Source organism: Bacillus sp. WC2503, assembly GCF_052682895.1.
Map to the genome: position 1 here is coordinate 3,255,227 of NZ_JBQYMD010000001.1, position 57,671 is coordinate 3,312,897.

General features: G+C 34.6%; 61 protein-coding genes, 1 pseudogene and 3 riboswitches (2 of these 65 running past the window's edge). Of the genes and pseudogenes, 26 read left to right on the forward strand and 36 right to left on the reverse strand.

Annotated elements, in window-relative coordinates; genetic code table 11:
• Together ACUN26_RS16545 and fadH are read right to left on the reverse strand one after the other, a co-directional pair.
• A protein-coding gene (locus ACUN26_RS16545; protein ID WP_000564311.1) for an EAL domain-containing protein crosses the window boundary here: on the reverse strand, positions 1-269 show its 5' portion. It extends 949 nt beyond the left edge of the window; only the first 269 of its 1,218 coding nucleotides appear in the window; its start codon is at positions 267-269; its stop codon lies off the left edge, out of view.
• Between the two features lie 255 nt (positions 270-524).
• Entirely contained in the window at positions 525-1,289 is a 765-nt protein-coding gene (gene fadH, locus ACUN26_RS16550; protein ID WP_000660910.1) for a 2,4-dienoyl-CoA reductase, read from the reverse strand.
• Positions 1,290-1,530: 241 nt separating this feature from the next.
• On the opposite strand from fadH, the gene ACUN26_RS16555 reads away from it, so the two are divergent.
• On the forward strand, positions 1,531-2,388 hold the full coding sequence (locus ACUN26_RS16555) for a metallophosphoesterase (RefSeq protein ID WP_002039478.1): 858 nt from the start codon (positions 1,531-1,533) through the stop codon (positions 2,386-2,388).
• A gap of 97 nt (positions 2,389-2,485) precedes the next feature.
• Positions 2,486-2,722, forward strand: a complete 237-nt coding sequence (locus ACUN26_RS16560; RefSeq protein WP_000283739.1) for a hypothetical protein — start codon at positions 2,486-2,488, stop codon at positions 2,720-2,722.
• Between the two features lie 168 nt (positions 2,723-2,890).
• On the opposite strand, the gene ACUN26_RS16565 is transcribed toward ACUN26_RS16560, so the two are convergent.
• Together ACUN26_RS16565 and ACUN26_RS16570 are read right to left on the reverse strand one after the other, a co-directional pair.
• Positions 2,891-4,999 carry a polyphosphate kinase gene (locus tag ACUN26_RS16565; protein WP_000421687.1) on the reverse strand — a complete coding sequence of 703 codons (2,109 nt, stop codon included), beginning with the start codon at positions 4,997-4,999 and terminating at the stop codon, positions 2,891-2,893.
• 117 nt (positions 5,000-5,116) lie between these two features.
• Positions 5,117-6,646, reverse strand: a complete 1,530-nt coding sequence (locus tag ACUN26_RS16570; protein ID WP_000661381.1) for a Ppx/GppA family phosphatase — start codon at positions 6,644-6,646, stop codon at positions 5,117-5,119.
• Positions 6,647-6,822: 176 nt separating this feature from the next.
• Between ACUN26_RS16570 and ACUN26_RS16575 the strand changes: the two genes are divergently transcribed.
• Positions 6,823-7,281: a YkyB family protein gene (locus ACUN26_RS16575; protein ID WP_000804859.1), complete on the forward strand. Its 459-nt coding sequence runs from the start codon at positions 6,823-6,825 to the stop codon at positions 7,279-7,281.
• Positions 7,282-7,312: 31 nt separating this feature from the next.
• Here ACUN26_RS16575 and ACUN26_RS16580 read toward each other — a convergent pair whose 3' ends face one another.
• Positions 7,313-7,975, reverse strand: coding sequence for a YkyA family protein (locus ACUN26_RS16580; protein WP_000922477.1), 663 nt, complete (start codon positions 7,973-7,975; stop codon positions 7,313-7,315).
• A gap of 645 nt (positions 7,976-8,620) precedes the next feature.
• On the reverse strand, positions 8,621-9,274 hold the full coding sequence (locus ACUN26_RS16585; protein WP_000680808.1) for a diguanylate cyclase domain-containing protein: 654 nt from the start codon (positions 9,272-9,274) through the stop codon (positions 8,621-8,623).
• A gap of 164 nt (positions 9,275-9,438) precedes the next feature.
• Here ACUN26_RS16585 and ACUN26_RS16590 point away from each other — a divergent pair, with 164 nt between their 5' ends.
• Positions 9,439-9,672, forward strand: coding sequence for an SPP1 phage holin family protein (locus tag ACUN26_RS16590; RefSeq protein ID WP_000939445.1), 234 nt, complete (start codon positions 9,439-9,441; stop codon positions 9,670-9,672).
• A 31-nt stretch (positions 9,673-9,703) separates the two neighbouring features.
• Here ACUN26_RS16590 and ACUN26_RS16595 read toward each other — a convergent pair whose 3' ends face one another.
• On the reverse strand, positions 9,704-10,204 hold the full coding sequence (locus ACUN26_RS16595; protein ID WP_000708174.1) for a hypothetical protein: 501 nt from the start codon (positions 10,202-10,204) through the stop codon (positions 9,704-9,706).
• A 434-nt stretch (positions 10,205-10,638) separates the two neighbouring features.
• Between ACUN26_RS16595 and ACUN26_RS16600 the strand changes: the two genes are divergently transcribed.
• The 3 genes from ACUN26_RS16600 to metE all read left to right on the forward strand — a co-directional run bounded on the left by ACUN26_RS16600 (position 10,639) and on the right by metE (position 15,666).
• Positions 10,639-12,180 carry an MDR family MFS transporter gene (locus tag ACUN26_RS16600; protein WP_000449890.1) on the forward strand — a complete coding sequence of 514 codons (1,542 nt, stop codon included), beginning with the start codon at positions 10,639-10,641 and terminating at the stop codon, positions 12,178-12,180.
• A 116-nt stretch (positions 12,181-12,296) separates the two neighbouring features.
• Positions 12,297-12,854 carry a PadR family transcriptional regulator gene (locus ACUN26_RS16605; RefSeq protein WP_000062055.1) on the forward strand — a complete coding sequence of 186 codons (558 nt, stop codon included), beginning with the start codon at positions 12,297-12,299 and terminating at the stop codon, positions 12,852-12,854.
• Between the two features lie 206 nt (positions 12,855-13,060).
• Positions 13,061-13,249: riboswitch (cobalamin riboswitch) on the forward strand.
• 128 nt (positions 13,250-13,377) lie between these two features.
• Positions 13,378-15,666, forward strand: coding sequence for a 5-methyltetrahydropteroyltriglutamate--homocysteine S-methyltransferase (gene metE / locus ACUN26_RS16610; RefSeq protein ID WP_001007623.1), 2,289 nt, complete (start codon positions 13,378-13,380; stop codon positions 15,664-15,666).
• 37 nt (positions 15,667-15,703) lie between these two features.
• Here metE and ACUN26_RS16615 read toward each other — a convergent pair whose 3' ends face one another.
• The gene (locus tag ACUN26_RS16615; protein WP_000424018.1) at positions 15,704-16,093 is read right to left on the reverse strand and encodes a competence protein ComJ; all 390 of its coding nucleotides are present in this window, start codon (positions 16,091-16,093) and stop codon (positions 15,704-15,706) included.
• 35 nt (positions 16,094-16,128) lie between these two features.
• Complete coding sequence (gene nucA / locus ACUN26_RS16620; RefSeq protein WP_000811503.1) at positions 16,129-16,563, reverse strand: DNA-entry nuclease; 435 nt, start codon at positions 16,561-16,563, stop codon at positions 16,129-16,131.
• A gap of 238 nt (positions 16,564-16,801) precedes the next feature.
• Between nucA and ACUN26_RS16625 the strand changes: the two genes are divergently transcribed.
• Positions 16,802-17,551 carry a DUF3967 domain-containing protein gene (locus ACUN26_RS16625; RefSeq protein ID WP_000387494.1) on the forward strand — a complete coding sequence of 250 codons (750 nt, stop codon included), beginning with the start codon at positions 16,802-16,804 and terminating at the stop codon, positions 17,549-17,551.
• A 38-nt stretch (positions 17,552-17,589) separates the two neighbouring features.
• Here ACUN26_RS16625 and ACUN26_RS16630 read toward each other — a convergent pair whose 3' ends face one another.
• The gene (locus ACUN26_RS16630) at positions 17,590-18,864 is read right to left on the reverse strand and encodes a sensor histidine kinase (protein WP_000420366.1); all 1,275 of its coding nucleotides are present in this window, start codon (positions 18,862-18,864) and stop codon (positions 17,590-17,592) included.
• Positions 18,865-19,175: 311 nt separating this feature from the next.
• Here ACUN26_RS16630 and ACUN26_RS16635 point away from each other — a divergent pair, with 311 nt between their 5' ends.
• Positions 19,176-19,376: a hypothetical protein gene (locus tag ACUN26_RS16635; protein ID WP_000929282.1), complete on the forward strand. Its 201-nt coding sequence runs from the start codon at positions 19,176-19,178 to the stop codon at positions 19,374-19,376.
• Between the two features lie 118 nt (positions 19,377-19,494).
• Positions 19,495-20,658, forward strand: a complete 1,164-nt coding sequence (locus ACUN26_RS16640) for an aminotransferase A (RefSeq protein ID WP_000434560.1) — start codon at positions 19,495-19,497, stop codon at positions 20,656-20,658.
• A gap of 13 nt (positions 20,659-20,671) precedes the next feature.
• Here ACUN26_RS16640 and malR read toward each other — a convergent pair whose 3' ends face one another.
• From malR to ACUN26_RS16660, 4 genes are all read right to left on the reverse strand, one after another.
• A complete protein-coding gene (gene malR / locus ACUN26_RS16645) occupies positions 20,672-21,694 on the reverse strand; it encodes a maltose operon transcriptional repressor MalR (RefSeq protein ID WP_000219032.1) in 1,023 nt (340 codons plus the stop codon).
• Positions 21,695-21,979: 285 nt separating this feature from the next.
• The gene (malD, locus tag ACUN26_RS16650) at positions 21,980-22,822 is read right to left on the reverse strand and encodes a maltosaccharide ABC transporter permease MalD (protein ID WP_001022595.1); all 843 of its coding nucleotides are present in this window, start codon (positions 22,820-22,822) and stop codon (positions 21,980-21,982) included.
• Positions 22,823-24,124 (reverse strand): maltosaccharide ABC transporter permease MalC, encoded by a 1,302-nt coding sequence (gene malC, locus ACUN26_RS16655; protein WP_001195001.1) that lies wholly within the window; start codon positions 24,122-24,124, stop codon positions 22,823-22,825.
• 76 nt (positions 24,125-24,200) lie between these two features.
• Complete coding sequence (locus ACUN26_RS16660) at positions 24,201-25,460, reverse strand: extracellular solute-binding protein (RefSeq protein ID WP_000709915.1); 1,260 nt, start codon at positions 25,458-25,460, stop codon at positions 24,201-24,203.
• 326 nt (positions 25,461-25,786) lie between these two features.
• On the opposite strand from ACUN26_RS16660, the gene ACUN26_RS16665 reads away from it, so the two are divergent.
• Positions 25,787-27,547 carry an alpha-glycosidase gene (locus ACUN26_RS16665; protein WP_000910466.1) on the forward strand — a complete coding sequence of 587 codons (1,761 nt, stop codon included), beginning with the start codon at positions 25,787-25,789 and terminating at the stop codon, positions 27,545-27,547.
• Positions 27,548-27,586: 39 nt separating this feature from the next.
• On the opposite strand, the gene malL is transcribed toward ACUN26_RS16665, so the two are convergent.
• A complete protein-coding gene (malL, locus tag ACUN26_RS16670; protein WP_000415167.1) occupies positions 27,587-29,263 on the reverse strand; it encodes an oligo-1,6-glucosidase in 1,677 nt (558 codons plus the stop codon).
• A gap of 265 nt (positions 29,264-29,528) precedes the next feature.
• On the opposite strand from malL, the gene ACUN26_RS16675 reads away from it, so the two are divergent.
• Positions 29,529-30,629, forward strand: coding sequence for an ABC transporter ATP-binding protein (locus ACUN26_RS16675; RefSeq protein ID WP_000818938.1), 1,101 nt, complete (start codon positions 29,529-29,531; stop codon positions 30,627-30,629).
• A 64-nt stretch (positions 30,630-30,693) separates the two neighbouring features.
• Here the strand turns inward: ACUN26_RS16675 and ACUN26_RS16680 are convergent, their stop codons facing one another.
• The 3 genes from ACUN26_RS16680 to ACUN26_RS16690 all read right to left on the reverse strand — a co-directional run bounded on the left by ACUN26_RS16680 (position 30,694) and on the right by ACUN26_RS16690 (position 31,974).
• Positions 30,694-31,203 carry an SDR family NAD(P)-dependent oxidoreductase gene (locus tag ACUN26_RS16680; RefSeq protein WP_000218407.1) on the reverse strand — a complete coding sequence of 170 codons (510 nt, stop codon included), beginning with the start codon at positions 31,201-31,203 and terminating at the stop codon, positions 30,694-30,696.
• Between the two features lie 64 nt (positions 31,204-31,267).
• Positions 31,268-31,366, reverse strand: a complete 99-nt coding sequence (locus ACUN26_RS16685) for a hypothetical protein (protein WP_000145639.1) — start codon at positions 31,364-31,366, stop codon at positions 31,268-31,270.
• A gap of 152 nt (positions 31,367-31,518) precedes the next feature.
• Positions 31,519-31,974: an RDD family protein gene (locus ACUN26_RS16690; protein WP_000769093.1), complete on the reverse strand. Its 456-nt coding sequence runs from the start codon at positions 31,972-31,974 to the stop codon at positions 31,519-31,521.
• A gap of 131 nt (positions 31,975-32,105) precedes the next feature.
• Here ACUN26_RS16690 and ACUN26_RS16695 point away from each other — a divergent pair, with 131 nt between their 5' ends.
• The gene (locus ACUN26_RS16695) at positions 32,106-32,537 is read left to right on the forward strand and encodes a DUF3997 domain-containing protein (RefSeq protein WP_000758796.1); all 432 of its coding nucleotides are present in this window, start codon (positions 32,106-32,108) and stop codon (positions 32,535-32,537) included.
• A 46-nt stretch (positions 32,538-32,583) separates the two neighbouring features.
• Here the strand turns inward: ACUN26_RS16695 and ACUN26_RS16700 are convergent, their stop codons facing one another.
• Together ACUN26_RS16700 and ACUN26_RS16705 are read right to left on the reverse strand one after the other, a co-directional pair.
• Complete coding sequence (locus tag ACUN26_RS16700) at positions 32,584-33,348, reverse strand: hypothetical protein (RefSeq protein ID WP_000973887.1); 765 nt, start codon at positions 33,346-33,348, stop codon at positions 32,584-32,586.
• A gap of 36 nt (positions 33,349-33,384) precedes the next feature.
• Positions 33,385-34,113: a DUF4184 family protein gene (locus ACUN26_RS16705; RefSeq protein WP_001116885.1), complete on the reverse strand. Its 729-nt coding sequence runs from the start codon at positions 34,111-34,113 to the stop codon at positions 33,385-33,387.
• Between the two features lie 116 nt (positions 34,114-34,229).
• Between ACUN26_RS16705 and ACUN26_RS16710 the strand changes: the two are divergent.
• Positions 34,230-34,474, forward strand: a pseudogene (locus ACUN26_RS16710) (hypothetical protein).
• 10 nt (positions 34,475-34,484) lie between these two features.
• Positions 34,485-35,237, forward strand: coding sequence for an AAA family ATPase (locus ACUN26_RS16715; protein WP_000567990.1), 753 nt, complete (start codon positions 34,485-34,487; stop codon positions 35,235-35,237).
• Between the two features lie 28 nt (positions 35,238-35,265).
• Here ACUN26_RS16715 and ACUN26_RS16720 read toward each other — a convergent pair whose 3' ends face one another.
• From ACUN26_RS16720 to ACUN26_RS16730, 3 genes are all read right to left on the reverse strand, one after another.
• Positions 35,266-36,441 (reverse strand): acetyl-CoA C-acetyltransferase, encoded by a 1,176-nt coding sequence (locus tag ACUN26_RS16720; RefSeq protein WP_000552062.1) that lies wholly within the window; start codon positions 36,439-36,441, stop codon positions 35,266-35,268.
• A gap of 139 nt (positions 36,442-36,580) precedes the next feature.
• On the reverse strand, positions 36,581-37,030 hold the full coding sequence (locus ACUN26_RS16725; RefSeq protein WP_000540531.1) for an NUDIX hydrolase: 450 nt from the start codon (positions 37,028-37,030) through the stop codon (positions 36,581-36,583).
• 107 nt (positions 37,031-37,137) lie between these two features.
• Positions 37,138-37,431 carry a DUF3928 family protein gene (locus ACUN26_RS16730; protein WP_000288323.1) on the reverse strand — a complete coding sequence of 98 codons (294 nt, stop codon included), beginning with the start codon at positions 37,429-37,431 and terminating at the stop codon, positions 37,138-37,140.
• 177 nt (positions 37,432-37,608) lie between these two features.
• On the opposite strand from ACUN26_RS16730, the gene ACUN26_RS16735 reads away from it, so the two are divergent.
• On the forward strand, positions 37,609-38,226 hold the full coding sequence (locus ACUN26_RS16735) for an ImmA/IrrE family metallo-endopeptidase (RefSeq protein ID WP_000371628.1): 618 nt from the start codon (positions 37,609-37,611) through the stop codon (positions 38,224-38,226).
• A 29-nt stretch (positions 38,227-38,255) separates the two neighbouring features.
• Here ACUN26_RS16735 and ACUN26_RS16740 read toward each other — a convergent pair whose 3' ends face one another.
• The 4 genes from ACUN26_RS16740 to ACUN26_RS16755 are packed head-to-tail and all read right to left on the reverse strand — an operon-like array spanning position 38,256 to position 40,463.
• Complete coding sequence (locus tag ACUN26_RS16740) at positions 38,256-38,540, reverse strand: hypothetical protein (protein WP_001190630.1); 285 nt, start codon at positions 38,538-38,540, stop codon at positions 38,256-38,258.
• Between the two features lie 51 nt (positions 38,541-38,591).
• On the reverse strand, positions 38,592-39,353 hold the full coding sequence (locus tag ACUN26_RS16745) for a DUF1129 domain-containing protein (RefSeq protein WP_000868628.1): 762 nt from the start codon (positions 39,351-39,353) through the stop codon (positions 38,592-38,594).
• Positions 39,354-39,366: 13 nt separating this feature from the next.
• Positions 39,367-40,134 carry a DUF1129 domain-containing protein gene (locus ACUN26_RS16750; protein WP_000952880.1) on the reverse strand — a complete coding sequence of 256 codons (768 nt, stop codon included), beginning with the start codon at positions 40,132-40,134 and terminating at the stop codon, positions 39,367-39,369.
• Positions 40,134-40,463 carry a PadR family transcriptional regulator gene (locus tag ACUN26_RS16755; RefSeq protein WP_000107973.1) on the reverse strand — a complete coding sequence of 110 codons (330 nt, stop codon included), beginning with the start codon at positions 40,461-40,463 and terminating at the stop codon, positions 40,134-40,136. The genes ACUN26_RS16750 and ACUN26_RS16755 overlap by 1 nt, the downstream gene beginning before the upstream one ends.
• Positions 40,464-40,596: 133 nt before the next feature.
• Here ACUN26_RS16755 and ACUN26_RS16760 point away from each other — a divergent pair, with 133 nt between their 5' ends.
• The gene (locus ACUN26_RS16760; protein WP_000258447.1) at positions 40,597-41,373 is read left to right on the forward strand and encodes a 3-hydroxybutyrate dehydrogenase; all 777 of its coding nucleotides are present in this window, start codon (positions 40,597-40,599) and stop codon (positions 41,371-41,373) included.
• Positions 41,374-41,491: 118 nt separating this feature from the next.
• On the opposite strand, the gene ACUN26_RS16765 is transcribed toward ACUN26_RS16760, so the two are convergent.
• The 4 genes from ACUN26_RS16765 to ACUN26_RS16780 all read right to left on the reverse strand — a co-directional run bounded on the left by ACUN26_RS16765 (position 41,492) and on the right by ACUN26_RS16780 (position 45,126).
• Entirely contained in the window at positions 41,492-41,653 is a 162-nt protein-coding gene (locus ACUN26_RS16765; protein ID WP_000393323.1) for a YvrJ family protein, read from the reverse strand.
• A 66-nt stretch (positions 41,654-41,719) separates the two neighbouring features.
• Complete coding sequence (gene mtnA / locus ACUN26_RS16770) at positions 41,720-42,781, reverse strand: S-methyl-5-thioribose-1-phosphate isomerase (RefSeq protein WP_000103030.1); 1,062 nt, start codon at positions 42,779-42,781, stop codon at positions 41,720-41,722.
• A complete protein-coding gene (mtnK, locus tag ACUN26_RS16775) occupies positions 42,778-43,959 on the reverse strand; it encodes an S-methyl-5-thioribose kinase (protein ID WP_000542698.1) in 1,182 nt (393 codons plus the stop codon). The genes mtnA and mtnK overlap by 4 nt, the downstream gene beginning before the upstream one ends.
• Positions 43,960-44,049: 90 nt before the next feature.
• Positions 44,050-44,190: riboswitch (SAM riboswitch) on the reverse strand.
• A 72-nt stretch (positions 44,191-44,262) separates the two neighbouring features.
• Positions 44,263-45,126 carry a carbon-nitrogen family hydrolase gene (locus ACUN26_RS16780; RefSeq protein ID WP_002093326.1) on the reverse strand — a complete coding sequence of 288 codons (864 nt, stop codon included), beginning with the start codon at positions 45,124-45,126 and terminating at the stop codon, positions 44,263-44,265.
• A gap of 14 nt (positions 45,127-45,140) precedes the next feature.
• Between ACUN26_RS16780 and ACUN26_RS16785 the strand changes: the two genes are divergently transcribed.
• The 6 genes from ACUN26_RS16785 (at position 45,141) to ACUN26_RS16810 (ending at position 50,162) form a co-directional block, all read left to right on the forward strand.
• On the forward strand, positions 45,141-46,331 hold the full coding sequence (locus ACUN26_RS16785; RefSeq protein ID WP_000765541.1) for a pyridoxal phosphate-dependent aminotransferase: 1,191 nt from the start codon (positions 45,141-45,143) through the stop codon (positions 46,329-46,331).
• Between the two features lie 52 nt (positions 46,332-46,383).
• Positions 46,384-46,489: riboswitch (SAM riboswitch) on the forward strand.
• Between the two features lie 64 nt (positions 46,490-46,553).
• Complete coding sequence (gene mtnW / locus ACUN26_RS16790; RefSeq protein ID WP_000014211.1) at positions 46,554-47,798, forward strand: 2,3-diketo-5-methylthiopentyl-1-phosphate enolase; 1,245 nt, start codon at positions 46,554-46,556, stop codon at positions 47,796-47,798.
• Positions 47,795-48,454, forward strand: a complete 660-nt coding sequence (locus ACUN26_RS16795) for a 2-hydroxy-3-keto-5-methylthiopentenyl-1-phosphate phosphatase (protein WP_000027454.1) — start codon at positions 47,795-47,797, stop codon at positions 48,452-48,454. The genes mtnW and ACUN26_RS16795 overlap by 4 nt, the downstream gene beginning before the upstream one ends.
• Entirely contained in the window at positions 48,451-49,089 is a 639-nt protein-coding gene (locus tag ACUN26_RS16800; RefSeq protein WP_000811318.1) for a methylthioribulose 1-phosphate dehydratase, read from the forward strand. The genes ACUN26_RS16795 and ACUN26_RS16800 overlap by 4 nt, the downstream gene beginning before the upstream one ends.
• Positions 49,067-49,579 carry a 1,2-dihydroxy-3-keto-5-methylthiopentene dioxygenase gene (locus tag ACUN26_RS16805; protein ID WP_000057312.1) on the forward strand — a complete coding sequence of 171 codons (513 nt, stop codon included), beginning with the start codon at positions 49,067-49,069 and terminating at the stop codon, positions 49,577-49,579. Before ACUN26_RS16800 ends, ACUN26_RS16805 begins: the two co-directional genes overlap by 23 nt.
• A gap of 307 nt (positions 49,580-49,886) precedes the next feature.
• On the forward strand, positions 49,887-50,162 hold the full coding sequence (locus tag ACUN26_RS16810; protein WP_000054650.1) for a hypothetical protein: 276 nt from the start codon (positions 49,887-49,889) through the stop codon (positions 50,160-50,162).
• A 55-nt stretch (positions 50,163-50,217) separates the two neighbouring features.
• Here ACUN26_RS16810 and ACUN26_RS16815 read toward each other — a convergent pair whose 3' ends face one another.
• The 4 genes from ACUN26_RS16815 to ACUN26_RS16830 form a co-directional block, all read right to left on the reverse strand.
• Entirely contained in the window at positions 50,218-50,550 is a 333-nt protein-coding gene (locus ACUN26_RS16815) for a DUF3909 family protein (RefSeq protein ID WP_000365606.1), read from the reverse strand.
• Positions 50,551-50,555: 5 nt separating this feature from the next.
• Positions 50,556-51,434, reverse strand: a complete 879-nt coding sequence (locus ACUN26_RS16820; RefSeq protein WP_000428222.1) for an NAD(P)-dependent oxidoreductase — start codon at positions 51,432-51,434, stop codon at positions 50,556-50,558.
• A gap of 4 nt (positions 51,435-51,438) precedes the next feature.
• Positions 51,439-52,575, reverse strand: coding sequence for a serine hydrolase domain-containing protein (locus ACUN26_RS16825; RefSeq protein ID WP_000591854.1), 1,137 nt, complete (start codon positions 52,573-52,575; stop codon positions 51,439-51,441).
• A 91-nt stretch (positions 52,576-52,666) separates the two neighbouring features.
• On the reverse strand, positions 52,667-53,959 hold the full coding sequence (locus ACUN26_RS16830) for a GGDEF domain-containing protein (RefSeq protein WP_001023176.1): 1,293 nt from the start codon (positions 53,957-53,959) through the stop codon (positions 52,667-52,669).
• Between the two features lie 330 nt (positions 53,960-54,289).
• Between ACUN26_RS16830 and ACUN26_RS16835 the strand changes: the two genes are divergently transcribed.
• The 3 genes from ACUN26_RS16835 (at position 54,290) to ACUN26_RS16845 (ending at position 55,922) form a co-directional block, all read left to right on the forward strand.
• Complete coding sequence (locus ACUN26_RS16835; protein WP_000180374.1) at positions 54,290-54,907, forward strand: nitroreductase family protein; 618 nt, start codon at positions 54,290-54,292, stop codon at positions 54,905-54,907.
• 234 nt (positions 54,908-55,141) lie between these two features.
• A complete protein-coding gene (locus ACUN26_RS16840; RefSeq protein WP_000100489.1) occupies positions 55,142-55,360 on the forward strand; it encodes a hypothetical protein in 219 nt (72 codons plus the stop codon).
• Between the two features lie 196 nt (positions 55,361-55,556).
• Entirely contained in the window at positions 55,557-55,922 is a 366-nt protein-coding gene (locus ACUN26_RS16845; RefSeq protein ID WP_000468033.1) for a DUF3915 domain-containing protein, read from the forward strand.
• Between the two features lie 97 nt (positions 55,923-56,019).
• Here the strand turns inward: ACUN26_RS16845 and ptsP are convergent, their stop codons facing one another.
• Positions 56,020-57,671, reverse strand: partial view of a phosphoenolpyruvate--protein phosphotransferase gene (gene ptsP / locus ACUN26_RS16850; protein WP_000174209.1) — the 3' portion only. Its footprint extends 61 nt past the window's final position; the window shows 1,652 of its 1,713 coding nt (coding positions 62-1,713); its start codon lies off the right edge, out of view; the stop codon is at positions 56,020-56,022.

A 57,671-nucleotide genomic window follows, 5' to 3' on the forward strand; every position in this document is an offset into this window, starting at 1 on the left:
TTTCGATGTATAAATAATAACAATTTTTGATTGCTTTCTAAATAACGGTTTAAAGCTTTTTCTACTATAATATTATCCGCTTCCAGTTGAAACTCACTTGGAATAGAATCATCATGAAAGAACGAAGCTAAACTTTGTATGCCCTCTTCTGTTTGAATACGTCCTACTACTTCATATCCAATTACTGTATGTTCATCAGCACTAAAAATAGCTTGATAATAAGGAAGGACTTTATCCAAGTTACTCATTACATCTAATGCATCTATCAACGTGCTTCCCTCCCTTTACTTTTCAAAAATTATAACACGATATTTACGGAAAAATAATAAAAAATCCCTTCAGTTTTCCTGAAGGGATTAGAGGGGTAAAATGCTAAGGGGAATTAGCAATTCTACTATGAAGAAAAAAGAGGTCTTAAATATACCGTATATATGACCTCTTGTAAATACCTTTCTTTCACATGTCACAATTCCGTCACATTTTACCACAAAAAAATGAATCAAACATTCATTTGGTCATCCCTCTTAAAATGGATATTGATGCAAGTGTTGTCCTCCATCCATTGTCATGCATGTTCCATTTATGTATGCAGCTTCATCTGAACATATATAATAAGCTAGACCCGCAATTTCTTCTGGCGTACCTAGTCTTCCAAGTGGCACACTTTGTAGTGTACGCTTAGCCATTTCTTCTGAAATCCATAATTTATCGGCACCGCCCGTACGTTCAATCGGCCCTGGTGCGATAGCGTTAACTCGTATTCCATATTTACGTCCCCACTCAACAGCAAGCGTTTTAGTCATTGCTAATACGCCAGCTTTTGCTGCAGCCGAATGAATAACTCCTGGACCTGCATCCCATGCATATGTCGCTACCATATTAATGATATTTCCTTTTATACCTTTCTCAATCCAATACTTCCCGACAGCTTGACTGCAATAAAATGTACCATTTAACACAATATTAATGACCGAATTCCAGCCATTCACAGATAAATCTTCTGCTGGACAAATAAAGTTGCCAGCTGCATTATTTATTAAAATATCAATTCGTCCGAACTTTTCATCAATATGTTCAATCATTTTCTGAATATCTTCAGTATTTCGTACATCCATTTGTACAGGCAATATTTGCCCTGGAAACTGTTCAATCTCTAACTTTGTTTCCTCCAGTTTTTCTTTTGTACGCCCTGTAATAACAACTCGTGCCCCTTCTTTTGCAAAACGAGTTGCCATTCCTTTTCCCATTCCACTCGATCCACCTGTTATAATTACTACCTTCTCTTTCATATATATCCCTCCCAAAAATGAATACACATTCATTTTATCATTTTATTTGATAGAAATCTTTATATTTTTAAACTTTTCTGATATTTTAACTTAAAGAGACTTCTTTTCATTCATTTTTCCGTAAGCTATACTACTTCTTTATTATTTTAAATATATTAAAAAAAACTGAAAGGAGATTTGAGTAGCCTGTATATGGAACGAAAACACATGATATAAATCAAATAGGTATACTCATACTTTTATGAAGCAAATTACACGAAGAAATTTTTTGAAAAATGGAATACGCACTTGTCTATATTCATTTATAACCACTAGTATCGGTTACTATTACGCTAAATACATAGAGCCGCATATGATCTCTTTTACAGAGCACACACTAAAATCACAGCTCATACCAAAAAGTTTTCATGGTATGAAGATTCTTCAATTTAGCGATTTACATCTCGGATACTATTTCTCGCTCCAACATTTATCTCAAATCATTTCTAAGATTAATGCTGCAAACCCAGATATTGTCCTTTTTACTGGTGATCTCATTGATAATTACCAAACATATACTGATACTCCTTTCGTTGCATCCATTTTAAAGAATATACAAGCACCCTTCGGTAAATTTGCTATTTATGGTAACCATGATCACGGCGGATATGGAACTGAATACTATGATCACATCATGCGTGAATCTGGATTTGAACTATTACAAAATAGCGAAAAACGAATTCGTCTACTGGATAATAGTGAAATTTCTATTTTCGGACTCGATGATATACTACTTGGCAAACCAAAAATAGCGGAAACACTACAACAAGCGCGGCAAAATACTTATAACATTGTTCTTGTTCACGAGCCAGATATTGCGCCACAAATTGCTACATATCCAATCAACTTGCAACTTTCTGGTCATAGCCACGGCGGACAAGTAAAAATCCCTTTTTTAGGTGCTATCGTTACCCCATCACTTGCCAAACACTACATTGAAGGCTTCTATTCCATTCAAGACTTATCTCTCTATGTCAATCGCGGACTTGGAAGAACACGTGTCCCATTCCGGTTTATGTCAAAACCTGAAATTACACTCTTCACCCTACAACATTCGTAATAATTCGCCTATTTTCTTACATATCCTTTCTTGTACGCGCTCATCCACGTTTCGTTTACCATATGATAAAAGTGAGTCCAATAAAGGAGGTTTGTTCATGTATCCATATTATCAACCAATCCCAGTTCGTTCAGCACCTATTGGCCCAGTAGGCGACTCACGATTCTTTCCGTTTTTTGGCGTTCCATTTCTAGCTGGAATTGCTGGTGGATTGCTCGGCGGAGCATTAGCTTTCGGCCCTAGACCATTTTATCCACCTTATCCACCACCTTACCCGCCACCAGCACCTTATCCTTGTTATGGTGGACCTTGTCAACAACCATACTATTATTAATGTATGCCAACAATTCTACCAACGCTATTCTCTCTATTAGACAATCGATTAATATGCTTACAATAAAAACTATTCTCTCTACACATTCTTCTATTTTGAGAACGTATAATAAGTAGAGAACAAAGTAAAAAACCTCTTATTAATAAGAGGTTTTTTACTTTGTTCTTGCTATTCAGCATCTGTATTTTGATACGCCATCTTAAACAACTTCACTTGGCTATCAATCTCCTCTGCACTACTATTAATAACATAATAGTAGTCACCGTCTTTATTTTGTTCGCGTGTTTTCACATTATCTGCTAAAGTAAGCTGTAAAATCGCCTTTATTCTTGCTTTCATTTCAATATCTAGAATTGGGAAGGATATTTCTACTCGTTTCTCCATATTTCGCGTCATCCAATCAGCTGAAGATAAATATATTTTCTCCTCTCCATTATGATGGAAATAATAAATACGGCTATGTTCTAGATATCTTCCTACAACACTAACTACACGAATATTTTCACTTACATTTGGAATACCAGGTCTTAAACAACATGTTCCTCGAACGATGAGCTCTACCTTTACTCCCGCTTGTGATGCTTCATACATTTTTTTTATTAATGGTTTATCCGTTAGTGAATTCATCTTAGCGATAATATAGCCATTTCCATATTGCCTATGATAACGAATTTCTTCATCTATTAAATCCATAAATTGCTCTCTTATATCAAATGGTGCAACTGATAAATGGTGAAAATGCGGTTTCGTTGTATAACCACTTAAATAATTAAAGAAATTTGTTGCATCGACCCCAAAGTCTTTTCGTGATGTAATATAGCCAAAATCGGTATATAACTTTGCTGTTGCATCATTATAATTTCCGGTTCCAAGATGTACGAATCTTTCGATTTTTCCGTTTTTTCTTCTTACAACTAGCGTAATTTTACTATGCGTTTTCAAGTGACTTACACCGTAAATAACGTGACACCCAGCCTGTTCTAATTCTTTAGCCCAATGAACATTATTCTCTTCATCAAACCTTGCTTTTAACTCCACCAACACTGTGACTTGTTTTCCTTTTTCAGCTGCTACTTTTAGTGCCTGAATAATCGGAGAATCACCACTTACTCGATATAATGTTTGTTTAATCGCAAGTACATTCGGATCGTCTGCCGCATCACGGACAAAATCAACTACTGGCTGAAACGATTCAAAAGGATGATGTAATAAAATATCATGCTCAATCGCCTTTTCAAATACATCTTCCTCATCACCTAAGTCTTGAGGTGGTTGCGGAATAAGGGCTGGATAAATGAGATGTTCATATAATGGTGCTAATTTTTTATATAAAGAGAATAAACATGTTAAATCTAACGGTCCATCCATTATATATACATCTTCATCTTTTACTTCCAACACCTCGTATAATAATGTTAATACTCTTTCATCAATGTGTTCTTTGCCAACTTCTAAACGTACAGCAGCTCCCCACTTACGCTTTTTCAACTCTTTTTCAATTACCTTTAATAAATCCCTCGCACCCTCTTCATGAATTGTTAAATCCGCATTACGTGTAATACGGAAACGAGTAACAGATGATACTTTATATCCTGTGAATAATTTATGAGTAAAACTACTAATTACGTCTTCTAATAAAATAAATTTATGCTTTTGCCCTTCACTCGGTAAAAATATGAAGCGTTCAAGTAATGAAGGAACTTGCACAATTCCTAACTTCGTACGGTTTTCTTCCTCCACTTGCTTCTCATCATATAAAAGAGTAGCTAAGTTCAAACTTTTATTTAATAACATCGGAAATGGACGGTATGCATCGATAGCTACAGGCGTTAAAACCGGAAAAATTTGCTCATCAAAATAATCTTCTATAAATTCTCTCTGTTCTTTCGTCAAATCATGGAATGTTAAACGCTCAATCCCCTCTAATTCAAGCGCTGGCAATACGTAATTTTTAAACGTATCATATTGTACGGTCATTAATTCATGGGCTTTTATCTCAATTTTATTTAATTGTTTTTTTGGTGTTAAGCCAGCTTTATTTTCTGGTTGATTAAACCCAGCACTCACTTGATCTTTCAAACCCGCTACACGTACCATAAAGAATTCATCTAAATTCGAGCTAAAAATACTAATAAACTTTAATCTTTCCAAGAGTGGATTATTTTCATCTTGCGCTTCTTGTAGTACACGTTCATTAAATGCTAACCAACTTAGCTCTCGGTTATTATAATATGCTGTATCATTTAAATTTACGATGTTCCCCTTCAACAATTCCATTCTCTTCACACTTCCCCTTGAAACTTTTTTACTATAATTTAGTTACTTTTATTTTAGCAAATTACAATATTATAAAGTGTAAATTTTTTGTAAAGACATCCGTACAACCTAACATTTTCATTCAAATGACAAGTTAATATTCGTTTTTAACACTCTTTCTAGCTGCTTTTTTTGTTTTTCAGCTTGTACTTTTTCTGCTAATGCCGATTGCTCACATAAAATTCTAAACGTTAATCCTTCTTTATTTTCTGTTATGGATATCGTATCGACAAGCGATCTTTGTCTTACATTTAAAGCAGCTGAAAATTGTAAAACAGCCCCTAATAGGCGGATTTTTTTTTGTTCGCTTTTATCAAACCAACCTTCAAATGGAGATAAATGTTGTTTAAATAGCATTTTTGATTTATAAGATGCAATAAGCGCTAACCTCACTCGATCTTTATGCATCATGCCATCAATTGTTTTATTCGCCAATAAATAAAACGTGTGTAAACGACTCGCTTCTTCGTCTATATATTTTCCAATGTTAAATACTTTCGCTGCTTGATGGAATGCTTCCCAGTCTTTTATCGAAACAGAAATCAGTCCCATTTCTTCGAGTTGTTTACAAATCAATCTTCCATGTTTAATAAGTTGAATGACAAATTCCATATCCATTTCATATTCGTGTGATAACAAATGTAAGCTTTCTTCAACTACATTCGGATAATATGAAATCCCTAAATCTTTCGTCAACTCTTCATAGAAAACACCTTCTCTTAATCCTTTTTTGCTTAATACAAATGCCGTTGCTTCTATAATATTTACAAGTTTATGAAATACTTCAACCGCTGGAATAATTGTATCAGCTCGATCTTTTGCCAATCCTTCCATTTTCTGAAGTTCGATAAACGATTGTTTTTCTAATGTACCTTTTACATTTTCAATATCTTCTTCTTTCATTTTGTATAAATGTACTCCCGCTATAGGATAGTTTATTAAATTTTGGTGGATTTTTGCTAAGTTTCTCGCACTACCACCAATTGCAATAAGAGGCAATTTCTTATCAATTAACCATGGTAACGTTCGAAATTGACACTCTAAATACTCTCGAATTTCCTCTAATTCATCTTTAGTAGGAATATCACCTTTAATAAATAGATGTTTTAAAGAAAGCGCACCAAAAGGAAAACTATGGTACTCTAAAATCTCTCTATTTTTAATATATGTAACTTCCGTACTTCCGCCACCAATATCTACTGTTATTCCTTCCGAAAACGAAGTAGAATTCATAACTGCTAAATAGCCGTAACGTGCTTCCTCATATTCTGATAACACTCTAAGAGTAAAGTCTGTTTGTCCTTCAACAAGTTTTTTAATCTCCTCTTGATTCTCAGCCTGTCTAATTGTTGCCGTTGCAACACAAAGTACATGATGCAGCTGATGGAATTTTGTACTTTCTTGAAATTGAAATAATGTTTGTAACAATACTTCCTTACCTTCTTCATTCAAAACACCATCGATTAAATAATTTCTTAACCGAGCAACCACTTTCGTATTTTCAATTTCTTTATAAAAACCTCCATTTTGCTTTTCATAAATAACTAAACGCATTGTATTAGATCCAATATCTATAATGGCATATTGTTGTTTTAATAGTTCTTTCAAACTTCTCACTCTTTCATTATCAAATTTCAAAACACATTCTATTACTATTATACAAAATAGTTGTTTTTTGTAACAATATTGCTTTAATATTGAAAATGTATACAATCACTTTTTGCATATAATAAAAACCTCTTTTATTTATGTTATAATAATGAAAAATTGAAAGGAGATTCAATATGAAACCTTCACAACCACAATCTCAATTACAAAACCAACATCCTATTAATCGACTAGCTCAATCTATTTTCGTTGTGAATCGTCATGCCAAAGCTGCAACTAACCCTAAATATTTATACTGGTTAAAAAAGACAGCTTTAGAGCGTTTAATCGCCGAAAAAAAAGCAATTAAAGAAGGATTACATTTCTCTAGAAATCCACGTTTTAGCCAACAACAATCTGATGTTCTTATACGGTTAGGCGATTATTATTTCCACATCCCTCCTACGAAAGAAGATTTTCGAAACCTACCACATCTTGGTCATCTTGAATCCTCCTACCGAAACCCGAAAACAACCTTGTCTTTAACAGTTTCCAAAAAAACACTTCAAGATTATATTGGTCCTGAAGCACTGAAACAAGAAAAAAAATTAAGTGAACCTGTTCCATGGTATAGCCGCACTTATACAAAAAAATAAAACAGTTTGGCCTATGTTAGGCCAAACTGTTTTATTTTTTCTCTTCTTTAATTTTAATATTGGCTTGCTTGTAAAATGCAACTTTTTCTGTATTATAAGATTTCGTGAATTCATTAAACTTATCTTTTTCTGACTCAATATCCTTATACGATTGATTTACTACTTTAACTTTCTCACTAATATCTTTTAATTTTGTACCTTTATCTTGTAACATTGTATATAATTCTTTTTCTTGTTTTAACGATTTATTATAGCTGTCATACATTTTGTTAAATGAATCATGTCGTTTCTCATATGTGCTTTTCACTTTATCCGCTTGCTCTTTCAATTTCTTATCTTCAATTTTCTTCACATATTTATCTGCTGATTTCACTTCTTCTTGCGCCTTATTTAAAGATTCTTTTTCTTTTTTAAGCACTTTTTCTCGTTCATCTGTATTTTTCACTGCTTGGTTCAGTTTTTCCTTAACAGTTTGATTATTATCTTTTCCTTCTTGAACAATCTGGTTATATAATTCTTGTCCCTCTTTTTCTAAAGTTTCAAGTTTCTTTGCATCTTCAAACATTGTTTTTTCTTGCTTGGCAGCATTTTCAAATGCTACATATAATTCCTCTTCTGGTTTTGGCCCAAAACAACCCGCTAATAAAACCATTGATAATGTGGCTACAATTGCTAATTTACTATATTTCAACATCTTTTCCTCCTACTTATAAACGATCCTTGTGTAAAAAAGCTATAAAAATCATATAATCCTTCTATACACTTCACACTCGTATCTTTTTTACGAAGATCATCAGTATTGTTTATCATGCTTGTACACATTTATTACTTGAAATTATTTTTCACGTTATTCTCTTTGAATTATGTAGCAGTTTCATGTCCATCTACTAAGTATATTTCACTTTGCACTTTTCATTCTCTACTCACACTATGTATTACCTTAAAATACAATGGAATTCACCAGAGCCATAATAATTAGAAGAACAACTATAATAATTCACCTGATAAAAGATGATTGTCGATCTCTCACATCTATCATTCCCTTTCCGCTTTCTATCAAATAATCTCTTTGTTCATTTTACACAGTACAAATACTACCTCGCAACAACTTACAAATATTCTTTTCCTTTCCTAAAAAGGAAAAGTGTAGAGCATGTTTTCCTCTACACTTTTAAAATGAAACACATTGTGCAAATGCATTGACACATCCATCATAATTATATGCCTATTTCATATATTTTTAAAGACTTTTATTACAATAAAAGTTGTTTTTGTAATAAAAGTCAAAAAAATGTTACAATCCGAATTTCTTCATATCATATTTCTTCAACTCAAAGTTTTACTCATTGTCTTTCAAATTTCTATACTGGTACAATTGATTCTGTGCCTTTCTTAACAATTCTTCAAAAGTTTTCCCTTCTACTGGATAACTAGCAGCCCCAAATAATAACGTCACACTTAATAAACCACTTTCTATTTCACTTTCAATATTTTTCATTAATCGTCGTGTTATTGTTGATTTTTCATGACCATTATCAATCGCTACAATAACATATTTATTTTCATCCCATTTTGTAACGACATCACCTTTTCGAATCGTCTTTACAATAGTAGACTCCACTCTCTGTACTAACGCTTCCAACTTTTTTTCTTGCACTGTTTCCTTTAATCCCTCCCATTCTTTAACGGAAAGAATGTACACTGTAATATTGCGAGAATCTCGTTCAGATAAAGCAGCTACTTTTTCAAAAAAATCAACAACAAAATCATTACTTGCCATTCCCCCTACTTCCATATTCATACGTCCGTTTTCTCTTTTATCATACCAATGGCCAAAGTAACAACTTAGCAACAGTTGCAAAATATAAATAATAAAGACAGTATAAAATGATCGCGAATCTAATTTTGCAATTACATCCTGAAGCGCAATCCATTCCGTAACAGCAACAGTATTCCCTAGTAATAATCCACTAATCTTCCCTTTATGTTTCATACTTCCTCTCCTTCCTATACCAATATATGTTTCTATAACAATAATGTTTTTCTACCAAATAAAAAATGTACATATTCTATGTACATTTCCGCTAGAGCTTGTATTCCTTTTTTATTCTATTTCATATATATACTATATATCGTTTATAGAAAGGAGTGACCTATATGCTACAAAAAGAAAATCTATCAGATGCTATACGTTTACTAGCTGGTTTTTTGTTATCATTAAAGCTACTATTTACCTCTTTCGGAATAAACTTTATTACGAACGATCAAATCGACGCTATTGTAAATGTTATTTCATTTCTATTCATTCTATATTTTGGTTATAAAAATAACTATGTAGGAAAAAAAGGAATCGAACAAAAGAAAATACTCAAGAAGCACAACCTCCATTAAAAAAGGAACCTTTCGCACAGGTTCCTTTTTATCATTGCCGCACCACAACTTCATTTGTTTGCAATGGGCCATATGAGACTGCTTTATGTTGAAATGTGTATGTAGCCTTAAACAATGCAGTTTTAACCGCTTTATCTTTATTTGCTTTTAATTTACAACTTAGTTCCACCTTCTCGTTCGGCAATAAATTATCGATTCTCCACCTTACAAGCTGGAATAAAAACTCGCTCATCCCCTTATTAACCTGCAGAGAATTCGGAATATACGAAAAGTAATCTCTAATCATATGACTTACAACGACTCGTGAAATCACTTCAATTCCTTTATTTTCAACTTCAATTCGCATAATAAGTATGTCGTTTACATCATAGATTAGTTCATATGAAAATTTTTCTTCATACATACTACGGATTTGTAATGTAACTGCTACATTAGGAAGTTCGCCTTCCTTTTTTGAGCCATCAATCCACAATACCGGCTGTAACGGTATTGTATCCCTTCCTTGATCCGAAATTCGCTTCCATATTTTCATAATATATATTCACCTCATTTCAGATGTACCATCCATACAATTCTATTCTTTCGCTTTACACAATAAACTACAAAAATGATGAACGCTTGTTACAAACGATATTTAATAGTTCCCTTCCTTTTATCCTATTCGACAATATAAAGAAAAAACCATTTTTCAACTGTTAACAGGAAGTATTCTTACTGAAATATTTTTTACAATTTACTTCATTGACTTTATAACAATATTCAGTATTGCTCACTCTTTTTCTTTCCATACAAAAGGATATTTTGGTGAAAGAAAAAGTTTGCCTTTTAGTCAAATTTGACTATAATATTCTTTATGGCATGTCAGTGCACTTATGTAAGAGAATTTAAGAGGAACTATGCTTTAGATTTTTATGCGTTGCATTTAAAACTTAATATAGTTTACTTATTATTAAAGGAGGGGCATATTTGGAAACTCAACTATCAAAAAAAGACTCCAACAATACAAAGTTTGTTGTTGCTGGTTTACTACTTGGTATTTTAATGGCAGCAATGGATAATACAATTGTTGCAACCGCAATGGCGACGATTGTCGGAGACTTAGGAGGATTTGACAAGTTTGTTTGGGTCACATCGGCATATATGGTAGCAACAATGGCAGGGATGCCTATTTTCGGAAAACTTTCTGATATGTACGGACGGAAACGTTTTTATATTGGTGGACTCATTCTTTTCTTATTCGGTTCTGCACTTTGCGGGACAGCATCTAGTATTGAACAATTAAGTATTTATAGAGCAATTCAAGGTATTGGTGGTGGCGCCCTTATGCCTATCGCCTTCACAATTATGTATGACATATTCCCGCCAGAAAAACGTGGGAAAATGACAGGGCTATTCGGTGCAGTTTTCGGGACATCAAGTGTATTTGGACCTTTATTAGGTGCCTATATTACGGACTATATAAGCTGGCATTGGGTCTTCTATATTAATATTCCATTAGGGCTTATCTCCTTCTTCTTCATTACTAAATACTACAGTGAATCTCTAGAATTTAGAAAACAAAAAATTGATTGGGCTGGTGCTATTACACTTGTCATTAGTATTATTTGCTTAATGTTCGCACTAGAACTTGGTGGTAAAACGTATGCATGGGGCTCTAATGTAATTATCGGTTTATTTGCAACTGTTGTTATTATGCTTATTATTTTCTTCTTCGTAGAACGAAAAGCAACTGAGCCTATCATTTCTTTCCATCTATTTAAAAAACCTTTATTTGCAGCTAGCCAAGGCGTTGCCTTTTTCTATGGTGCTGCTTTTATCATCTGTACAGTTTATATCCCAATCTTCGTTCAAGGTGTTCTCGGAGGTTCAGCCTCAAATGCTGGATTAATTTTAACACCAATGATGGTCGGCTCTGTAATCGGAAGTCAAACAGGTGGACAGTTAGCTTCACGAACAAGCTATCGTAACATTATGATGGTATCTGGCGTTTTCTTCGTTCTTGGTATTTATTTACTAAGCACCTTAACAATGGACACACCTCGTATGCTCGTAACGCTATTTATGGTCCTCGCTGGACTTGGGGTTGGTTTCTCATTCTCAGTTTTAAGTATGTCTTCTATCCATAAATTAGAAATGAGAGACCGTGGTTCTGCTACATCAACAAACTCATTCTTCCGTTCACTCGGTATGACTCTTGGTGTAACGATTTTCGGTACAATTCAAAATCATATTTTTATTAATAAATTAAACACTGTGTTCCCTCCTGAACTTGCAAAATTAGCTCCAAAAGGTGGAGACACAAGTTTCTTATTATCACCAGGTGCTACCGAGAAGATTCCAGCAGAAATATTAACTGGTATTAAAGAAGCTCTCGCTACATCTATTGCCAACACATTCTTCTGGGCACTGATCCCAGCTGTACTAAGTATTATTTGTATTTTACTTATGGGAAATGAACGCCTATTTACAGGACCGAAAGCGAAACAAAAGCAAAAACAAGTAAGTTAGTATAAAAAAAGGAACGGCATATCCCTTTATGAAAAAGGATATGCCGTTTATAATATGTATAAAATCAAACTTTAATTAGTAGGGATACAGTTTTTATGTACAGGAGTTGAGACAGAATGAGCATGAAATTAGTCATTCTCGGCTTGCTACTCGAAGGAGATAAACATCCATATGAAGTGCAGCACATAATGAAAGACAGACAGATGGATTATTATATTAAATATGCAAAAGGATCACTTTATTACGCCTTCGAGCAATTAGAAAAGCAAGGTGCAATTCGCATTACAACTATTGTTCGTGATACGAATAGACCAGATAAAACAATCTTTCATATAACAGAGGAAGGTAAACAACTATTTCACACGTTACTCTTAAAACAGTTCGAAGCAAAAAACCAAATATATAAACCAATTTATTCAGCACTTTCTTTCACTCATTTTGGTGATGATCAAGAATTGGTTCCAATTTTAGAAAAAAAGAAACATGATACCGTTCAATATTTACATAAAATGCAAACTATATATGATTGCAGTAAAGGAAAAATTCCACGTGCACAACTATATATTTTACAAAGTGTTATTGAGCATATTACCGTTGAATTACAATGGTTAAGCACCCTCCTTAACGATGCCATAGCAGGACGACTTTCAAAATTTGATGTAGATGAAAATTGAGCGAGTAAAGAAGACGTTCCCTCTTCTTTACTCGCTCAATTTTTCTATATTTTCACATTCCATTATATATCATTAATCTGAAAAACACCTAAATTATTCAGAATATTAAGAAATAAAACCTTTAGAATTTTCTTATTTTAAAACAGTAGACAAAATTCCAAAAATTGTGTTAGAATTTGTTTCAATATCATATCGCTTGTTAAATTCCTTTCAAAAGGAAAATAGGTACACGAAAATTTCGTTTCGTGTTTAAAAGGGAAGCTTGGTGAAACTCCAACACGGTCCCGCCACTGTAAATGCTGAGATTTCTTTGTTAGTGCCACTGTGAGAACGGGAAGGTGAAAGAAATTATATGAAGCATAAGTCAGGAGACCTGCCTGTTTTAACAACACTGATAGATTCACGGATGATGATGAGGTGTTAAAACAAAAAGGAAGGCTTATTTTCTATGTCTTTGTACTTTTTGTTATAAGTATTTCCTAGTAAACGGAAATGCTTACTTTCAATTAGGGAGGAATTTAAAATGGCAATTCAAACAAGTAACTTAGGTTATCCACGTATCGGACTACAACGAGAATGGAAAAAAACATTGGAAGCTTTTTGGTCCAATAAAATTGATGAAGAACAATTTTTAACAACGATGAAAGAAATTCGCCTTCAACACGTAAAAGTACAGCAAGAAAAAGGAATTGAACTCATTCCAGTCGGCGATTTTACATATTATGATCACGTTCTGGATACTGCTTATATGTTAGGTTTTATCCCGTCACGTTTTTCTGAGTTTACATCTTACCTTGATGTATATTTTGCAATGGCGCGTGGCTCTAAAGATCACGTAGCTTCCGAAATGACTAAATGGTTTAACACAAACTATCATTATATTGTTCCTGAATATGAAGAGGGATTACAAATCTCTTTAAAAGATAATCGTCCACTTCGCTTATACGAAGAGGCAAAACAAGAATTAGGCGTAGATGGAAAGCCTGTTATTTTAGGACCATATACTTTCTTAAAATTAGCAAAAGGCTATAAACAAGATCAATTTGCTACTATTTTAAAACAGTTAGTTACACCTTACGTACAACTACTTTCAGAACTACATGCGGCTGGTGCACAAATCATTCAAGTTGATGAACCGATTTTCGCTTCTTTAACTAAAGAAGAAATTCAGCATGCGAAAGAAATTTATGAAACTATTCGTAAAGAAGTTCCAAACGCGAATCTTCTTTTACAAACATATTTTGATAGTGTAGAAGAAAACTATGAAGAAATTATTACATTCCCTGTATCTAGTGTTGGTTTAGATTTCGTTCACGGTAAAGAAGGTAATTTAAATGCTATTGCGAAATACGGATTCCCAGCTGACAAAACTTTAGCAGTCGGTTGTATAGATGGCCGTAACATTTGGAGAGCGGACCTTGATGAAATTCTTACGTTATTTACAACGTTACAAAAACAAGTCCAAACAAAAGATTTCATCGTTCAGCCTTCTTGTAGTTTAATGCATTCACCAATTGATAAAACCGAAGAAACTCACTTATCGACTGAACTATTTGATGCGCTAGCATTTGCAAACCAAAAATTAGAAGAACTAGTTCTTATTCATTCTGCTTTGACTCAAGGTACAGAAAGCATTAGTAACGAACTTGAAACATATCGCAATGCGCACCATACAATACGTTCATCTGCTGCACGTAACCGAGAAGATGTCAAAGCAGCACGAACAGCACTAAAAGAAGAAGATTTTTCACGCCCTCTTCCATTTGAAAAACGATACGAATTACAACAAGTTGCTCTGCAGTTACCGTTGTTACCAACAACAACTATCGGTAGCTTCCCGCAAACAACTGAAGTTCGTCAAACGCGAAAAGAATGGCGTAACGGCGTTATCTCAAATGAACAATATGAGCAATTTATTGAAAAAGAAACAGAAAAATGGATTCGTTACCAAGAAGAAATCGGTCTTGATGTTCTTGTTCATGGTGAATTTGAAAGAACTGACATGGTCGAATACTTCGGTGAACGTCTTGCTGGTTTCTCCTTCACTAAAAACGGTTGGGTACAATCGTATGGTTCCCGTTGCGTGAAACCACCTGTTATTTATGGTGATGTTGCCTTTATAAATGGAATGACTATTAAAGAAACTGTATACGCACAAAGCTTAACAGAAAAAGTAGTAAAAGGTATGCTAACTGGACCTGTCACTATTTTAAATTGGTCATTCGTTCGAAATGATATTTCAAGAAAAGAAGTTTCCTATCAAATTGCATTAGCACTTCGTCATGAAATTGAATTACTTGAATCGTCTGGAATTAGAGTAATCCAAGTCGATGAGCCAGCGCTTCGTGAAGGAATGCCACTAAAAGAAAAAGATTGGGATGCATATATTACATGGGCAGTTCAATCCTTCCTTTTAGCAACATCTTCTGTAGCCAATGAAACGCAAATTCATACGCACATGTGTTACAGTAACTTCGAAGATATTGTAGATGCTATTCGTGCATTAGATGCGGATGTCATTTCTATCGAAACATCACGTAGTCACGGAGAATTTATTGATACATTAAAACATACAACATATGAAAAAGGGATCGGTCTAGGGGTATACGATATTCATAGCCCACGTGTACCGAGTAAAGATGAAATGTTTGAAATCGTAGAACAATCTTTACAAGTATGTGATCCTAAATATTTCTGGATTAATCCTGACTGTGGTTTAAAAACAAGAAAAACAGAAGAAGTTATTCCAGCTTTAGAACACATGGTGCAAGCAGCAAAAGATGCTCGTTCCCTTTTAAAAACAAATGCATAACAAAAATGGGTTATCCTTCCTTAGGATAACCCATTTTTTATTCTTTACTTTCAAAAAAGAATTCGTATTGTAGTTTATATAACTCATCATCCGTTGGTTCTTCAAGAGGAATTACCTGCAATACAACTGTATACTCACCATTTGGAATAGGAATTTGAAATTTATTTGAAAGAATACTCGTTACAACGATACATTCATTTTTAATTGTAAAAGGAACCGTAACTGTTCTAATTACTTCTTCTTTTTCAATATGTTTTCCACAAGTCACTTTTATTTCACAAGTATAATCAGAAAGTGCTTCAAAAATAACAGTTCCATCCGCCTTAGCATAACCTCTATCAAAATCTTCATCCGTCCAGTCTACGTAAGGCTGTTCACCGTCATAGTTCATCAACATTAATTGTGAATAAGAAATTGTTAACTCCATCGTTCCCCTTCTCCTTCATTATGAAATATGTAACACTACTTCACTTCAAATTTCACACGCGTACCATCTGGATATTTATCTAACTTATTTCCTACCCAAGAACCTGCTCCGCGATTATCCGCTGGACTTATATATTCAATATGCGCCCCTTTTCCGCCTTCTTTACACATCGCCATTGGCCATTCATCACGATCATAGCCTTTTTTTGATGGATATGGAGCTAACGATAATTTCCTTCTATCTCCAGCACCACCACGATCAATTGTACAAACTTCTGAATGTCCTTCTTTTATAGCATCCGTAATATGTTTCCCTGTCTCTGGATATCGCTCTTTCGGAAATTCTAGAACTTGATCATACGCATTCGTTTTTTTGATACTTGTTTCCTCTGGAACAAGTACTTCATACACCGCTACTACAATAGAAAGAATTGCAATAATTGAAATGATAATACCTTTTAATTGCTTCATGTATACCTCCATGATTCTACCAGTTTCTTTTCCTCCGTTATTATAACAAACTTCTCCTGTATATGTTTTCAGACATTATTTTAGCTCTTCTTCGCCATTCCGCCAAAAATCTCTCATTTTTCTTCATCTTTTCACTAATGCTGTAGAAAACTAATAACCTTCCGACATTCTTTTTCAAAGGAAGTCCTCATAAAAAGATTGAAATGATATATACGATACTTTTTGGGGAGGAAATAACATGGAAGCTATCTATAAAACAAAAGATGTCACGAATAAAACAGGCATCCCAAAACATATAGTCCGTAAATATAGTCAACTGTTAGAGGAACATGGGTATATCATTTCAAAAACAGCTGATGCTCGTATTTATAAACTGGATGATTTAAAACTATTGAAATCTATACATGAAAGAGCTGCTAAACTGCAAGAAGATATTTCAGAAACGATACCTATTATTTTAAAAGAAAAAGAGGCCCCGCCTGTACCCGCTATACAAGATAAGCAAGAAATACAAACGAAAGAAAAAGAAGATGGGCGTAACTTTGAGGAGTTCATGTTAAAACTCGAAATGCTCGCTCAATTAAATGAAGCAATTATTCATCAAAATTCTACTCTAATTACACAAAATCGTTTGAAAGATGAAAAATTAGATGAATTGATGCAACAAGTTTATGTAAAAGAAGGCTCTCAAGAAAAAATGCTACAAGAGTTAGTTGATCACGCCGCTCAAACAGATGCCTTGCAAAAAGAAAAGATGGACTTATTAATGAATCATATGTATAAACGAGAATCCAAGCAAGAAGAAAAAATGAATAAACTCGTTAATCAAATTTATCATAAAGACAGTAACCGTGATACACAACTTATGCAAGTTATTCGCGAAATTCAAGAAACAAAAAGAATGGTCGCCGCCTCAAAAGAACAAGGTTTCTTCCATTCATTTAAAAGTTTATTTAGCCGAACAAAACAAGAAAGAACAAACGAATAAACAATATACAATAAAAAGTTACCTTCCATCGGTAACTTTTATTCCTTACTTCTTACAGCTGGTAATATAATAATCGCTTCAGTACCTTTTCCGCTTTCGCTTTTATATTCCAGTGTACCATTATGCGCTTGTAAAATACTAAATGTCACCATAAGTCCTAATCCTGTCCCTTTTTCTTTTAAAGAATAATACGGTTGTCCAAGCCTTGCTAACTGTTCTTTTGTCATACCAACGCCACTATCTTTAACTCTTATTACGATTGTTTCGTCTTTTTGAACAGCCGTTACTTTTAAATATCCTTTATTTCCTTGAATTGCTTCAATACCATTTTTAACAACATTCATAATAGCTTGCTTCAATTTCGTCTTATCACCAATCGTATAAAGGCTCTCAGAAATCTCAACTTGCAAATATACACCTTGCATCGCTGCAAATGATGACATTAAAGTAGTCATTTCTATAAGTTGCGCGGATAAACAAATGTGTTCTTTTTTCTCAATTTGCGGTCTTGCTAAATTTAAATAATCTGAAATAATTTGTTCCGCCCGATCTAATTCAGCTAATACGAGACGCATATAGTCCTTATTCTTCATTTCTTCCGTACTTTCTAGCAATTGGATAAATCCACGAACAACAGTGAGCGGATTTCGAACCTCATGTGCAACACTTGCTGCTAATTCACTTACGATATTAAGTTTTTCTGATTTTTGCATCTCAGTACGTAGTAATGCGTTTTCATTTAAATATTCCGTTAAATACACCTGAAATACCATAGTCATAACCATAATAAGCGAGGCAAATATAAATCCGCTATATATTTGCGAAATATACGGTGTAAAACCTGTTTCTAACAGCACATTAATTATACCAAATACTAGAAAAACCAACACATAAAATGACGAAATCATAAATGCTAAAATTAGCTTCTTACCCCTTGAAAAAAGAGACCATTTCTTTGATAAGAACAATGGAACTATCAATAGAAATATTACTTCTACAACTGGAAGAATGCTCATTCCTTTTAGTGCCCATTCATATGTAACAAAAATAACTGCTGGGATTAAACCGACAATCCCACCATATAAAAAACCACTGACAATTGGGATTGGGTGAAAGTTATACCCGCAAACATTGTCAAAACAAATAGAATATGTCATGGAGAGAACGAGCGTAACGCTAGATAAAAACATAATAAAGTAACGATTCGGCTTCGGAGGCATTTCTTGATAGCGATTTAAACGAATCGCTTCATATAAAAATAATGGCAAAATAATGATGGCAATTTGGATCAATAAATCACGGATAAGCTCCATAGCCTCTCATCCCCTATATGTATTTTGATATGATTATATCATTTTATTAGTGTATTTGTTTTAAAATTTTGATTTTTCTTAACATATTTGTTAATTCTTTGTTAACAACACATATTAATTGTTACAGATTTTCGAAATGATTGTAAACCCTGTACCAAATTTCCTTCATGCAGTATACAATGAATACGGATTACAAAGAAAATATAAAAAATACTTCACTAGACGGACAACTATAGTAAAATACAGCATATAATCCATACTATCTATGTTTACAAATAAGTGATCATTACTTTAGTAGGAGGAAGATAAATATGGCAGGTACTACGCTTGTTTTAAAAGAAGAAAATTTGGTAGTTCTAGAAAATGTTGAAAAATCAGTGTATGAGGAATTACAGCATAAAACAGGAGAAGCAGATTGCACATGTGCTGTGAACGAATCAGTTGTTCACCTTGGCAAAGTATCCTCTGTACTTTGGAATGAAGATGAAATAGATTGGGAATACGGATACTAAAAAGCCGCTTATAGCGGCTTTTTTTCTGTTCTCTCTTTCTAAATTTCATATACAAAGCGCAATCATAGAAAGTATGATAAAATGAACTTAATTTTCAAACGGAAGAAAGGGAGATACAATGGAACAATTCATTAATCCTAGAGTAAAGGACATCCAAATTTCTGGAATCCGCCAATTCTCTAATATGATTCAAAACTATGATAATCTTATCTCTTTAACAATTGGGCAACCCGATTTCCCTACACCTTCTCTCGTAAAAGAAGCGGCAAAACGGGCCATTACAGAAAATTATACAAGCTACACACATAACGCTGGTTTACTAGAATTACGAAAGGCCGCTTGTAACTTTGTAAAAGATAACTACGATTTACATTATTCAGCTGAAAACGAAACCATCGTTACAATCGGTGCTAGTGAAGCAATTGACGTTGCATTCCGAACGATTTTAGAGCCCGGGACAGAAGTAATTTTGCCTGCTCCTATTTATCCAGGTTACGAGCCTATTATTCGACTATGCGGCGCAACGCCAATTTTTGTAGATGTTCGTGAAACTGGATTTCGTTTAACTGCTGCAGCACTAGAAAATGCTATTACAGAAAAAACGAGATGCGTCGTACTGCCATATCCTTCTAATCCAACTGGTGTAACTTTATCAAAAGAAGAATTAAAAGATATTGTATCAGTCTTAAAAGATAAAAATATTTTTGTTCTTTCAGATGAAATTTACAGCGAACTTGTATACGAAGAAAAACACACATCTATCGCCCATTTCCCAGAAATGCGTGAAAAGACGATCGTCATTAACGGTTTATCTAAATCACATTCTATGACTGGCTGGCGTGTTGGACTTTTATTCGCACCAAACTATTTAGCAGGACATATTTTAAAAGTTCATCAATACAATGTAACATGTGCTACTTCAATCGCCCAATATGCCGCAATCGAAGCATTAACTGCCGCTAAAGACGCACCGAAGATGATGCGCCACCAATACAAAAAACGCCGTGATTACGTATATAATAGACTCACTCAAATGGGGCTAACAGTTGAAAAACCAACAGGTGCATTTTACTTATTCCCATATGTTGGCCATTTAACATCTTCATCATTTGATTTTGCACTTGATCTAGTAAAAGAAGCTGGACTAGCCATCGTTCCTGGAACAGCATTTTCTGAGTATGGTGAAGGTTATCTTCGCCTTTCCTATGCATATAGTATCGAAACTTTAAAAGAAGGCTGTGATCGTTTAGAAGCCTTTCTACAAAAAAAAGCTAAGAGTTAAACTCCTAGCTTTTTTATGCATAATGATCACATGTTTGACGCTTCAATAATTTATGCGGAATAATGATACACTTGGCAGTAGATTCAGCATTCTCCACTTTATCAACTAAAGCTTTTGCTGCTTCATATCCTAACTGATATATATTCACATCAACTGTTGAAAGCGGCGGACTCGCAATTTCTGATAATAAAGCATTATTAAAGCTTACAATTGAAACGTCTTTCGGTACAACGAATCCTTTTTTAGAAAGCGCACTTAACACACCAAGTCCAATTAAATCATCCGTAGCTATAATTGCTGTCGGTGGTTGTTTTAGTCCCATTAACTCTTCAACAGCTTGTTGACCACTTTCCCTTGAAAAATCAAAATGTAAAATATACTCTTTCGGTAATACAATGTCTGCTAATTTTAAAGCATCACTCATACCTGCTAAACGATCTCTTGTTACAAGTAAATCTGAGCCACCACCAATGAACGCGACCTGTTTATGTCCTAGTGAAATTAAATATTCTGCCACTTCTCTTGCAGCTGTATAATTGTCATTATCTACATATGTGATTTCATCTTTTCGATCATATGGTTTTCCAATTAAAACAAACGGGAAGTTTTGGTCATGCAAGTATTGAATAATCCGATCGTTCTCTCTTGAATATAAAAGAATAATACCACCAATTTGACGCCCTTGTACCATTTTTACAACACCATTAAAAATTTCATCTTCCGTTTCACCTGTCGACATATAAAGTGCATACCCTTCCACATGTGCAAATGAACTAATTCCTCTTATAACTTCCGGGAAAAACGGATTTTGAAAAGCTTTACTTGCAGAGCTTGGCATAACAAGACCAAGTGTCTTCGTCGTTTGGTTCGCAAGGTTTCTTGCATTTAAATTTGGATGATATCCTAATTCACTCATTACTTTTCGAACACGGCGCTTTGTCTTTTCACTTATACTTGGATTATCAGCAATTACACGAGAAACAGTTGATGGTGCTACGTTCGCCTTCTTCGCCACATCTTTAATTGTAACTGTCATAAAAAATCCCCTCCTCTCACTTCTCTGCCATTTTTCATATATTTTATCTTGCACTCGTTGCAAGTCATAGGAGAAGTCATAAACTTTCATTTATTTATTTTATCTTGCAAAACTTATCATATTCTCCCTCTCCATGTATTGTAAGGGATATAGCTCTTTTTTCCTATACTATAATATACTATTTATTTCACTTATTTTCACATGTGATGTCAAATCTCTTTTCATCTCCCTATAAAGCTTTTTATAGGGAGATGAAAAGAAAAATGGGACGTAATGTCCCATTTTTCATCCTTTCGTACCTCCAGCTGTTAAACCAGAGATAAAGTATTTTTGTAGTGATAGGAATAAAATTGAAATTGGGATTGCAATTAATACTGAACCCGCTGCAAACGTCGTAAATTCATTACCAAATTTCTTCGCTACCATTTCATATAATCCAACTGCTAAAGTATAATTTTCTGGTGTGCGCAAAATGATACTCGCTAAAATGAAATCTGTAAATGGACCGATGAAAGTGAATAACGCTACAACCGCTACGATTGGCTTTGCAAGCGGCATAATGATTTGCCAAAAAATACGAAAATGCCCTGCTCCATCCATACGAGCTGACTCATCCAATTCTTTCGGAATCGTATCAAAATACCCTTTCATAAGCCATGTATTCATAGGGATTGCCCCGCCTACATAAATTAAAATTAATGCAAGGTGTGTATCAATTAATCCTGTTAACTGCGCTAATACGTATAGAGCGATTAACGCTGCAAAGTTCGGAATCATTTGCAGAATTAAAAATGTTAGTAAGCCATTTTTTCTTCCAACAAAACGGTATCTCGAAAATGCATAAGCAGTAAAACTAATTGCTAACACTGAGAAAATCATCGTTAAAACACTTACTTTTAATGTGTTTTTATACCATAGTAAGTAATTACTATTCTCTAGATCTAATAACTTACGATAATGATCTAACGTTGCATTTTGCGGAATAATACTTGATCCAGATAAACTATCACCCGGATTAAACGATGAGCCAATAATCCATAATAATGGATAGAAAATTATGGCACACATTACAAAAATAACGAAATAGCTTAATGAGAGACGTAACATCTTCTGTCTTTTAATATTCATTTACATCATATCCTCTTCTTGGAATGATTTTGTTCTCTTAAATTGCCATAACGCAACTGTAATAACGATTAACGATAAAATCATTGTAAGAGCTGCTGCTTTCCCGTACTGCGCTGAAGTCATCGTCAACTTATAAATCCATGAAATTAAAATATCTGTTCCACCTGCATCTTGTCCAGCTACAGCAGGTCCTCCGCCGTTAAATAGATAGATAATACTAAAGTTATTAAAGTTAAACGTATATTGCGTAATTAATATTGGTGCTGTTGCATATAAAACAAGTGGCAATGTAATTTTACGAAACTGTTGCCAAGCTGTCGCTCCATCTACTGTAGCCGCTTCATATAATTCTCCTGGAATCGATTGCAAAATACCTGTTGTCATTGCAAAGACGAATGGGAACCCAAGCCACGTTTGAATCATAATTAAAGCTATCTTCGCCCAAAATGGATCTGTCATCCAAGCTATCTTTTCAATTCCGAATAACGCCAATACTTGATTGTTAATTGCTCCAAACGTTTCATTAAACATACCAGAGAAAACAAGAATAGATACGAATGCTGGAACAGCCCACGGTAAAATGAAGATTGTTCGAATAATTGCCTTCCCTTTAATACCAGGCTGATTTACGATAATCGCTAAAAAAATACCGAGTGCAACTTGTAATGTCGTTGCAACGAATGTCCAAATGACCGTCCAAGAGAATACACTTAAAAATGTCTCTCTCCACATCGGTAGTGTGAAAATATCAATAAAGTTTTTAAAGCCCACCCAATCTACTAATTTAGCTGGAGGAGAATGATATAAATCATAGTTCGTAAATCCAATTAAAATTACGAAAATGATTGGAAATACAACAACAAAGATAAGTAGTAGAAAACCTGGCGAAACCATTAAATACGGAAAGCCTTGATCTAATAAATTACGGTATTGCTCTTTTACAGAGTTTAAAGGTGTTCCGATATCACGTTTCTTTCCATTTTGATACGCATCATATAAATTAAATGCATATATTCCGAGTCCAAACCCGATAACGATAAGTGCTAAGATCCCTTCCACTAATAGAAAGACAGAATGATCACGTGGAACTTCTGTACCAAGCGTTACAATCCCCCATAATCCCATATTTAATAAATCAGCAAAGGCTACAATAAATGAACCTGTTAATACTAGAAAAATAAGACCTTTTACAAATTGTTTATTATACATTTGGCCCACGCCCGGAATGATTGATAACATGGTTGCCATTTTCCTATGTTTTGAACCGTTCATATCTTTCATTGGTTCCATAGATGTTTGCATATTCCTTCCCCCTTTTTTCTTCCTACTTGGAAGGGAGAGAATTCGTGCCCCTCATATTAGAGGCACGAACTTCACCTTATTTTTTCTTGTTATGATTTGCCTCAATATTACCTTTAATTTGCTTCACTGCACTATCAAGAGCTGCTTTTGGCGCCTCTTTATCTGTAACAACTAATTGAAGGGCATCTCCAGCTGGTTTCCATACTTCTTGCATTTCTGGAATGTTTGGCATTGGAATTCCATTTTCTGATTGCGTTGCAACCGCTTTTGCAGCTTCGTTATCTTTAATAATCGGATCTTCCATTACTGATTTTACTGGCGGAATTTCTTTCGTTTTCTCAAATCTAATTTTCGCGTTTTCTTCATTCGTTACCCATTCAGTGAATTTAGTAGCTAAATCATTTTGTTTAGAGAAGCTTGTTACATGCCATCCTTTTACCCCAACGAACGTTTTCATCGGTTGACCATTTGGTAATTTTGGCATTGGAGCAACACCATAATCAATTCCGTTCTTTTCCATCGCTTGGAACGCCCATGGTCCGTTCATGATAGAAGCTGCTTTTCCTTCATTAAATAATCCATCAGCAGCAGGTCCACCAGATTCACCGATAATACCTTTCGGGAATAGTTTTTCTTTGTACCATTTCTGAAGATATTCAGCACCTTGTACAGCACCACTATTATTTAACCCAACATCACTTGCATTTGGTTTTCCATCTTTTTCACCAAACACATAACCACCCATACCTGCCATGAATGCATTAGCAAAGTAGAAATTATCTCCTAATGTTAAAAATCCGTACTTGCCATCCTTTGTAAAATCTTTTGAGAAGTTAAACAATTCGTCCATTGTTTCTGGTGCTTTTTGCATAAACTTTTTATTGTAAATAAAGACTGGTGTTTCAATCGCTTTTGGTAAGCCATATAGTTTCCCGTTATATGTCTGTGCTTCTATTGATAAATCAGTAAACTTACTCTTAACAGCATCATCTGCTTTCACTTCAGAAAGTAAGCCCTCTGTTACTGCATTTCCGATTTGATCGTGTGGCAATGTTACAACATCCGGTCCAGTCCCCGCTGGTCCATCAAGACGTAACTTCTTCACTTGATCTGTCATTTGCATTTCAACAACTTTTACTTTTACTTTATATTTTTCCTCAAAGCTTTTCACTGCTGGTTCTAAACCAACGCCTTTTTTATCATCTTCCCAAACGAGAAGGTCATAGTCTTTCTTCGCTTTACTTTCCTCTTTTTTCCCTGAATCTTTCGGCCCACATGCAGATAACATACCAATTGATAATGCCGAAACCGTTAATAATGATAATGCTTTCTTCATCCCCAAAAACCTCCCTAAATTGTCTATGTACCTCACTAATTGAAAACGTTTGCATTTGAAAGTTTAATAGAAGCGCAAACCTTATCTCAAATCTATGAAAACGTTTGCGCTATTTGTCTATCATTATACATTCTTTTATTCATTTTGCAAATATTAATTTTAAAAATAATGTCATTATGCTCTTTATACATTGACTTTATATGAAATGAATACTACTCTTATAAGCAATATTAAAGCTAATAGAAAGGCAATCGTTTGCAATACAGGCTTTATTATTACATTTAAGGGAATAATATGTATAGAGATATTAAAGGGGGATTTTCTATATGCTTAAAGAAGCCGTTTACCATAGGCCGAAAGATAATTATGCATACGCTTACGATGAAAAAACAATTCACATCCGAATACGTACTAAGAGAAACGATGTTCAAATCGCCACTCTTATTTATGGTGACCCTTACGAATGGACAGATGGAAAATGGATTACGTCAAATACGCCGATGAACAAAACTGGTTCTACTGCATTATTTGATTATTGGTCCATTTCAATCGAACCAAAATTTAAGCGCTTACGTTATGGATTCGAATTAAAAACTGAGACAGAAACTCTTATTTATGCAGAACGAGGCTTTTTCTCAAACATTCCAGATGACGATGTCGGTAACTTTTTCTGCTTTCCATTCATTCATACAAAAGACGTTTTCATGGCACCACCTTGGATTAAGGACACAGTATGGTATCAAATCTTCCCAGAACGATTCGCTAACGGGGACAGCACATTAAATCCAGCAAACACCCTCCCTTGGGGAAGTACCGAACCAACTCCAACTAATTTTTTCGGAGGAGATTTTGCTGGTATTATTCAAAACCTTGATTACCTTGTTAAACTTGGGATTTCCGGAATATACTTCACACCTATTTTTAAAGCTCATTCAAACCATAAATATGACACTATTGACTACATGGAAATCGATCCGCAATTCGGGACGAAAGAAACTTTCAAAGAACTTGTTGGGGCATGTCATAAACACGGTATAAAAGTAATGCTCGATGCTGTGTTTAATCATAGTGGCTACTTTTTCGATAAATTCCAGGACGTACTAGAACATGGTGAAAAGTCAGCATATAAAGAGTGGTTCCACATTCATGAATTCCCAATTATAACCGAGCCACTTCCTAATTATGATACTTTCGCATTTACACCGTATATGCCTAAATTAAATACTGCACACCCAGATGTAAAAGAATATTTACTTGAAGTAGGGCGTTATTGGGTAAGAGAATTCAATATAGACGGTTGGCGCCTTGATGTAGCAAATGAAGTTGACCACTGCTTTTGGAGAGAATTCCGAAGTGAGATAAAGGCGTTAAATCCTGAAATATATATTTTAGGAGAAATTTGGCACGACGCCCTCCCATGGCTACACGGAGATCAATTTGATGCTGTCATGAGCTATCCTGTTACAAATGCTCTACTTTCTTACTTTGCTAACAATTCCATTAAAGCAAGTGAATTCATGAAACAAATTACAGAATCCCTACATTCCTACTCTATGAATATAAATGAAGCCGCATTTCATTTATTAGACAGCCATGATACACCAAGAATATTAACAACATGTAACGGAGATAAAAATAAGTTAAAGTTACTCTATGTATTCCATCTTTCTTACATCGGCTCTCCTTGTATTTATTATGGAGACGAAATCGGTATGGATGGCGGCATGGACCCGGATTGCCGCAAATGTATGATTTGGGATACAAAAGAACAAGACCATGTATTATTTACACATATACAAACATTACTTTCATTACGAAAACAATATAAAGCATTTGGAGGACATGGTACATTCCAATTCATCGAAGCAAATGATGAACATAATTACATTTCTTATACGAAAACATATGGAGATGAAACTATCTTTTTCGTTTTAAATCCTACTAACGATGAAATTACAGCTTCACTCCCTATCCATATTACAAGGAAGAAAATAGTCAATATATATACAAACGAAGAATTTTCAGCAGAAGCAAGTGTATTACAAGTTACACTTCCACCGCACGGATTCTCAATATTAAAATGGTAATAGAAAAAGCCTTATGCCGCTCGGACATAAGGCTTTTTCTTATTTCAATTTATACACCATTGCTTCATATGGACGCAATGTAACGTTTTCCATTAATCCATTTTCCGAGTCATAATTGTGTATTAACAGTTCTGATTCACTATAAACAATATTCTCAGGCAATTCAAATACACATTGATCCGCAGTGAAGTTTGCAATCACAAGTAGCTTTTCTTCTCCATATGTTCTTACATAAGCAAAAATAGAAGGGCTATTATCTAGTATTAAATCATACGATCCATACACAACTATTTCATTATTTTTGCGTAACTCAATTAATTTCTTATAGTAATAAAAAATTGATCCTTCGTCTTGGATTGCTTGTTTCACATTAATCTCTTTGTAATTAGGGTTTACCGTAATCCAAGGTTCACCCGTTGTAAATCCAGCGTGATACTGATCATCCCACTGCATCGGAGTTCTAGCATTATCACGACCTTTTATATAAATAGATTCCATGACTTTTTCTTTATCTTCACCACGGTCTATCACTTTTTCTTTATACATATTTAGCGTTTCAATATCTCGATATTCATCAATTGATTCGAATCGAACGTTAGTCATTCCGATTTCTTCTCCTTGATAAATATATGGTGTTCCTTTCATCATATGAAGCACCGTCGCTAACATTTTCGCAGATTCAGTACGATACATCCCATCATTACCAAAACGAGATACAACGCGTGGCTGATCATGGTTATTCCAATACAGGCTATTCCATCCTGTATGCTCTAATGCTTTTTGCCACTTTGTTAAATTCTGTTTTAAAGTAAGAAGTGGACATGGTTTTACATCCCATTTTCCGCCTTCTCCTGAATCTAAATCCATATGTTCAAATTGAAATACCATTTGTAGTTCTTTTCTAGCTTCTCCTGTATACAATTTAGCTTCTTCTGTCGTTACACCAGGCATTTCACCAACCGTCATAATATCATAATGAGACAATACTTCTTCATTCATTTCATGCAAATATTTATGAATGTTTGGACCGTTCATAAAATGCTTATGACCTGAAACATACCCCTCTTCTTCTGTTTCAACAGTCGGTAAACCTTCTTCTTTAGAAATAAAATTGATAACATCCATGCGGAATCCATCAATTCCTTTTTCTAACCAAAACTTCATCATTTCATAAACATCTTGTCTTACCTGTTCATTATCCCAATTTAAATCCGGCTGTTTTTTAGAAAACAGATGTAAATAATACTCATCTGTCATTTCATCATATTGCCATGCAGATCCACTAAAAGCTGCTCCCCAGTTATTCGGCTCTTTCCCTTCTTTTCCAGAACGCCATATATAGTAATCTCTATATTTATTATCTGTTGATTTACGTGATTCAATAAACCAATTATGTTCATCAGAAGTATGATTAACAACTAAATCCATCATAAGTTTCATATTACGTTCATGCATTTCATGTAATAGCTCATCCCAATCTTCCATTGTTCCGAACTCGTTCATAATTTTACAATAATCACTTATATCATAACCATTATCATCATTTGGAGATTCATAGACTGGCGATAACCAAATTACATCAATCCCTAATTCTTTTAAGTAATCTAGCTTTGAAATAATACCACGAAGATCCCCTATACCATCACCATTACTATCCAAAAAGCTACGAGGATAAATTTGATATACTACACTTTCTTTCCACCATTGTTTTTCCATTATGCTACCCCATTTCATTAGTAATTCATTCTTCTCTTTCTCCCAAGGCGCAAACGTTTTCACTAATGAATGATAACAGATTCTATCTTAATTTAAAATAGCGCTTACAATTTTTATCCTTCTTTTTCTAGGAAAACATATGAAAACTACTACATATCACTCGAATAAATGAAAACGTTTTATTTTTTTATTTATTTTTTGAATCTATTCGTTTATAATAAATTCAAAGAAAACGTTTGCATAATTTTTTCTAGGGGGAAATACCATGGCAGAACTGAAATTAGAAAACATTTATAAAATATATGATAATAACGTAACCGCTGTAACAGATTTTAATTTACACATTCAAGATAAAGAGTTTATCGTATTTGTTGGTCCTTCTGGATGCGGAAAATCTACAACATTACGAATGGTAGCTGGACTTGAAGATATTTCAAAAGGAGAATTTTCAATTGATGGTAAGCTAATGAATGATGTTCCTCCAAAAGATCGTGATATCGCAATGGTTTTCCAAAACTATGCTCTTTATCCACATATGAGTGTATATGATAATATGGCATTTGGATTAAAGCTTCGAAAAATACCAAAAGATGAAATCGATCGTCGTGTGAAAGATGCCGCACGAATTTTAGGGCTTGAACAATATTTAGATAGAAAACCAAAAGCGTTATCAGGTGGACAACGCCAACGTGTTGCGTTAGGTAGAGCAATCGTTCGAGACGCGAAAGTTTTCTTAATGGATGAACCATTATCAAACTTAGATGCAAAACTCCGTGTTGCAATGCGCTCAGAAATTTCTAAGTTACACCATCGCCTTGGAACAACGACAATTTATGTAACACATGATCAAACAGAAGCAATGACAATGGCTTCCCGTCTTGTTGTTATGAAGGACGGAAAGATTCAACAAATTGGAACTCCAAAAGAAGTATATGAAACACCTGAAAACATTTTTGTTGGCGGATTTATTGGCTCTCCAGCTATGAATTTCTTCCGTGGTACATTAACTGAAACTGATTTCGTTATAGATAATTCATTGAAAATCAAAGTATCTGAAGGAAAAATGAAATTATTACGTGAACAAGGTTATGTAAATAAGGAAATCGTTTTAGGAATTCGTCCTGAAGATATTCATGATGAACTACTATTTTTAGAGGCTTCACAATCTACTACTTTCACATCAAAAATTGAAGTTGCTGAGTTGTTAGGTGCTGAATCCATTTTATATATGAAACTTGGAAATCAAGATTTTGCAGCACGTGTTGATGCAAGACATATATTCTCACCTGGAGACCAAATTAAATTAGCATTTGATTTAAATAAAGCGCATTTCTTTGATAGCCAAACCGAACAACGTATTCGCTAAAAAAATTTTCTTGTATATAACATACAAAAAAACCGTCCACATACATTGAGGGCGGTTTTCATTATTATACTAGGGCTTCTACTGTATGAAATGATTGTCCTTTCGTGCTAATAATACCGAAAATCGGTAAGTCACTAAGCACCACTTCTTCTTGCTGTTTCATAAAAGATGACGTTAATTGTTTTATCTCTATCCAAACGTCATTAATACAAAGTACATTGGAATCGTTCTCTTGTTGGCGAGAAAAAATAGAATCTATTTTATATAAACCAGCATTTTGAAAAAGCATATCAATGCGACTGAATGCATTCAAAGTAATACTGATAACACGTTGCCAATCTCCTTGTTTTTCCATATCATAGGATACAAAAAGGGCTTCTCCGCCTAGATTCGTAATTTCCTCCACTGTTGCTTGTCCACTATCTTGATCAATGTCCGTCACAATTACTTTTGCGCCTTGTTTAGCCAACAAAAGAGCTGTATTACGTCCAATACCGATGCCACCGCCAGTTACGATAGCAACTTTTCCTGCAAGCTTCATTTTCATTACCCCTTCTATAAGTCTTACCGTCATTCAGTATACTCCTTTATAAGATTAGTCTGCAAGCAAGAAAAGTTACTCTTTTATTTGTAAGCGATTACTTTTTTACTCCTTCTTTTTTCTTACTATTACACTGATCGAAAACGAGACCAACGAAAATTAAAATCCCCCAAAAGATTATGCTACCTCCCGTCATTACAACTTCCCCCTTCATTATATAAAGATATTATTTTCATTTATTATACCATTTTCTTAATTTTCAATCTATCGAAAAAGGACTTTCTACTTCGAAAAATATCCTTCCATAATAAAAAACCTTTTTATGTACAAGCATAAAAAGGTTTTTTATTATACTAGATTCATCACTTTTGTCTTTGTAATTAAATCATGAAAACCGCAATTATCTTTGCGGAACAACATCATATATACGTTGCATATTAACGGAATTCCAAGTAACAACATGTTCGGTAATAACAATACAAAAAATCGTAAAGTTAATGTTTGCAACGTTAATTTTTCACTCGTCAATGAAATCAATTTTGTTCTCGTTATTTTTTTCCCAAGTGTAACACCGTTCCAAATAAAAGGTAACAAAATAAAATATAGAACCATTAATATGAAAACTACTGCGAGATCATATCTATAGTCACCGAAACTTATATTAAACCGATTAAAAATAGCACTATAGTTTCCGGTCATAACAGCTACTACTGCACCATACATAACCGAGATTAAAAACATGTCAATTAGGGAAGCACCTATGCGATTCATTACAAGCGCTGGACGATGCATCTTCAACTTCATTTTATGTCGACTCCTTCGTATCCTTCTTTACCCGTTACATCGTACCACTTCTAAAAAACATTGTAAACTGGCGTTTCTCTTACTTTTCTTGTACAATGTGTTACAACAGCATTGTAAAGGAGGTTCCCATATTGAAAAAATGGATAATCCTATTCGTCGCCGTCCTATTAACTGCTTGTACAGGAAATACAAACCATGTATCTTATACGATTAACGATGAATACGAACTCATACGTACTTCTGGAAATGCATTTGAACTGTTCCCTACGCAAGATGCTGTATATGCCACACAATACATCCCTGCCAAAATTACAGACATCGCTTGGGATGATAAATACATTATTGTAAAACAAACAGAGGAAAAGTCAGATCCAAATAACCCTGACGCAGCAATTGCAAATAAAAAAAGTGAACATTATTGGATTATTGACGTAAAGCACAATAAACGTTTCGGTCCCTATAATGAAAAACAATTTAATGAACAAAAAGATGCGTTTAAAATTAAAGTGCCTTTTCAAAATGTAGATTCATACATAAAAGAAATAAAAAAACAGTCAGCATAATATATAGAATGCTGACTGTTTTTCCTTATATCATTTTAAAAACATATTACTCAGAAAGTGAAATGTTAAAACTTTGTGATTCTTTAACAGTTTCTTGTGTTTCTGTGTCTCCTGCCATTAAATCATCCGTTGTAAATTTAATATCCTTTACCTTTTCTTTTCCATCATCAAGTATTAAACCGATAATTCCATCTCTTGTTTCACCAGGCTTATAATCTTCTCTTGATACATTTTTCGTACCAACGAGCGTATCTTCATCATATAAAAAGTTTTGAGTCGCTACTTTAAAATGTTGCTTATCATTAATCGTAACATCATTCATAGAGAAAAATTGCATATTTTTATTCCCGCTATTTTCCACCTTATATGTAATTTCAACGTAACGAATCGTATCACTAATCTCTGTTCCACTTAGCGATGCATATAATTCAGCATCTTCTTGACTTACCTTATCGCCCAATCTACGCTTTACTTCGTCAGGAGTTAATGCCGTATATGCTTTTAATGTATTTTTTGCGTCTTCACTCATTTGTGATAAAGAGATTACTTTCACATCTTGTACATGAATTTTCATTGGTGCTACTTCAAATGTTTGATTCACAGAATGTATCTGCTCTAACTTGAAAGTACCCCATCCTGTTTCTTTCACTTTTTGCCCAATTTTTTTTAGCTCACGCCCACCATATTCTTTTGTTTCAGGAATAGATTCTTTCTTCTTCGGTTCAGCTTTCTTTTCTTCTTGATGGAAGCAACCACTTAACATAAGAAGAAAACTACATAAAACAAAAATACTTTTCCATGCTTTCATCATTTAATTTCTCCTAACACTATCATTCATTAAAATAAATTAGTCCCTAGTCTTGTAAACTATAGAAACAATAAGAAGTCCACAAAACGAACTTGTCAGTCCAGATACTATTATACCCCCTATTTGGAAAATATGAAAATAGGGATTTACGAACGCGTGAACGATAAATATAATAGTTGCCACAATGATTGCCGAAACCCAATACTTCCTTTTTTCTGAAGCTATAATAATATCTTTCCCTGTTTCATCTTTATACTTCCATAGTACGTGTAATAGTAATAATAAACCAACACATGTACTCCCATGTTGCATATATTTATACACCGGAATACTATGTAATTCTCTTTGTAACAATGGTATTTCCATAACGAAGTAGCCTGTATTATGAGTAAACGCATCCCAAACAACATGCGTGAGCATACCAAATAAAGCAGAATAGCAAAATACAAAGAAATCCTTCCATGTATGAAGTCCCCACCTCTCATCTACTGCATATGTATAGTAGCCAGCAAATGGTTTAGCTAAATGTGTTATAAACGGCTTTTTTAAAATGTAATGATATATGTATGCTAATAGAAAGACAAGAGGTAAATTTAAATATAAGAACCCAAGCCACGTATGTCCAATCACGCCATACGGTCTAAAGTGTAAAAAATATTCAAAGTCAGGTGCCATACTACCTAATATAAGAGCCGTTACTGAAATATAATTAACCTGCTTTTTAGAAAAAGGGAGAACAGCTGCTGGATGCGCAAATGTAAACGGCATATTTTAACTCCTTTTCATATTTCCAATAGAATATCATCTATCATAACGAGAGAATTGACCTTCATGCAATGTTTATTTTCACATTGGAATATGATAGTTTCCATGTTATAATCCTCATGAAATATTCAGAAAATAAAATGGGAGTTCTCATGTCATTAACACTTTTCTTTTTTCTATGGAAGAACTTAAAAATTATAAAATATACGCCTGCTCTCGTTGGCTTTATAAGCGTTCTTTCCATTTTTATATTGCAGAGAATGACGTTCGGCTGGGAAAATCTCGGTTTTGGCGCACTTTATTAGCAAGTCGTCTTACACTTGTATTTTTTGCTTTTTTTAAATCAAAATCCGTTATGAATTGAGGTTTATATATTGATTGACGTACCCTTTTTAAAAAGTGTCACATTAAAAAAAGAAGATATCCCTAGCTTTTCCGCATATCCTTACTGTTTACCCGCTATTCGAACATTACAATCGCTCCTTTTCCATCCAAATGTAACATTCATTATTGGAGAAAACGGAACAGGTAAATCAACACTACTTGAAGCAATTGCAATTGCTTTAGGTTTTAATGCTGAAGGTGGAACGAAGAATTTCCGTTTTAGCACAAATAATTCACATTCATCTTTACATGAATATCTTCGAATTTCAAAAAGTTTTAATACACCAAGCGATGGTTTCTTTCTTCGCGCTGAATCATTTTATAACGTCGCTTCTTATATCGATGAAATGGATGCTGATCCAGAAGCACGCGGAAATCCAGTTATTGACTCATATGGTGGTATCTCACTACACAAACAATCACATGGCGAATCATTTTTCTCCTTATTTATGAACCGTTTTTCAGGACAAGGTTTATACATTTTAGATGAGCCTGAGGCAGCTTTATCCCCGATGAGACAACTTTCCATGCTCATTCGAATGCACGAACTAGCTGAACAAGGTTCACAATTTGTTATTGCCACGCATTCCCCTATATTAATGGCTTATCCTGAATCTACTATATATTCTTTAACACAAGAGGGGATTCACGAATCATCTTTAGAAGAAACGGAGCATTATCAAACGACGAAACTTTTCTTTGAAAATCGCGATCGATTATTCCATCATCTATTTGAGTCGTAAAAAAGAAGCAGCAAACGCTGCTTCTTTTTTATAACGCTTCTATAAATAAGGCAACCCCGATACCGCCACCGACGCATAAAGAGGCAATTCCTTTTTCTAATCCACGTCTTTTTAATTCATGAATTAAACTTACAGTGATACGAGCTCCTGTACAACCGATTGGGTGTCCAAGTCCTACACCACTACCGTTTACATTCACTTTTTCACGGTCTAAACCTAATTCTTTCTCTACAGCTAGGTATTGCGCAGCGAAAGCTTCATTAATTTCAAGTAAATCTGCATCTTCTAATGACCAATCTACTTTTTCTAATCCTTTACGAATTGCTGGTGCTGGTCCAATTCCCATAATTTTAGGATCTACTCCAGCTACTGAATAGCCAACAATTCTAGCTAACGGTTGTAAGCCTTTTTCTTTCGCTTTTTCTTCACTCATTAATACTAGAACTGCACTTCCGTCATTAAGACCAGATGCATTCCCTGCCGTTACAGATCCATCTTTACGGAAAGCTGGTTTTAATCCAGCTAATTTTTCCGCTGTAATATCTGCACGCGGATGTTCATCCTTAGAAAATACAATTTCTTTTCTACGCTCTTTTATTGTAATAGGAACAATTTGATCGTCAAAGTATCCAGACTCGATTGCTTGTAGTGCCAATGTATGACTGCGAAGCGCAACTTCATCTTGTTCCTCTCTTGTAATTTCATATTGTTCAACTAAATTTTCCGCTGTTTCACCCATCATAATATGATGAATCGGATCTTCTAGCACTTCCCACACCGTATCACGAATTTCTCCGTGCTGTAGACGTTGTCCCCAGCGGTGCTGTTTCAATGCATAAGGGCTCGAACTCATCGCTTCTACTCCACCTGCAATAACAACATCACTCACACCTAATTGAATTTGCATTGCAGCTGACATAATTGCTTGCATACCTGAAGAACATTGGCGTTGGATTGTATAGCCCGTAACTGTGTCAGGAAATCCTGCCGCTAATGCAGCCGTTCTCGCCGTATTTGCTTCATCAGTTCTTTGAATACAATGACCTAAAATTACTTCATCAACTTCATGTGGTTCTACCCCGCCTCGTTTTACAGCTTCCTGAAGTACAGGAACAGCTAATTCTACTGGTGTTATATTTTTTAGTGCTCCTCCGAAAGTTCCAATTGGTGAACGAACTGCAGCTGTAATGACAACATTATGCATTTTGTACTTGCCCCTCTCTTATGTACCCTAGTCAGTTTTTAGGTGAAATTCCATAAGATGTATATCTAAAACTATCATACTATAAACATACTAAAAAATCAAAATATTTAATATAATAAAAATAGAAGGAATTAACCTTCTATTCTGTTAATGCGTATAGGAATTTTTGTAAAATCTTCTCTGTTGTTTTATTCAAATTCGGTAACTTATCTACCGGAAAATATTGAAGCTGTAATCCTTCATGATCAAGCTTAACTTCCCCACTCACATGATGCCCCTGATACAGATGAATGACATTAAAAATTTCATCTCCATTTGGATATTGGAAGTACACTTCTTTTCCCGAAAGAACCCCGATAAATTGCATAATTTTCGCGTTTAGTCCCGTCTCTTCAAATAGTTCTCTGCGAGCAGTTTCTTCTGTCGTTTCTCCTAGCTCCATCGCTCCGCCAGGTACACCCCAATCATATGTGTCTGAACGATATTGAAGCAATACTTCTTGCCTATCATTTAATATAATAATTGCTGATCCTACTAAAATAAGTGGCCTTGTACCAACGACTTTACGTAACTCTTCAATATACCCCAATATGTAAACTCTCCTTTCCTCACCCTCCCTTATCATAACAAAATTTTTCTCATTTTGTTGATGTAAATTTCAAGAAAAAAAGGAAGCTTTCGCTCCCTTTTTTCACTTTATTTCTTAAAACTTTCATATTTTACAGCTTCAAAAGCTTCTTCAATTTCATCATTACGATAATGAACGTATGTAAAACGCCCCAATTCTACTAATCTTGCTATTTCTTGTAACGCTTTATGTTGATCATATGTTTCCCCCAGCTTAATATGTACGTAAAACTTCATTAATGGATGTTCATATACAGGTTCTCCCACCTCTACATATACATCTTCAACCCCTTGCACAACTTTTACATAACTCGCAAATTGATAAAGAGCTTCTCTGTCTGAAACGATTTTTAATGTATACATATATTCTCCCCCTTTCCTTTACTATATCAAAAAGATGACCATACTACGTTATAGAACTATGAAATTTTTTCGACTTGTAGTCTATATATTCATGTAATAAACAAGGCGTTTATCCATACATAGCACCTTTTTCTCACATATATTATAGGAAGAATTTTTTCATTTGAGGTGTTCCCTATGGATCCATACGTCAATATATGTATTTGCATTACGCCAGGCGCCAACATTTCTGAAGACCGTATCGCAAAAGATTTAGCAGTCGCAGAATCAATTTGGCACCCCATTACATTTCAAATTCAAGAAGTAATTGTATTAAATGAGCTTTTTCGTTTTTCAGACCGTGAAATTAGTTATAAAAATTCTATTCAAAGTCAGGAAAAATTAGCAGCCTTTTTCCAAACGTGTGTAAATGAAGCTCCAGAATGTGATCTTTATATTTGTTATATTGGCAGTGATTATTTTAAAGAAACAGCAGTAATTGCCTGTGCTTACTCTTTAGCTAAACAACAACAACTTACTGGTTATATCGTTTTAACAAATTCAGCCGCTCCTATGAAAAATATATATACGCTCGCTCACGAAATTGGCCATATTTTATTCACAAGGCGCGTTCACGGAAAACTTACACATGCAGATCCTCATTCTCCAACTGGCTCGGAACACCACCCTTCTCCATCAAATCTGATGTACCCTATAGTCCCCCGCCCAGAAAACGTCCATATTCATTCCTTATTAACAAACGAACAAAAAGAACTCTCTTTACAAAGCTCTTTATTACAAAGAAAAAAACAGTAACAATCTTATTACTGTTTAAAACAACTTATTTAATCAACAAACCAAGTCCCGGCTGCTAGAAATAAAAATAGACAACTAAACGTAAATGTAATCCCTCTAAAAATCCCTATATAATATTTCTTTGGAAATAATTTTTTGCATATCCAGAGCAGCCTTTTTCCTATTAACCCGAAGAACAAAATATATCCTGATGTGTCATCTAATAAAGTATCAAAATAGTTATCATGTACCTTTTTCGAAAAGGTAGTATATAGCCCGAAAATTGTTAAACCTAGAAATATAATAGATAATATACCTAGAAATATACTTTGCATATTTGTTCCCCTCTCAATAAAATATTCCGTTCGCTCAATATCAGTAAAACACTAGTTTACAGTTTTTTGCTCTTCATTTTTTAAAGACCATCGCATTAATACATATAAACTTCCATACAGAAGTAAAGGCTCTAGTATTCCCCAATATGGGTTTTGCTTTCCTAATTCTTTAAATACAAACATAATTAATAGCGGTATAATAACAACTAGCATTCCAATCCATCCAAGTATGTACGCTTCCCCAATTAACAATACTAATAAGACAATTCCAGCTAGTATGTAACTTTGTATAGTAGTTAATTGCAATACAGGTGTCCCATACCATTTATTCATAAACATTAATAATACTAGTAATAAAATTGGTAGCAAAGCTGCTACATAAATAATGCTAAATTCTTTTATTTTGCTTTTAAATGATGACATCTTAAAAGCAAAAATAATACCCACAATAGTAATCATTAAAACAATTGGGTATCCAATCAATTGTACATTCGTTAATGTAAATTCATGATTCGGACTTTCAAATAAAATATTTGTAACTAACCAGTATCCACCAATACCAATAATCATTCCTAAAATACTTTTTATACTCCCGCTTTTATCCTTCTCCATCTCTTTCACCAATTCTTCTGCATACTCTTTTGGTGAATCACCAAATATATCACTTACCGTCTTCCCCTTTTTTTCACCTTCTATTAAATGAAGTTCTGCATCTTCTAGAAAAGCGTCCACATCTTCTTCTTTAATCCCTTTTGTTATTAAATATACTTTCGTATCGATTAAAAACTCTTCTCCTTCTTTAGAAACCTTCATTATAACCCCTCCCTTAATTAACCGTTTCTCTTCTATTCGTCTTCATCATAATTTCAACGAAAATTAAAATAAATAAACTTCCGTATAAACATATAATCTGAAATAACATTGGCATGAGATCTTCTGATGTAAATGCTTGAAATACTAACATAATAGAAAGAGGAATAATTAAATATAAGTTTTTAAACCATCCTTCAAAATACATGTTTATAGCTACTGTCATGATAAAGATCCCACCAGCTAACATATAACTTTGCATTTGGGTGAATGTAACCATCTTTGTAGGATATATTACATCTAATATCGTAACAACTCCTAATAAAAACATTGGAGCAATCATGACTAAAGACCACATAGAAAACCACGTTTTTGTAAAGCTTGTTACAAAGGTCATTTTACGAAGCAAAAAATTAGGGCCTAACACAGCTAACATTAATGTGAAACTATAACCAATGCACTGAATAAGTGAAATTTGTAACTTTCCGTTATTCACTATTAAAATAGAAGCAATAATCCAAAATGCTACGATATTCATTACTGTAAAACCAATTTGCTTCCACGTTTCCTGTCTATCTCTTTCCATCACTTTTACAAGTTCATTAGCATATTCTTTCGGCGAACTTCCAAAAATTTCTTCTACACTTTTCCCGTCACTCTCACCTTCTATTAAATGCAACTCTGCATCTTCTAAAAAGCTTTCCATATCGCTTTCTTTCACACTCTTTGCGGTCAAAAACAATCTCATATCTAACAAAAACTTTTGTGCTTCACTTGATAGCATTATTTTCTTCCCTTCCCTTCAAGTAGACGTTCTACACTACTTTGCATCGCTTCCCAGCGACCCATAAATTCATCCAGTTCATCTTCTCCCTTTTCTGTTAACGTATAATACTTCCTTTTTGGACCAGATGGAGATTCCTTCATTACACTTGATATTAGCCCCTCTTTTTGCATCCGTATTAACAACGGATAAATACTTCCCTCACTCGCCATTGTAAAACCATACTTCGCTAGCTTTTCACTCATTTCATAACCGTATATTTCACCTTCAGAAATAATAGCAAGTAAGCATCCTTCTAAAATCCCTTTCAGCATTTGACTTGTCGACATAATTGAAATCCTCCCACTATCTTGTTTTACAAGATAGTGGGAGGATTTTTTCCAAATGTTTGCAGGAATTTCGTAGTTCCCCCTCTAAATAGAGCAATGAGGGAACTTTTATTATGAAGGAGTGTTTTTCATCATGGTTACAAATCGAGTTGTCTTTTTAACAGGTGCTGCGAGTGGTATTGGTTATGAAATGGGGAATACCTTTGCAAAAGAAGGCGCAAAAGTTGTTATTACTGATCGCCTTGAAGATCGTGCGAAAGAAGCTGCTGAGCAATTACAAAAAGAAGGCTTTCAAGCTATCGGTTTACAATGTGACGTTACATCTGAAGAAGAAATTACAGTAGCGCTTTCTCAAACAGTTAGTCATTTCGGTTCATTAGACGTATTAATTAACAATGCAGGAATGCAACATGTTTCACCGATTGAAGATTTTCCAACTGAGAAATTCGAGCTTCTTATTAAAATTATGCAAATCGCTCCATTTATCGCCATCAAACACGCTTTTCCTATTATGAAAAAACAAAAATACGGCCGGATTATTAACGTCGCTTCTATTAATGGCCTTGTCGGATTCGCCGGAAAAGCTGCCTACAATAGCGCAAAACATGGCGTAATTGGACTGACAAAAGTTGCCGCATTAGAAGGTGCTACCCATGGAATTACTGTTAATGCACTTTGCCCTGGTTATGTCGATACCCCTCTTGTACGTAATCAACTACAAGACTTAGCTACTACACGAAATGTACCGCTTGAAAATGTTTTAGAAGATGTCATTTATCCACTTGTACCACAAAAACGTTTATTACAAGTACAAGAAATTGCTGATTATGCTATGTTTTTAGCGAGTGAAAAAGCAAAAGGCATAACTGGTCAAGCTGTCGTTATCGATGGTGGTTATATTGCTCAATAAAGTGAAACTTTAATCAGTGGGGCTTCATCCCCCACTGATTCGTAGCCCTCACCAATCGGGCTTTTACGGGCAGTTAATGCGTGATAAAAAAATAAAGTTTGCTCACGAAGAGCAAACTTTATTTTTTATCACGAGGATCATCGTACTTTAGTAATTGCTGTGGCAGTTTCTCTATCGCAACAGTTATCCCATCTAATTTACTTTCAATCCGATGGAGTAAATATAATGTTACAACAATTGGAAAGCCTACATTACCTATCATCCCGATCCACTCTTCCATCCTTCTCTCCTCCTTTCATTATATAAATAAGGGGAAAAGGCACATTTAGGCATAAAAAACAAGCTATTATGTATTAGCTTGTTTTTCAAATAATGATGCAATTTCTCGCTCATAATCTCCACGTATAATACCTTTCTCAGTAATAATACCTGTAATTAATTCATGCGGTGTTACGTCAAATGCAGGATTATAAACATCTGTACCAATCGGTGCCACTTGTTTGCCAAAAATTTTCGTAACTTCTGTTTCATCTCTTTCTTCAATAACAATTTCGGTACCTGTTTGTTTCGTAATATCAAACGTAGATAACGGAGCTGCAACGTAAAATGGAATTTCGAAATACTTTGCTAATATAGCTAAATTCATTGTTCCGATTTTATTTGCCGTATCTCCATTTGCGACAATTCGATCTGCCCCTACGATAATTGCATCAATTTCTTTCGTACGAATTGCATGAGCTGCCGTATTATCTGTAATAAGCGTCACATCAATACCCGCTTGCTTTAACTCCCATGTCGTTAAACGGCCACCTTGTAAAACCGGTCTCGTTTCACATGCATACGCATGTAAGTGTACACCTTTTTCTTTCCCGATATAAAACGGCGCTAATGCAGTACCATACCTTGCAGTTGCAATACTTCCAGCATTACAAATTGTTAAAATGTTATCACCGTCTGTAAAGCATGTTAACGCATGTTCCCCAATACTCCGGCATACCTCTTCATCTTCCTGCTGAATGCGAAGCGCTTCTTCTTCTAATGTTTTTTGCGCTTCTTTTATTGTAATAATCTCTCGAATAGATTCTCTCATACGATCAATTGCCCAAAACAAATTCACTGCCGTCGGTCGTGATGTCCCTAAATAGTTACAATCTCTATTAAATATCTTCTGAAATTCTTCAATATGTATCGTGTTATATTTTTTTGATGCAAGCGCCAAACCAAATGCTGCTACAATTCCAATTGCGGGTGCTCCGCGTACTTCTAGCATTACAATACTTTTCCATACCTCTTCAATAGTCGTCAACGTTTTATATTCTGTACTATACGGCAACTTTGTTTGATTTAATACCGCAATTGCATCACCTTTCCAACTTACAGACCTCGGAACAGTTACAAATGTACTCATGCTTTTATGCCTCCTGAAACTGTCTGTTGAAATAATGTTCGAAACAGTTGAATATCAGCACACTTAGATTCATATTTTATTAGTTCTTTTCCTAAGTACAGCGCTTGCTTCTTAGCTTGAATTCTTCTTTCTTTATTTGCTATTTCATCTAAATCCGCTACATGAGCTAAACCAATTGTTCTACGAATCAGTTCACATCCGGCAAATCCGACGGCATCAGTAAAGATATTTTGCAAAATAATTGGTAACCATTGTTTTTCTTTCGTATATGCTTCTACCCCTTCTCCAATCCATAACTTCGTAAAAGTTTCTACAAAATAACTCCATGTCTTTTCTATATGGAAAAATAGTACACTTCTCTTTTCTTCTTCTCTCGATAAAGCATTTAATAATAGATTTGCGATAAATTGACCGATATCAAAGCCAAATGGACCGTACGTTGCAAATTCTGGATCAATCACTTTCGTTTCAGAAGGTGATGAAAAAATACTACCAGTATGTAAATCACCATGAATAAGCGCTTCTTTTCTCGTTAAAAACTTATATTTATATTGTGCTACTTTTAGTTTTAAAATTTTGTCACTCCAAAGTTCATCAATCACTGACTGTAAATCTGACTCATAATCATTCGTATCGTAATGTCCAAACGGATCCGTAAAAACTAAATCTTCTGTAATTTTACTAAGGTCTGGATTTACAAATGTACCTTCTAGCATCCTTTTCTCTTCTGACTGTAAACCGAAATCTGAAGTATAAAATAAAACATGTGCTAGAAAACGACCGATATGCTGGGATAAAAGTGGATATCCTTCTCCATCTATTAATCCTTTTCTTGTAATTGTTAGTCTTGATAAGTCTTCTATTACTGTAACTGCTAACTCTTCATCATGACTGTACACTACCGGAACATAATCTGGTACATACTTCGCAAAAATTTTTAATGCCTTGCTTTCAATCGTCGCTCTTTTTATAGACAACGGCCAGCTCTCACCAACTACTTTCGCATATGGAAGTGCTTGTTTTATTATAATTGATCTCTCTCCATCAACTAATTTGAACACGTAATTTAAATTTCCATCTCCTATTTCATGACAAACTACATTCGCCTTCTTGTCAAAATATCCATGTTCTTTCGCATATTGTACAGCTGTTACTTCTGTTAATGAATAATATCCCATCGTCTTTTCCTCCTTTTTAAATTCAGAGGTTTTTCTAACGCAGAAAAACCTCTTTCCACTAAGAAAGAGGTTTGAAGTTTATCTTCTCCCCTCTTATCTGCCAGAAATTTTACTTTCTGCTGGAATTAGCACCGTGCCTTTTGGCGTCATAAACGCCCCATTTCACAATGGTATTACGGTCGGTTGCTGGGCTTCATCGGGCCAAATCCCTCCACCTGCTCTTGATAAGAGTTATATAATTTTTTAGAATTTTTAACTTTATGTTGAAGACTATACCAAGAATAAAAATCACTTGTCAATATTTTATTTGTATAGTTCTGGACGGCGATCTGCAAAAACTGGAATTCCTTTACGTACCTCTTTAATCTTTTCGAATGTAAGTTCTCCAAATAAAATGGATTCCTCTTTATTTGCCTCTACCACGACTTCACCCCAAGGATCCACAATTAGAGAATGACCTGCAAACTCATTATTCGGATCCTTTCCTGACCTATTGCATGCAACAACATAACATTGATTTTCAACTGCTCTTGCTTGCAATAGCAAACGCCAATGTGCTAAACGAACTAATGGCCATTCTGCTACAACGAAGAAAACTTTTGCCCCTTTAGCAGTATGAACGCGCATCCATTCTGGAAAACGAATATCATAGCAAATTGTGCCAGCGCACTCGATATCATCTAGTTTAAATTCACCTGTTTTATTACCCGCCATTAAATATTTGTGTTCATCCATAAGCTGAAATAAATGTACTTTACTATATTCATTGACTAGATCTCCTTCGTTGTTTACGACATACATTGTATTGGTAACCCCTTGCTCTGTTTGCTTTGCTATAGAACCACCAACAATATGTACACCATATTGCTTCGACCATTCTTTCAACCTTTCTTTCGTTTCTAATCCATCTCTATCTGCAATTTCAGAAAGCCTCGTTAAATCATATCCTGTTGTCCATAGTTCTGGTAAGACGATAACATCTGGTCTTTCCTTCATCGCTTCGCTTATTTTGTTTTTAGCGTTCTCCATATTTTTTTCTACATCTCCAAATACAATATCCATTTGAATACATGCGACTTTCATTTTTTCAGCCCCATTCTTAATTTTCTCTTTACAAAATACTGGAAAGATTATATCATTTGTCACTAGAATTGTAACAACTTTCAAAAGAGGTGGAAAGTATGAAATTATTTCAACCTTCTGAGATAGTAACATCATTGCCAACACAATTTTTCGCTTCACTTGTTGCAAAAGTTAACAAAGTCGTTGCGGCTGGTCACGATGTTATTAATCTAGGTCAAGGTAATCCAGATCAACCAACACCGCAGCATATCGTAAAAGCTTTACAACATGCTGCAGAAAAGACCATTCATCATAAATATCCGCCATTTCGCGGACACGAAAGCTTAAAAGAAGCCGTGGCAACATTCTATCAACGTGAATATGATGTAGTAGTAAATCCAAAAACTGAAGTTGCTATTTTGTTTGGTGGAAAAGCTGGATTAGTAGAATTACCAATGTGTTTTACCAATCCTGGTGATACGATTCTCGTTCCCGATCCAGGCTATCCAGATTATTTATCCGGAGTTGCTTTAGCAAAAGCACAATTTGAAACAATGCCGCTTATTGCCGAAAATAAATTTTTACCAGATTATACAAAAATTGATGACGCTATTGCGAAACAAGCAAAGTTAATGTTTTTAAACTATCCAAACAATCCTACTGGTGCTACTGTATCAAAAGATTTCTTTGATGAAACCATTCATTTTGCTAATAAACATAATATATTAGTCGTTCACGATTTTGCTTACGGTGCGATCGGATTTGATGGTCAAAAACCGGTTAGTTTCTTGCAAGCAGACGGTGCAAAAGATATAGGAATTGAAATTTACACATTATCCAAAACTTTCAATATGGCTGGATGGCGTATTGCTTTTGCCATAGGGAATGAAAGTGTCATCGAAACAATTAACCTATTGCAAGATCATATGTATGTTAGTATTTTTGGTGCAGTTCAAGACGCTGCCCGCGAAGCGCTATTAAGTTCACAATCTTGCGTCGTAGATCTTGTAAATAGTTACGAATCTCGAAGAAATGCTCTTATTTCAGCTTGTCACTCTATCGGTTGGAATGTAGACATCCCAACCGGATCCTTCTTTGCATGGCTTCCTGTACCAGAAGGCTATACATCTGAGCAATTTTCTGATATTTTGCTAGAAAAAGCACACGTTGCAGTTGCTCCTGGTGTTGGATTTGGTGAACACGGTGAAGGATACGTCCGCGTTGGTCTCTTGCACACAGAAGAACGATTACGAGAAGCAATTAATCGAATTGATAAATTAAATTTTTTCAAAAAGTCGTTGACAACATGAAAAATATCTGACAAAATTCAGTTATCTTAAAAATTTAAACATTTCTAAATACTTCTTATCAAGAGCAGGTGGAGGGACGAGCCCGACGAAACCCGGCAACCGATCTACAATTGTAGACACGGTGCTAATTCTCGCAGCATTACGCTGACAGATAAGGAGCTGGTTGTAAAAAAACCTCTCCTTAGCTGAGAGGTTTTTTTATTTAACTAGGAGGTTATAACAATGAGCGGAATTATAGCGACGTATTTAATCCATGACGATTCACTTAACTTAGACAAAAAGGCTGAACAAATTGCACTCGGTTTAACAATTGGCTCTTGGACTCATTTGCCACATTTATTACAAGAACAATTAAAACAACATAAAGGCAACGTCATTCATATTGAGGAATTAGATGAACAAGAACATATCAATTCGTATCTACGCAAAAAAGTAAAACGTGGGATTATTAAAATCGAATACCCATTATTAAATTTCAGTCCAGATTTACCAGCGATTTTAACAACTACATTCGGAAAGTTATCACTTGATGGCGAAGTGAAATTAATTGACTTAACGTTTTCAGACGAATTAAAAAAGCACTTTCCTGGTCCAAAATTCGGTATAGACGGTATTCGAAATCGTGTACAAGTGTATAACCGTCCCCTTTTAATGAGCATTTTCAAAGGAATGATTGGACGAAATATTGGATACTTAAAAACTCAATTACGCGATCAAGCAATTGGTGGTGTGGATATCGTAAAAGATGATGAAATTTTATTCGAGAACTCCTTAACACCACTTGCGAAGCGAATTGTATCTGGAAAAGAAGTTTTACAATCCGTATATGAAACATACGGCCATAAAACATTATATGCCGTAAATTTAACAGGGCGAACTTTCGACTTAAAAGAAAATGCGAAACGCGCAGTGCAGGCTGGTGCTGATATTCTATTATTTAATGTATTTGCTTACGGACTAGATGTACTACAATCACTGGCAGAAGATGATGAAATCCCAGTTCCTATTATGGCACACCCTGCTGTAAGTGGTGCTTATTCAGCATCCAAGCTATATGGGGTCTCATCTCCATTATTACTTGGAAAGCTACTACGTTATGCTGGTGCTGATTTTTCTTTATTCCCGTCTCCATACGGAAGTGTTGCGTTAGAAAAGGAAGAGGCTTTCAACATTTCAAACTATCTAACTGAAGACGATGCGTTTTTCAAGAAAAGTTTCTCTGTCCCATCTGCTGGCATTCATCCTGGTTTCGTTCCCTTTATTCTACGAGACTTCGGTAAAGATGTTGTTATTAATGCGGGCGGCGGCATACATGGGCATCCGTATGGGGCGCAAGGTGGTGGAAAGGCTTTCCGCACTGCAATTGATGCTACTTTGCAAGGTAATCTACTCCATGAAGTAGATGACATAAATTTGCATAGCGCACTACAAATATGGGGAAATCCCTCTTATGAGGTGAAATTATGAGTATTCAAGTATTTTGTGATTTCGATGGTACGATTACAAATAACGATAACATTATGTCGATTATGGAAAAATTCGCACCACCAGAAGCAGAAGAAATAAAGCAAAGAATTTTATCACAAGAGCTTTCTATTCAAGAAGGTGTTTCTCAATTATTTCAATTGCTACCTACTAATTTGCATGATGATATAATTCAATTTTTAAAAGAAACTGCCGAAATTCGTAGTGGCTTTCGTGAATTTATACAATTTGTAAATGAAAATAATATTTCTTTTTACGTTGTATCAGGTGGAATGGATTTCTTCGTCTATCCACTCTTACAAGGAATCATTCCAAAAGAGCAAATTTACTGTAATGAAACAGACTTTTCAAATGAATACATTACAGTTAAGTGGCCTAACCCTTGTGATCATTACTGTCAAAATCATTGTGGATTATGTAAATCATCTTTAATCCGCAAATTAAGTGATACAAATAATTTCCATATTGTAATCGGAGATTCTATTACTGATTTACAAGCTGCGAAACAAGCAGATAAAGTATTCGCTCGCGATTTCCTTATTACAAAGTGTAAAGAAAATCATATTGTTTATACACCGTTTGAAACATTTCACGATGTTCAAGCTGAATTAAAACATTTGTTGGAGGTGAAATCATGAAACAACTGTTTCGTCAATGGTATGACTTAAGCGAGATTAAAAAAGAATTAACAACTCGAAATTGGTTTCCAGCAACAAGTGGCAATATTTCTATAAAAGTTAGTCATGAGCCGCTTACTTTCCTTATTACAGCAAGCGGTAAAGATAAAACAAAAACCACTCCAGATGATTTTCTATTAGTAGATCATGCAGGAGTTCCTGTTTTAGAGACTGAATTACGCCCTTCAGCAGAAACAATATTGCATACACATATTTATAACAATACGAATGCCGGGTGCGTACTTCATGTTCATACAACGGATAACAATGTCATCACAAATTTGTATAGCGATACAGTCACCCTTCAAAATCAAGAAATCATTAAAGCTCTTGATATTTGGGAGGAAGGTGCAACAATTCACATTCCTATTATCGAAAACCATGCTCATATCCCAACACTTGGGGAGAACTTCCGAAAACATATACAAGGAGATTCGGGAGCAGTATTAATTCGAAATCACGGCATCACTGTATGGGGCCGTGATAGCTTTGATGCAAAGAAAAGATTAGAAGCTTATGAGTTTTTATTCCAATTTCATATAAAACTATTATCAATTCAAGGAGGCGTTTCTAATGGCGCAAATTCGTATTCATGAAGTAAATACTCGCATTGAGAATGAAGTGGAAGTATCAAAATTTCTACAAGAGGAAGGCGTTTTATATGAGAAATGGAATATTTCTAAACTTCCTACTCATTTAAATGAAAATTATTCGTTAACAGATGATAACAAAGCTGAAATATTAACTGTTTTTTCAAAAGAAATCGCTGATGTTTCAGCACGCCGAGGTTATAAAGCGCATGATGTAATTTCACTTTCAAGTAGCACACCTAACCTTGACGAATTATTAATTAATTTCCAAAAAGAACACCATCATACTGATGATGAAGTTCGCTTTATTGTCAGTGGCCATGGCATCTTTGCTATTGAAGGCAAAGATGGAAAATTCTTTGACGTTGAACTTGAGCCAGGCGACCTAATCTCTGTTCCTGAAAATGCAAGACATTATTTTACTTTGCAGGATGATCGTCAAGTTGTAGCTATTCGTATTTTTGTTACAACTGAAGGCTGGGTTCCAATCTATTAAGGTAGCTAGTTGAATAAAAGGACTTGGACCCCCTTTTCCAACCTTTTATTCACTCTACATATATACATCCTCCTATGGAACAGGCTTATTTCAAAAAATGAAATAGGCCTGATTTTTTATTTATTCAAAGCATCTTTCCTCTTCTTCCAAGAAACAATCTATCCACTCGATTTTTCAAGTGTATTTCTCAACCCTTTTTGAACATTTGTTGAACTTTTTTTGATTTTTTTCTGAAAATTCTGTTTTATATATGATATACTACAACTAATAAGAAGGAAAATAATATTGCAAACAGAGGGGGATAATCATGAGTTTACTTATCGCACTTATACTAGGAGTTTTATGCGGAGCTATTCCTGTTATTTTAGGAGCTATTATGGAAGAGTTAGAAGTTGGTGTTTTAGGTTTTGTCGCCTCTTGTGTAAGCGCTTTATTTTTTGGTTTATACGGCGCTATTCCTGTTGCTATTCTGTGCGCATTTTATATATTACGCTACGCTCGCTCAAAACAATTTGGCGCTAACCACATGGCGCAAGTTATCCCGTTCCCGGTTGAACGGTGCCGTCGAGCTTCTAGCTTATAATTATAAAAATGAAATATATTTACCTAAATAAATAAAAGTCCTCAAATGAGGACTTTTATTTATTTTCTTCTAGAAATTGAAACAATTCTTGTAGATGTAACGCATCTTCACTATAGCTAACAGACACATGACATATATCGTCAATCTCAGCTTGCATATAAAGATCCACTCCATCACGATCATATTTTAATGCCAAGTAAAACTCCATTTCTTCTAACATCTTTTTTGAAGTTCGAATGACATAATGCCCTTTCTCATCTCTTCCATATTCAAAGTTTGGTTCAAAATCATATTTTTGTTTAAAGGCTTCCTTTTGTTTTTCATTGATTTGTATACAAGTTGCTCGCTGCACAGCATCAATCATCTCATCAAACTTTTGGAGATCCATCTCATTTACCCCCTTATATACTTTTTATATAACACTTGTGTTCCGCTATTTTCTTCTCCATCCATAATTAACTCTTCATACAATTCTTTCGCCAAGCTTAAACCTGGTACTGGTAATTGTAATTTTTCAGCCTCATCTAAAGCGATTTTCATATCTTTCATAAAATGCTTTACGTAAAACCCTGGCTCAAAGTCTCCTTTTAACATTCGAGGAGCTAAATTATTTAATGACCAACTACCTGCTGCACCTGTTGAAATACTCTCTAATACTTTATCTGGATTTAGTCCAGCCTTTTTCGCGTAAGCAACAGCTTCACATACTCCAATCATGTTGGATGCAATTGCAATTTGATTGCACATTTTCGTATGTTGTCCACTCCCAGCTGGTCCTTGTAACTGAATATTTGTTCCTAGTTTTTCAAATAACGGTAAACATCTATCATATATGTCTTTCTCTCCACCGACCATAATTGCAAGTCTTGCTTCTTTAGCACCAACATCTCCTCCAGATACTGGGGCATCTAACGTAAATACATTCTTTCTTTTACCAACTTCATTTATACGTTTTGCCAATGTTGGTGTAGATGTCGTAAAATCAATGGCTATCGTGCCTTCATTTGCATTCTCTATAATCCCTTCACTTCCAAAGTACACTTCTTCAACATCATGTGGATATCCAACCATAGTCATTACAACATCTACTTGCTTCACTAACTCTTTCGGTGTATCACACCAATTTGCACCATCTTGTACTAATGAATCTGTCTTCGCTTTCGTTCTATTATATACATATACTTTATGACCTTCTTGCATTAAATGACGAACCATACTTTTTCCCATTACACCGATACCGATGAAACCTATTGATAAAATTTTGTTTTCCATATTCTCATCCCCTTTGTTCTAATAAATCATTTACCATCTTTCGAAACTCATTATTAAAATCATCATCCATACTATTTTTCACATTTGAAAATAAAATAACAAAAGTCCCTTTTTCTTTATTAAAATTATTGAAAGTGTTCCAACCAGATAGTACACCATGATTATGAAAATAATCTGGGTATATATAAAAACTAAATGCATATTTCCGTTCTTCTGAAGGTGAAAACATCGCTTGCATACTTTGTTCAGAAAGAAGTTTCCCATTTATAATTGCTTCGTCTAATTTCTTCATATCTCCAACTGTCGTATACATCTCGCCGCAACCGTATAACCAATCCATTGACAATTTTTGTGCAGGTTCAAGTACATTATCTTTCTTAACGTACCCTTTAGTAAAATGCTGATCTCCCGGAGCCATATTTCCCATACCAGATTCGTGCATTTCTGCTTTAATAAATATATTTTCTTTTATGTAATCTCCTAACGTTTTTTTTGATATGCTTTCTATAATATAAGCAAGCACCATATAATTATAATCTGTATATCTCCAACCTGCTCCTGGTGGAAACTCTACTTTTTGACTCCCAATCCAATTTACTAAGTTTATACGAGAAGCCGCATTCACTTTTCCTTTGCCGCTTTCCGGTAAACCCGATGTATGCGTTAATAAATGATATAAAGTGATATTTTTATCTGCTGGAAATGAAGGAATATATGTATTTACATTTTCCTGAATGTTTAATTTCCCTTGTTCTTGTAGCTGTAAAATAGATGTAGCAACTACTGTTTTCGTAATAGAACCGATACGATATTTTGTTTGAGGTGTATTTTCTATTTTATTTTGAACATCAGCATATCCATATCCTTTATTCAATATAACACGCTCTTTATCAGTCACCAAAACTGTCCCATTAAATTGCTTTCCTACTAAATATTGATCTAATTTTTGAGATATACTAGCATAATCAATTTGTCTCTCTTCTTTTTCTTCTATATTATCTTGCACTTCTGACCCAATAGCCGGGGCCACATTAGTAGTTAACACTGTTTGTTCCATTACACTGGGAGCATAGAAAGCATAGTATACTCCACCGCAAACAACAGTACATAGTGAAGCAACTACTATTATTTTTTTTATCATATTGTTCCTCCATAATTACTTCATTACATATGGTCTCCCTACTACTATTATCAGGCAATAAAAAAAAATCGCAACAATTAGTTGCGAAAAATCACATTTTTTCTTTTCTATATATACATACCTGATTTTTCCCATTTTTTTTCGCTTCATATAATGCAATGTCCGCTCGCTGCATTAATTCTTCTCTTGTAATTCCTTTCTCATATAACGCTACTCCAAAACTCGCTGTTAATTTCGAAATTCCAGAGAATTGTTTTGTTTCAATAAAAAAGCGCAATGATTCTGCAACTTGAAATGCTTCTTTTTCTACTGTATTTGTCACTAATATAATAAATTCTTCTCCTCCCCATCTTGCAAATACATGTTGTTGCTCTACTTTAGACTTCATAAGTTCTGCAAGTTGTATTAATGCTAAGTCTCCAAAATCATGACCATATGTGTCATTTACTGTTTTAAAATTATCTATATCAAATAATATAATTGCCATTTTTTCATCGTTACGTATTACATTATCCCACTCTACCTCTAATATTTGTTGGAACTTCAAACGATTATAAATCTCTGTCAATGAATCTATCATGGCAAGTCTTTCTTGTTCTTGATAGATTTCATCTAATTCTGTAATCTCTGTACACTTTACAATAAATCTCGATAAATCTTCTGGTAACGGCGTCGCACGTAATAAAAAAGTTGATACAATTCCTTCATAATTAGACATCTTAATTCTTCTATCATATGATAATGTATCATCTAACCATGTTATATCATGAGTCGTCGAATAATATCCATTTTCTCTAATAAAATGTTCGGCAAACACTAAATGTTGCTCACGATAATCAAACAAATTTTCATATCCAAAAAACTCTAAAAAATTCGTATTACAATCAACAATCTCATCATCTTCTACTATAAATAATAGATCATTGTGAAAATCAAACATCATCTGCAGTAGTTCTTGTTGCAAACTTACTTGCCGCACTAAAGAAAGTTGATACAAACTTTTATTTACTTCCTCTAACACTACTTGTGGAGTTACTGGGGCTATCACAATATTACGTATTCCTAACGTAAGCACCTCTGTAAACTCATTTGTTATTTGTTGATCCCAAATGACAATGAATGTACTATGTGGATTATACATATTCTTTATATATTTTATTTGAGAAAAATCTGTTACATACATAATTACAATATGCGGTTTAGTCTTATGAAACAATAGTTCTCCTTCTTCAAAACTATTTGCTATAAACATGCATTTGGGATGAATATTTTCAATCGTTTGTTGATGTGTGCATCCATTTTCTATATAAAGGACATTTAACTTAAGATCTTGTAATACATTTTGGAAAACCGTATTCTCTAATAAAAAATGTAGTATGTTCATCACTAGTCTTCACTCACTTCATATATCTTGTTCTACAGAATTCCTCACAAACGTTTTATAAATAGCTATTCCCAAAAACTTTAATGCGTGAGGGATACATAGTAACAAGCTAATTGAGAATGTAATCTTCGCTTTTTCACTCTATAAATTCCTTTTTTAGTGTATGATTATAGGAATTGTATCGTTTGTATGAATGCCCTAGCTTACTCTTTAAAACTTGACAATTAAAATAAAGATATTATATTCTTAAACTCGACAACTTACAAAATGTAAGTAGAAGATATTACATTTATTTTTAAATAATTTGATATGTAATTTGGAGGATATATAATGACAAACGATAACTTTTTTAACGTTCTATATGAACGCACGTCTACACGTGCATTCAACCCAGACAAAGAAATTTCATCGACAGAATTACATGAAATTTTAAAAGCAGCTGCACAAGCACCTTCTGCTTGGAACCTGCAACACTGGAAATTCCTTGTTTTCCAAGGAGAAGATGTACAAAAACGATTACACCCAATTGCTTATAACCAACAACAAATTCTCGATGCTTCTGCAGTAGTCGCTGTTTTAGGTGATTTAGAAGCTTATAAAAATGTTGAACCCGTTTATGGTCCAATTGTTGAACAAGGCTTTATGAAAGAAGAAGCAAAAGAGCGCTTAGCTAAAAACATTGAATCTGCATATACTCGTGAACAATTCCCAAGAGATGCTGCTTTTTCAAATGCATCTTTAGCAGCAATGCAACTTATGCTTGCAGCTAAAGCAACTGGCTGGGACACTTGCGCTATCGGTGGTTTCAATCCACAAGCACTTACAGAAGAATTCAATGTTTCATCTCGATACGTACCAATTATGCTTATTACAATTGGTGAATCAACTTTAAAAGGCCACCCTGCACCACGAATGAGCGTAGAGCAAGTGAGTGAATGGGCAAAATAGTAAAAACGAAGGTAATTTCATTACCTTCGTTTTTTTATACTCTGTCACACATCCGTAATATTACAATGTGTTATTCGATATCTACAGATAGATAAACAGTACAGTTTATGTTAATTCCATAAACAAATATGACGTTTTGTGTCGAAATTTGTTAAAACATCGAAATATAACCGTGTATTTTTGTTACAATTATGATACAATGATAACAAATAGATAACAAGAGAGGGATTTTCATTGAGTTCATACGGAAGCTTTATCGCACTTTTAAGTTACATAGTAACTGTACTACTTCTATATTTTATTGGCGATGCTGCAAACATATCAGTGTTACAATTCCCAAAAGAAGAAGCGTTCCAATTAGACGCAGAAAAACATACTGCGCGATCCATTGCACCATTACTCTTAGCTCTCCCAGTATATATCATTGTTTTATATAAAAGTAAAAAAGTGTAAAGCCTACCTATTTCATTCATTTTGGTGGTCTTTACACTTTTTTGTGATATTTCCCCTATTTTAAACATCATTCCGTACTAAACACCCAGCTAGTCTTTTAAAATGAGAAAATACCCTAGAAAAAATTCCACGCTCTGTCCAGTCACTAACTACCGAACTTACATAGATTATAAGTGTGAAGGGGGTGATGAGGATTATGTTTGGATCATTTGGATGCTGTGATAACTTTAGAGACTGTCATCATCGTGAAAGAGAGTGTGACCATCGCGACCATCGTGAGAAAGAGAGAGAGGTAAAACCACAACAACCAGCTGTATGTAACGTACTTGCTAGCATTTCAGTTGGAACAGAGCTTTCTCTTTTAAGCATTAGAGGTAATGGTACTTTCAACAATGTAATTTTTGAAGGTTTCGCTAACGGTGTTGCTCTTTTCTCTGCTTTAGCTCGTAATAACAAAGACGACAAAGATAACAATAAAGACGATAAGAACAATCAAAATCGAAATACTTTTACTGGTATTTTACGTGTATGCCCAACTGATATCGTTGCAATCGCTATCTAATTCTGTCTCTTATCCTCGATAGTAAGCAAATAAGATTTACTTTTCTCATAGAAAAAACCTGAGACCGATTTCAAATCGACTCAGGTTTTTTTATTGATTATATGCTTTTAACTAATTCAACAACTTCTTCAGCAGTTGACATTGTTAATGCTTTTTCTGCTAATGTTTCCATTTCTGCTTTTGACAACTTGCTTAGTTGTGTTCTTGCAGGAAGGATAGATGTTGCACTCATACTGAACTCATCTAAGCCTAATCCTAATAATAATGGGATAGCAAGTGAATCTCCCGCCATCTCACCACACATACCAGCCCATTTGCCCTCTTTATGAGCAGCATCGATAACCATTTTTACAAGACGTAAAATAGATGGGTTATATGGTTGATATAAGTAAGCTACACGTTCGTTCATACGGTCTGCAGCCATTGTGTATTGGATTAAGTCATTTGTTCCGATAGAGAAGAAATCAACTTCTTTTGCGAATTGATCTGCTAATACTGCTGAAGCTGGAATTTCAACCATCATACCCACTTCAATAGAATCAGAAACAGTTGTACCCGCTTCTACAAGCTTTGCTTTCTCTTCTAATAAAATCGCTTTCGCTTGACGGAACTCATCAAGAGTTGCAATCATTGGGAACATAATTTTTAAGTTACCGTATACGCTAGCACGAAGTAATGCACGAAGTTGTGTACGGAACACATCTTGCTCATCAAGACATAAGCGAATTGCACGGTATCCTAAGAATGGGTTCATTTCTTTTGGTAAATGTAAGTATGGAAGCTCTTTATCTCCACCGATGTCAAGTGTACGAACAACAACAGGTTGACCTTCTTTTACACCTTCAAGAACTGCTTTATACGCCTCGAACTGCTCTTCTTCTGTTGGAAGATTGTCACGGCCCATGTATAAGAATTCTGTACGGTATAAACCAACGCCTTCTCCGCCATTATCGATAATACCTTGTACATCATTTGGTGTTCCGATATTAGCAACAAGCTCAACGTGATGTCCATCGCTCGTTACAGTAGCTTGGTCTTTTAATTTTGCCCATATTGCTTTTTGCTCTTCAAATTTCGCTTTCTTTTCTTCAAAAGAACGAAGAGTTTCTTCCGATGGGTTTACAATTACTTCTCCATCTAAACCGTCAATGATTACGATATCGCCATTTTGGATTTTCTCCATAACAACTTTCGTACCAACAACTGCAGGAATTTCCATAGAACGAGCCATAATTGCAGAGTGAGATGTACGTCCACCGATATCAGTCGTGAAACCTTTTGCATACTTACGGTTTAACTGAGCTGTATCAGATGGTGTTAAATCTTCAGCAATAATGATTACTTCTTCAGAAATTGTACCAGGGTTTGAGAAGTTAATTCCTAGTAAATGTGCAAGAACGCGTTTTGTTACGTCACGAATGTCCGCAGCACGTTCTTTCATATATTCGTTATCCATGTTTTCAAACATAGAAATAAACATTGATGCAACTTCATCCATTGCAAATTCAGCATTTACTTTTTCGCTATTTACTTTATCTTTTACCGGGTTTACTAGTTCTGGATCATTTAATACTAATAAATGTGCTTCAAAGATCGCAGCTTTATCAGCACCCAGCTCAGCAAAAGCGTGGTCCTTAATTGCTTCTAATTCAGTTTTTGCTTTCTCAAGCGCAGCGTCTAAGCGTGCAATTTCAGCAGCTTCGTTTGTAATTGATTTCTTTTCAATGTTAAATTCAGGATTCTCAAGTC

What these genes read in the sequence shown, in the direction of transcription:
- fadH (WP_000660910.1), bottom strand. Translation starts at nt 1,289, where the DNA reads ATGAAAGAGAAGGTAGTAATTATAACAGGTGGATCGAGTGGAATGGGA.
- ACUN26_RS16555 (WP_002039478.1), top strand. Translation starts at nt 1,531, where the DNA reads ATGAAGCAAATTACACGAAGAAATTTTTTGAAAAATGGAATACGCACT.
- ACUN26_RS16560 (WP_000283739.1), top strand. Translation starts at nt 2,486, where the DNA reads ATGTATCCATATTATCAACCAATCCCAGTTCGTTCAGCACCTATTGGC.
- ACUN26_RS16565 (WP_000421687.1), bottom strand. Translation starts at nt 4,999, where the DNA reads ATGGAATTGTTGAAGGGGAACATCGTAAATTTAAATGATACAGCATAT.
- ACUN26_RS16575 (WP_000804859.1), top strand. Translation starts at nt 6,823, where the DNA reads ATGAAACCTTCACAACCACAATCTCAATTACAAAACCAACATCCTATT.
- ACUN26_RS16580 (WP_000922477.1), bottom strand. Translation starts at nt 7,975, where the DNA reads ATGTTGAAATATAGTAAATTAGCAATTGTAGCCACATTATCAATGGTT.
- ACUN26_RS16585 (WP_000680808.1), bottom strand. Translation starts at nt 9,274, where the DNA reads ATGAAACATAAAGGGAAGATTAGTGGATTATTACTAGGGAATACTGTT.
- ACUN26_RS16590 (WP_000939445.1), top strand. Translation starts at nt 9,439, where the DNA reads ATGCTACAAAAAGAAAATCTATCAGATGCTATACGTTTACTAGCTGGT.
- ACUN26_RS16595 (WP_000708174.1), bottom strand. Translation starts at nt 10,204, where the DNA reads ATGAAAATATGGAAGCGAATTTCGGATCAAGGAAGGGATACAATACCG.
- ACUN26_RS16605 (WP_000062055.1), top strand. Translation starts at nt 12,297, where the DNA reads ATGAGCATGAAATTAGTCATTCTCGGCTTGCTACTCGAAGGAGATAAA.
- metE (WP_001007623.1), top strand. Translation starts at nt 13,378, where the DNA reads ATGGCAATTCAAACAAGTAACTTAGGTTATCCACGTATCGGACTACAA.
- ACUN26_RS16615 (WP_000424018.1), bottom strand. Translation starts at nt 16,093, where the DNA reads ATGGAGTTAACAATTTCTTATTCACAATTAATGTTGATGAACTATGAC.
- nucA (WP_000811503.1), bottom strand. Translation starts at nt 16,563, where the DNA reads ATGAAGCAATTAAAAGGTATTATCATTTCAATTATTGCAATTCTTTCT.
- ACUN26_RS16625 (WP_000387494.1), top strand. Translation starts at nt 16,802, where the DNA reads ATGGAAGCTATCTATAAAACAAAAGATGTCACGAATAAAACAGGCATC.
- ACUN26_RS16630 (WP_000420366.1), bottom strand. Translation starts at nt 18,864, where the DNA reads ATGGAGCTTATCCGTGATTTATTGATCCAAATTGCCATCATTATTTTG.
- ACUN26_RS16635 (WP_000929282.1), top strand. Translation starts at nt 19,176, where the DNA reads ATGGCAGGTACTACGCTTGTTTTAAAAGAAGAAAATTTGGTAGTTCTA.
- ACUN26_RS16640 (WP_000434560.1), top strand. Translation starts at nt 19,495, where the DNA reads ATGGAACAATTCATTAATCCTAGAGTAAAGGACATCCAAATTTCTGGA.
- malR (WP_000219032.1), bottom strand. Translation starts at nt 21,694, where the DNA reads ATGACAGTTACAATTAAAGATGTGGCGAAGAAGGCGAACGTAGCACCA.
- malD (WP_001022595.1), bottom strand. Translation starts at nt 22,822, where the DNA reads ATGAATATTAAAAGACAGAAGATGTTACGTCTCTCATTAAGCTATTTC.
- malC (WP_001195001.1), bottom strand. Translation starts at nt 24,124, where the DNA reads ATGCAAACATCTATGGAACCAATGAAAGATATGAACGGTTCAAAACAT.
- ACUN26_RS16660 (WP_000709915.1), bottom strand. Translation starts at nt 25,460, where the DNA reads ATGAAGAAAGCATTATCATTATTAACGGTTTCGGCATTATCAATTGGT.
- ACUN26_RS16665 (WP_000910466.1), top strand. Translation starts at nt 25,787, where the DNA reads ATGCTTAAAGAAGCCGTTTACCATAGGCCGAAAGATAATTATGCATAC.
- malL (WP_000415167.1), bottom strand. Translation starts at nt 29,263, where the DNA reads ATGGAAAAACAATGGTGGAAAGAAAGTGTAGTATATCAAATTTATCCT.
- ACUN26_RS16675 (WP_000818938.1), top strand. Translation starts at nt 29,529, where the DNA reads ATGGCAGAACTGAAATTAGAAAACATTTATAAAATATATGATAATAAC.
- ACUN26_RS16680 (WP_000218407.1), bottom strand. Translation starts at nt 31,203, where the DNA reads ATGACGGTAAGACTTATAGAAGGGGTAATGAAAATGAAGCTTGCAGGA.
- ACUN26_RS16685 (WP_000145639.1), bottom strand. Translation starts at nt 31,366, where the DNA reads ATGACGGGAGGTAGCATAATCTTTTGGGGGATTTTAATTTTCGTTGGT.
- ACUN26_RS16690 (WP_000769093.1), bottom strand. Translation starts at nt 31,974, where the DNA reads ATGAAGTTGAAGATGCATCGTCCAGCGCTTGTAATGAATCGCATAGGT.
- ACUN26_RS16700 (WP_000973887.1), bottom strand. Translation starts at nt 33,348, where the DNA reads ATGATGAAAGCATGGAAAAGTATTTTTGTTTTATGTAGTTTTCTTCTT.
- ACUN26_RS16705 (WP_001116885.1), bottom strand. Translation starts at nt 34,113, where the DNA reads ATGCCGTTTACATTTGCGCATCCAGCAGCTGTTCTCCCTTTTTCTAAA.
- ACUN26_RS16720 (WP_000552062.1), bottom strand. Translation starts at nt 36,441, where the DNA reads ATGCATAATGTTGTCATTACAGCTGCAGTTCGTTCACCAATTGGAACT.
- ACUN26_RS16730 (WP_000288323.1), bottom strand. Translation starts at nt 37,431, where the DNA reads ATGTATACATTAAAAATCGTTTCAGACAGAGAAGCTCTTTATCAATTT.
- ACUN26_RS16735 (WP_000371628.1), top strand. Translation starts at nt 37,609, where the DNA reads ATGGATCCATACGTCAATATATGTATTTGCATTACGCCAGGCGCCAAC.
- ACUN26_RS16740 (WP_001190630.1), bottom strand. Translation starts at nt 38,540, where the DNA reads ATGCAAAGTATATTTCTAGGTATATTATCTATTATATTTCTAGGTTTA.
- ACUN26_RS16745 (WP_000868628.1), bottom strand. Translation starts at nt 39,353, where the DNA reads ATGAAGGTTTCTAAAGAAGGAGAAGAGTTTTTAATCGATACGAAAGTA.
- ACUN26_RS16750 (WP_000952880.1), bottom strand. Translation starts at nt 40,134, where the DNA reads ATGCTATCAAGTGAAGCACAAAAGTTTTTGTTAGATATGAGATTGTTT.
- ACUN26_RS16755 (WP_000107973.1), bottom strand. Translation starts at nt 40,463, where the DNA reads ATGTCGACAAGTCAAATGCTGAAAGGGATTTTAGAAGGATGCTTACTT.
- ACUN26_RS16760 (WP_000258447.1), top strand. Translation starts at nt 40,597, where the DNA reads ATGGTTACAAATCGAGTTGTCTTTTTAACAGGTGCTGCGAGTGGTATT.
- ACUN26_RS16765 (WP_000393323.1), bottom strand. Translation starts at nt 41,653, where the DNA reads ATGGAAGAGTGGATCGGGATGATAGGTAATGTAGGCTTTCCAATTGTT.
- mtnA (WP_000103030.1), bottom strand. Translation starts at nt 42,781, where the DNA reads ATGAGTACATTTGTAACTGTTCCGAGGTCTGTAAGTTGGAAAGGTGAT.
- mtnK (WP_000542698.1), bottom strand. Translation starts at nt 43,959, where the DNA reads ATGGGATATTATTCATTAACAGAAGTAACAGCTGTACAATATGCGAAA.
- ACUN26_RS16785 (WP_000765541.1), top strand. Translation starts at nt 45,141, where the DNA reads ATGAAATTATTTCAACCTTCTGAGATAGTAACATCATTGCCAACACAA.
- mtnW (WP_000014211.1), top strand. Translation starts at nt 46,554, where the DNA reads ATGAGCGGAATTATAGCGACGTATTTAATCCATGACGATTCACTTAAC.
- ACUN26_RS16795 (WP_000027454.1), top strand. Translation starts at nt 47,795, where the DNA reads ATGAGTATTCAAGTATTTTGTGATTTCGATGGTACGATTACAAATAAC.
- ACUN26_RS16800 (WP_000811318.1), top strand. Translation starts at nt 48,451, where the DNA reads ATGAAACAACTGTTTCGTCAATGGTATGACTTAAGCGAGATTAAAAAA.
- ACUN26_RS16805 (WP_000057312.1), top strand. Translation starts at nt 49,067, where the DNA reads ATGGCGCAAATTCGTATTCATGAAGTAAATACTCGCATTGAGAATGAA.
- ACUN26_RS16810 (WP_000054650.1), top strand. Translation starts at nt 49,887, where the DNA reads ATGAGTTTACTTATCGCACTTATACTAGGAGTTTTATGCGGAGCTATT.
- ACUN26_RS16815 (WP_000365606.1), bottom strand. Translation starts at nt 50,550, where the DNA reads ATGGATCTCCAAAAGTTTGATGAGATGATTGATGCTGTGCAGCGAGCA.
- ACUN26_RS16820 (WP_000428222.1), bottom strand. Translation starts at nt 51,434, where the DNA reads ATGGAAAACAAAATTTTATCAATAGGTTTCATCGGTATCGGTGTAATG.
- ACUN26_RS16825 (WP_000591854.1), bottom strand. Translation starts at nt 52,575, where the DNA reads ATGATAAAAAAAATAATAGTAGTTGCTTCACTATGTACTGTTGTTTGC.
- ACUN26_RS16830 (WP_001023176.1), bottom strand. Translation starts at nt 53,959, where the DNA reads ATGAACATACTACATTTTTTATTAGAGAATACGGTTTTCCAAAATGTA.
- ACUN26_RS16835 (WP_000180374.1), top strand. Translation starts at nt 54,290, where the DNA reads ATGACAAACGATAACTTTTTTAACGTTCTATATGAACGCACGTCTACA.
- ACUN26_RS16845 (WP_000468033.1), top strand. Translation starts at nt 55,557, where the DNA reads ATGTTTGGATCATTTGGATGCTGTGATAACTTTAGAGACTGTCATCAT.